This window comes from Flavobacterium ardleyense, assembly GCF_042686085.1.
GTDB lineage: Bacteria > Bacteroidota > Bacteroidia > Flavobacteriales > Flavobacteriaceae > Flavobacterium > Flavobacterium ardleyense.
Genome location: NZ_JBHUOL010000018.1, coordinates 230687 through 287984, shown reverse-complemented (window position 1 = coordinate 287984; position 57298 = coordinate 230687). Strand labels below are relative to the sequence as shown.

The 57298-nt window shown below is 32.5% G+C and carries 59 protein-coding genes, 1 tRNA gene and 1 pseudogene (1 of these 61 only partly in view); 26 read left to right on the top strand and 35 right to left on the bottom strand.

Annotated features, from left to right (window positions below; translation table 11 throughout):
* Positions 1-153 carry the 3' portion of a serine hydroxymethyltransferase gene (glyA, locus tag ACFSX9_RS11300; protein WP_379807707.1) on the top strand. The gene continues 1122 nt to the left of window position 1, outside the view, so only the last 153 of its 1275 coding nucleotides appear in the window; its start codon lies off the left edge, out of view; the stop codon is at positions 151-153.
* 64 nt (positions 154-217) lie between these two features.
* On the opposite strand, the gene ACFSX9_RS11295 is transcribed toward glyA, so the two are convergent.
* On the bottom strand, positions 218-1243 hold the full coding sequence (locus ACFSX9_RS11295; protein ID WP_379807705.1) for a M28 family metallopeptidase: 1026 nt from the start codon (positions 1241-1243) through the stop codon (positions 218-220).
* A gap of 238 nt (positions 1244-1481) precedes the next feature.
* On the bottom strand, positions 1482-2993 hold the full coding sequence (locus tag ACFSX9_RS11290; RefSeq protein WP_379807703.1) for a S8 family serine peptidase: 1512 nt from the start codon (positions 2991-2993) through the stop codon (positions 1482-1484).
* A gap of 236 nt (positions 2994-3229) precedes the next feature.
* Between ACFSX9_RS11290 and ACFSX9_RS11285 the strand changes: the two genes are divergently transcribed.
* The 5 genes from ACFSX9_RS11285 to ACFSX9_RS11265 all read left to right on the top strand — a co-directional run bounded on the left by ACFSX9_RS11285 (position 3230) and on the right by ACFSX9_RS11265 (position 7920).
* Entirely contained in the window at positions 3230-4789 is a 1560-nt protein-coding gene (locus ACFSX9_RS11285; protein ID WP_379807701.1) for a protein adenylyltransferase SelO, read from the top strand.
* A 19-nt stretch (positions 4790-4808) separates the two neighbouring features.
* Positions 4809-5144: a bacillithiol system redox-active protein YtxJ gene (gene ytxJ, locus ACFSX9_RS11280; RefSeq protein ID WP_379807699.1), complete on the top strand. Its 336-nt coding sequence runs from the start codon at positions 4809-4811 to the stop codon at positions 5142-5144.
* A 138-nt stretch (positions 5145-5282) separates the two neighbouring features.
* Complete coding sequence (prfA, locus tag ACFSX9_RS11275) at positions 5283-6356, top strand: peptide chain release factor 1 (protein ID WP_379807697.1); 1074 nt, start codon at positions 5283-5285, stop codon at positions 6354-6356.
* Positions 6357-6601: 245 nt separating this feature from the next.
* Complete coding sequence (gene pyrF / locus ACFSX9_RS11270) at positions 6602-7417, top strand: orotidine-5'-phosphate decarboxylase (RefSeq protein WP_379807695.1); 816 nt, start codon at positions 6602-6604, stop codon at positions 7415-7417.
* A gap of 2 nt (positions 7418-7419) precedes the next feature.
* On the top strand, positions 7420-7920 hold the full coding sequence (locus ACFSX9_RS11265; protein WP_379807693.1) for a hypothetical protein: 501 nt from the start codon (positions 7420-7422) through the stop codon (positions 7918-7920).
* On the opposite strand, the gene ACFSX9_RS11260 is transcribed toward ACFSX9_RS11265, so the two are convergent.
* Positions 7917-8681, bottom strand: a complete 765-nt coding sequence (locus tag ACFSX9_RS11260) for a TIGR02757 family protein (protein WP_379807691.1) — start codon at positions 8679-8681, stop codon at positions 7917-7919. The two genes, ACFSX9_RS11265 and ACFSX9_RS11260, sit on opposite strands and share 4 nt — an antisense overlap.
* Positions 8682-9059: 378 nt before the next feature.
* A pseudogene (locus tag ACFSX9_RS11255) lies at positions 9060-9713 on the bottom strand (ABC transporter ATP-binding protein); the annotation flags it as partial.
* 153 nt (positions 9714-9866) lie between these two features.
* Between ACFSX9_RS11255 and msrA the strand changes: the two are divergent.
* The 3 genes from msrA to ACFSX9_RS11240 are packed head-to-tail and all read left to right on the top strand — an operon-like array spanning position 9867 to position 11580.
* Positions 9867-10520, top strand: coding sequence for a peptide-methionine (S)-S-oxide reductase MsrA (msrA, locus tag ACFSX9_RS11250; protein WP_379807689.1), 654 nt, complete (start codon positions 9867-9869; stop codon positions 10518-10520).
* A gap of 15 nt (positions 10521-10535) precedes the next feature.
* Positions 10536-11204 carry a GTP cyclohydrolase I FolE gene (folE, locus tag ACFSX9_RS11245; protein ID WP_379807687.1) on the top strand — a complete coding sequence of 223 codons (669 nt, stop codon included), beginning with the start codon at positions 10536-10538 and terminating at the stop codon, positions 11202-11204.
* A gap of 49 nt (positions 11205-11253) precedes the next feature.
* The gene (locus ACFSX9_RS11240; protein ID WP_379807685.1) at positions 11254-11580 is read left to right on the top strand and encodes a hypothetical protein; all 327 of its coding nucleotides are present in this window, start codon (positions 11254-11256) and stop codon (positions 11578-11580) included.
* Between the two features lie 11 nt (positions 11581-11591).
* Here ACFSX9_RS11240 and ACFSX9_RS11235 read toward each other — a convergent pair whose 3' ends face one another.
* From ACFSX9_RS11235 to ACFSX9_RS11215, 5 genes are all read right to left on the bottom strand, one after another.
* On the bottom strand, positions 11592-11924 hold the full coding sequence (locus ACFSX9_RS11235; protein WP_379807683.1) for a DUF6787 family protein: 333 nt from the start codon (positions 11922-11924) through the stop codon (positions 11592-11594).
* 177 nt (positions 11925-12101) lie between these two features.
* Positions 12102-12704, bottom strand: coding sequence for a DUF937 domain-containing protein (locus tag ACFSX9_RS11230; protein WP_379807681.1), 603 nt, complete (start codon positions 12702-12704; stop codon positions 12102-12104).
* A 43-nt stretch (positions 12705-12747) separates the two neighbouring features.
* The gene (locus ACFSX9_RS11225) at positions 12748-13704 is read right to left on the bottom strand and encodes a D-2-hydroxyacid dehydrogenase (protein WP_379807679.1); all 957 of its coding nucleotides are present in this window, start codon (positions 13702-13704) and stop codon (positions 12748-12750) included.
* 44 nt (positions 13705-13748) lie between these two features.
* On the bottom strand, positions 13749-14819 hold the full coding sequence (gene serC, locus ACFSX9_RS11220; RefSeq protein WP_379807677.1) for a 3-phosphoserine/phosphohydroxythreonine transaminase: 1071 nt from the start codon (positions 14817-14819) through the stop codon (positions 13749-13751).
* A gap of 145 nt (positions 14820-14964) precedes the next feature.
* Complete coding sequence (locus ACFSX9_RS11215) at positions 14965-16023, bottom strand: acyl-CoA reductase (RefSeq protein ID WP_379807675.1); 1059 nt, start codon at positions 16021-16023, stop codon at positions 14965-14967.
* Between the two features lie 120 nt (positions 16024-16143).
* On the opposite strand from ACFSX9_RS11215, the gene ACFSX9_RS11210 reads away from it, so the two are divergent.
* The gene (locus ACFSX9_RS11210; RefSeq protein ID WP_379807673.1) at positions 16144-16494 is read left to right on the top strand and encodes a 4Fe-4S dicluster domain-containing protein; all 351 of its coding nucleotides are present in this window, start codon (positions 16144-16146) and stop codon (positions 16492-16494) included.
* A gap of 50 nt (positions 16495-16544) precedes the next feature.
* Here ACFSX9_RS11210 and tpiA read toward each other — a convergent pair whose 3' ends face one another.
* The 4 genes from tpiA to ACFSX9_RS11190 form a co-directional block, all read right to left on the bottom strand.
* Positions 16545-17300 carry a triose-phosphate isomerase gene (gene tpiA / locus ACFSX9_RS11205; RefSeq protein WP_379807671.1) on the bottom strand — a complete coding sequence of 252 codons (756 nt, stop codon included), beginning with the start codon at positions 17298-17300 and terminating at the stop codon, positions 16545-16547.
* 4 nt (positions 17301-17304) lie between these two features.
* Positions 17305-17802: a thioredoxin-like domain-containing protein gene (locus ACFSX9_RS11200; RefSeq protein WP_379807669.1), complete on the bottom strand. Its 498-nt coding sequence runs from the start codon at positions 17800-17802 to the stop codon at positions 17305-17307.
* A 2-nt stretch (positions 17803-17804) separates the two neighbouring features.
* Complete coding sequence (locus ACFSX9_RS11195; protein ID WP_379807667.1) at positions 17805-18890, bottom strand: MauE/DoxX family redox-associated membrane protein; 1086 nt, start codon at positions 18888-18890, stop codon at positions 17805-17807.
* 148 nt (positions 18891-19038) lie between these two features.
* Positions 19039-19578 carry a DUF1599 domain-containing protein gene (locus tag ACFSX9_RS11190; protein WP_379807665.1) on the bottom strand — a complete coding sequence of 180 codons (540 nt, stop codon included), beginning with the start codon at positions 19576-19578 and terminating at the stop codon, positions 19039-19041.
* A gap of 103 nt (positions 19579-19681) precedes the next feature.
* Here ACFSX9_RS11190 and folP point away from each other — a divergent pair, with 103 nt between their 5' ends.
* The 3 genes from folP (at position 19682) to ACFSX9_RS11175 (ending at position 22467) form a co-directional block, all read left to right on the top strand.
* Entirely contained in the window at positions 19682-20515 is an 834-nt protein-coding gene (gene folP / locus ACFSX9_RS11185; protein WP_379807663.1) for a dihydropteroate synthase, read from the top strand.
* 1 nt (position 20516) lies between these two features.
* On the top strand, positions 20517-21224 hold the full coding sequence (locus ACFSX9_RS11180; RefSeq protein ID WP_379807661.1) for a hypothetical protein: 708 nt from the start codon (positions 20517-20519) through the stop codon (positions 21222-21224).
* A 148-nt stretch (positions 21225-21372) separates the two neighbouring features.
* On the top strand, positions 21373-22467 hold the full coding sequence (locus ACFSX9_RS11175; protein ID WP_379807659.1) for an FUSC family protein: 1095 nt from the start codon (positions 21373-21375) through the stop codon (positions 22465-22467).
* A 66-nt stretch (positions 22468-22533) separates the two neighbouring features.
* On the opposite strand, the gene ACFSX9_RS11170 is transcribed toward ACFSX9_RS11175, so the two are convergent.
* Complete coding sequence (locus ACFSX9_RS11170; protein ID WP_379807657.1) at positions 22534-23253, bottom strand: YebC/PmpR family DNA-binding transcriptional regulator; 720 nt, start codon at positions 23251-23253, stop codon at positions 22534-22536.
* Positions 23254-23354: 101 nt separating this feature from the next.
* Positions 23355-23711, bottom strand: coding sequence for a TM2 domain-containing protein (locus ACFSX9_RS11165; RefSeq protein WP_379807655.1), 357 nt, complete (start codon positions 23709-23711; stop codon positions 23355-23357).
* A gap of 43 nt (positions 23712-23754) precedes the next feature.
* Between ACFSX9_RS11165 and ACFSX9_RS11160 the strand changes: the two genes are divergently transcribed.
* Positions 23755-24654: a hypothetical protein gene (locus ACFSX9_RS11160; protein ID WP_379807653.1), complete on the top strand. Its 900-nt coding sequence runs from the start codon at positions 23755-23757 to the stop codon at positions 24652-24654.
* A gap of 28 nt (positions 24655-24682) precedes the next feature.
* Here ACFSX9_RS11160 and gcvT read toward each other — a convergent pair whose 3' ends face one another.
* Positions 24683-25765, bottom strand: a complete 1083-nt coding sequence (gene gcvT / locus ACFSX9_RS11155) for a glycine cleavage system aminomethyltransferase GcvT (protein ID WP_379807651.1) — start codon at positions 25763-25765, stop codon at positions 24683-24685.
* Between the two features lie 164 nt (positions 25766-25929).
* On the opposite strand from gcvT, the gene hutH reads away from it, so the two are divergent.
* On the top strand, positions 25930-27432 hold the full coding sequence (gene hutH / locus ACFSX9_RS11150) for a histidine ammonia-lyase (protein WP_379807649.1): 1503 nt from the start codon (positions 25930-25932) through the stop codon (positions 27430-27432).
* 71 nt (positions 27433-27503) lie between these two features.
* Here the strand turns inward: hutH and ACFSX9_RS11145 are convergent, their stop codons facing one another.
* The 8 genes from ACFSX9_RS11145 to ACFSX9_RS11110 form a co-directional block, all read right to left on the bottom strand.
* A complete protein-coding gene (locus ACFSX9_RS11145; protein ID WP_379807647.1) occupies positions 27504-28127 on the bottom strand; it encodes a hypothetical protein in 624 nt (207 codons plus the stop codon).
* 34 nt (positions 28128-28161) lie between these two features.
* On the bottom strand, positions 28162-28344 hold the full coding sequence (locus ACFSX9_RS11140) for a GldL-related protein (RefSeq protein WP_379807645.1): 183 nt from the start codon (positions 28342-28344) through the stop codon (positions 28162-28164).
* Between the two features lie 31 nt (positions 28345-28375).
* A complete protein-coding gene (gene rimK / locus ACFSX9_RS11135; protein WP_379807643.1) occupies positions 28376-29743 on the bottom strand; it encodes a 30S ribosomal protein S6--L-glutamate ligase in 1368 nt (455 codons plus the stop codon).
* Between the two features lie 149 nt (positions 29744-29892).
* A complete protein-coding gene (locus tag ACFSX9_RS11130) occupies positions 29893-30531 on the bottom strand; it encodes an alpha/beta hydrolase (protein WP_379807641.1) in 639 nt (212 codons plus the stop codon).
* 2 nt (positions 30532-30533) lie between these two features.
* Entirely contained in the window at positions 30534-30857 is a 324-nt protein-coding gene (locus ACFSX9_RS11125) for a hypothetical protein (protein ID WP_379807639.1), read from the bottom strand.
* 19 nt (positions 30858-30876) lie between these two features.
* On the bottom strand, positions 30877-32136 hold the full coding sequence (locus tag ACFSX9_RS11120) for a dihydroorotase (protein ID WP_379807637.1): 1260 nt from the start codon (positions 32134-32136) through the stop codon (positions 30877-30879).
* Complete coding sequence (locus tag ACFSX9_RS11115; protein ID WP_379807635.1) at positions 32133-34058, bottom strand: BatA domain-containing protein; 1926 nt, start codon at positions 34056-34058, stop codon at positions 32133-32135. The genes ACFSX9_RS11120 and ACFSX9_RS11115 overlap by 4 nt, the downstream gene beginning before the upstream one ends.
* A gap of 127 nt (positions 34059-34185) precedes the next feature.
* Positions 34186-35535 carry a DEAD/DEAH box helicase gene (locus ACFSX9_RS11110; protein WP_379807633.1) on the bottom strand — a complete coding sequence of 450 codons (1350 nt, stop codon included), beginning with the start codon at positions 35533-35535 and terminating at the stop codon, positions 34186-34188.
* 178 nt (positions 35536-35713) lie between these two features.
* Between ACFSX9_RS11110 and ACFSX9_RS11105 the strand changes: the two genes are divergently transcribed.
* Together ACFSX9_RS11105 and ACFSX9_RS11100 are read left to right on the top strand one after the other, a co-directional pair.
* Positions 35714-35989 carry a hypothetical protein gene (locus ACFSX9_RS11105; RefSeq protein WP_379807631.1) on the top strand — a complete coding sequence of 92 codons (276 nt, stop codon included), beginning with the start codon at positions 35714-35716 and terminating at the stop codon, positions 35987-35989.
* A gap of 158 nt (positions 35990-36147) precedes the next feature.
* Positions 36148-37893 (top strand): BamA/TamA family outer membrane protein, encoded by a 1746-nt coding sequence (locus ACFSX9_RS11100; RefSeq protein WP_379807629.1) that lies wholly within the window; start codon positions 36148-36150, stop codon positions 37891-37893.
* A gap of 74 nt (positions 37894-37967) precedes the next feature.
* Here the strand turns inward: ACFSX9_RS11100 and hemN are convergent, their stop codons facing one another.
* Positions 37968-39332, bottom strand: coding sequence for an oxygen-independent coproporphyrinogen III oxidase (gene hemN / locus ACFSX9_RS11095; RefSeq protein ID WP_379807627.1), 1365 nt, complete (start codon positions 39330-39332; stop codon positions 37968-37970).
* A 143-nt stretch (positions 39333-39475) separates the two neighbouring features.
* On the opposite strand from hemN, the gene trxA reads away from it, so the two are divergent.
* From trxA to ACFSX9_RS11080, 3 genes are read left to right on the top strand one after another with little or no spacing between them, the layout of a single operon-like run.
* Positions 39476-39778: a thioredoxin gene (gene trxA, locus ACFSX9_RS11090; RefSeq protein ID WP_379807625.1), complete on the top strand. Its 303-nt coding sequence runs from the start codon at positions 39476-39478 to the stop codon at positions 39776-39778.
* Between the two features lie 41 nt (positions 39779-39819).
* Positions 39820-40206 carry a rhodanese-like domain-containing protein gene (locus ACFSX9_RS11085; protein WP_379807623.1) on the top strand — a complete coding sequence of 129 codons (387 nt, stop codon included), beginning with the start codon at positions 39820-39822 and terminating at the stop codon, positions 40204-40206.
* Positions 40207-40213: 7 nt separating this feature from the next.
* Positions 40214-40546, top strand: coding sequence for a tRNA-binding protein (locus ACFSX9_RS11080; protein WP_379808329.1), 333 nt, complete (start codon positions 40214-40216; stop codon positions 40544-40546).
* A gap of 57 nt (positions 40547-40603) precedes the next feature.
* Here ACFSX9_RS11080 and ACFSX9_RS11075 read toward each other — a convergent pair whose 3' ends face one another.
* Both ACFSX9_RS11075 and ACFSX9_RS11070 read right to left on the bottom strand, forming a co-directional pair.
* The gene (locus ACFSX9_RS11075; protein ID WP_379807621.1) at positions 40604-40978 is read right to left on the bottom strand and encodes a PUR family DNA/RNA-binding protein; all 375 of its coding nucleotides are present in this window, start codon (positions 40976-40978) and stop codon (positions 40604-40606) included.
* A 70-nt stretch (positions 40979-41048) separates the two neighbouring features.
* Complete coding sequence (locus ACFSX9_RS11070; protein WP_379807619.1) at positions 41049-42815, bottom strand: ABC transporter ATP-binding protein; 1767 nt, start codon at positions 42813-42815, stop codon at positions 41049-41051.
* 194 nt (positions 42816-43009) lie between these two features.
* On the opposite strand from ACFSX9_RS11070, the gene ACFSX9_RS11065 reads away from it, so the two are divergent.
* The 4 genes from ACFSX9_RS11065 (at position 43010) to yajC (ending at position 45899) form a co-directional block, all read left to right on the top strand.
* The gene (locus tag ACFSX9_RS11065) at positions 43010-44113 is read left to right on the top strand and encodes a Glu/Leu/Phe/Val dehydrogenase dimerization domain-containing protein (protein ID WP_379807617.1); all 1104 of its coding nucleotides are present in this window, start codon (positions 43010-43012) and stop codon (positions 44111-44113) included.
* Between the two features lie 83 nt (positions 44114-44196).
* Complete coding sequence (gene nusB / locus ACFSX9_RS11060) at positions 44197-45138, top strand: transcription antitermination factor NusB (RefSeq protein ID WP_379807615.1); 942 nt, start codon at positions 44197-44199, stop codon at positions 45136-45138.
* Between the two features lie 11 nt (positions 45139-45149).
* The gene (locus ACFSX9_RS11055; RefSeq protein ID WP_379807613.1) at positions 45150-45608 is read left to right on the top strand and encodes a DUF1573 domain-containing protein; all 459 of its coding nucleotides are present in this window, start codon (positions 45150-45152) and stop codon (positions 45606-45608) included.
* Positions 45609-45632: 24 nt separating this feature from the next.
* The gene (gene yajC, locus ACFSX9_RS11050; protein WP_379807611.1) at positions 45633-45899 is read left to right on the top strand and encodes a preprotein translocase subunit YajC; all 267 of its coding nucleotides are present in this window, start codon (positions 45633-45635) and stop codon (positions 45897-45899) included.
* A 78-nt stretch (positions 45900-45977) separates the two neighbouring features.
* Here yajC and pepT read toward each other — a convergent pair whose 3' ends face one another.
* From pepT to ACFSX9_RS11035, 3 genes are all read right to left on the bottom strand, one after another.
* On the bottom strand, positions 45978-47219 hold the full coding sequence (gene pepT / locus ACFSX9_RS11045) for a peptidase T (protein WP_379807609.1): 1242 nt from the start codon (positions 47217-47219) through the stop codon (positions 45978-45980).
* A 115-nt stretch (positions 47220-47334) separates the two neighbouring features.
* A tRNA-Tyr gene (locus tag ACFSX9_RS11040) sits at positions 47335-47416 on the bottom strand.
* A gap of 163 nt (positions 47417-47579) precedes the next feature.
* The gene (locus tag ACFSX9_RS11035) at positions 47580-48704 is read right to left on the bottom strand and encodes a redoxin domain-containing protein (RefSeq protein WP_379807607.1); all 1125 of its coding nucleotides are present in this window, start codon (positions 48702-48704) and stop codon (positions 47580-47582) included.
* A gap of 243 nt (positions 48705-48947) precedes the next feature.
* On the opposite strand from ACFSX9_RS11035, the gene rpsA reads away from it, so the two are divergent.
* On the top strand, positions 48948-50717 hold the full coding sequence (gene rpsA / locus ACFSX9_RS11030; RefSeq protein ID WP_379807605.1) for a 30S ribosomal protein S1: 1770 nt from the start codon (positions 48948-48950) through the stop codon (positions 50715-50717).
* Between the two features lie 153 nt (positions 50718-50870).
* Positions 50871-51488 (top strand): class I SAM-dependent methyltransferase, encoded by a 618-nt coding sequence (locus ACFSX9_RS11025; RefSeq protein ID WP_379807603.1) that lies wholly within the window; start codon positions 50871-50873, stop codon positions 51486-51488.
* Positions 51489-51524: 36 nt separating this feature from the next.
* On the opposite strand, the gene ACFSX9_RS11020 is transcribed toward ACFSX9_RS11025, so the two are convergent.
* From ACFSX9_RS11020 to katG, 5 genes are all read right to left on the bottom strand, one after another.
* A complete protein-coding gene (locus ACFSX9_RS11020; RefSeq protein WP_379807601.1) occupies positions 51525-53255 on the bottom strand; it encodes an alpha/beta fold hydrolase in 1731 nt (576 codons plus the stop codon).
* A gap of 121 nt (positions 53256-53376) precedes the next feature.
* The gene (locus ACFSX9_RS11015) at positions 53377-53634 is read right to left on the bottom strand and encodes a DUF6952 family protein (RefSeq protein WP_379807599.1); all 258 of its coding nucleotides are present in this window, start codon (positions 53632-53634) and stop codon (positions 53377-53379) included.
* Between the two features lie 99 nt (positions 53635-53733).
* Positions 53734-54042, bottom strand: coding sequence for a thioredoxin family protein (locus tag ACFSX9_RS11010; RefSeq protein ID WP_379807597.1), 309 nt, complete (start codon positions 54040-54042; stop codon positions 53734-53736).
* Between the two features lie 81 nt (positions 54043-54123).
* Positions 54124-54759, bottom strand: coding sequence for a peroxiredoxin (locus ACFSX9_RS11005; protein ID WP_379807595.1), 636 nt, complete (start codon positions 54757-54759; stop codon positions 54124-54126).
* A 218-nt stretch (positions 54760-54977) separates the two neighbouring features.
* A complete protein-coding gene (gene katG, locus ACFSX9_RS11000) occupies positions 54978-57155 on the bottom strand; it encodes a catalase/peroxidase HPI (RefSeq protein ID WP_379807593.1) in 2178 nt (725 codons plus the stop codon).
* Positions 57156-57298 lie beyond the last annotated feature (143 nt).

The window sequence follows — 57298 nt, the reverse complement described above, 5'->3', positions numbered from 1 at the left end:
ATCACAACGCGTGGATTAGTAGAAGAAGATATGGAAACAGTTGTAGCTTTAATTGACAAAGTATTAACAAATCATACAGACGAAGCTCTTCTAGAACAAGTAGCAGAAGAAGTAAACGATTTAATGAGCGAAAGAGCAATGTTTGTTTTCTAAAAACAGCAGTCTTTCTCTAATATAAAAAAACTCCTAAGATTTCTTAGGAGTTTTTTGTTTATAATTATTTTCCGTCTCTGTCGACTTTGATTTTTTCAGCTCTGTTAGCTAATTCCCAAGTTAAAGCAAAAGCTAATTGCGCACGTTTTGCTAAAGCATCGTATTCAATTTTATCTGGAGTATCTCCAGGCTGATGATAATCTTCGTGAACTCCGTTAAAAAAGAAGATTGCAGGAACTCCATTTTTTGCAAAATTGTAATGGTCTGAACGGTAATAAATACGCTCTGGATCATTTCGGTCGTTGTATTTATAATCCAATTCCATTTTAGTATATTTTGAATTCGCCGCTTCGTTGATAGCGTGTAATTCACTACTTAATCGGTCTGAGCCAATTACGTAAATATAATTGTTTGTATTTGGGTGTAAAGTATCTCTTCTCCCAATCATATCGATATTGATATTCGCAACCGTATTTTTCAAAGGATATAATGGGTTTTCTGCATAAAAGCGCGAACCGTGTAATCCATGCTCTTCACCAGTTACGTGTAAAAATAGAACAGAACGTTTTGGTCCATGTCCATTTTTGCTAGCTTCTTTAAAGGCTTGCGCAATTTCTAGCAAAGCAACAGTTCCAGAACCATCGTCATCTGCGCCATTATAAATTTCACCGTTTTTCATTCCGATATGATCATAATGTGCCGAAATAACAACAATTTCTTCTGGTTTCTCGCTTCCTTTGATAAAAGCCCAAATGTTTTCTGAATCCCCTAATTTAGGAGAAAACCCTCTTTTCATAAACTCAGAAGGTACTTTTTGATACCAATCCGTAGCAGCTTCAGGAAAAGAAATCCCCATTTTTTTGTATTCTTCAATCAGGTATTTTCCTGCTTTTTTCTGTCCGGGCTCGCCTGTGTTTCTACCTTCCATATCATCACCAGCAACAATGTATAAGTGTTTGCTTAATTCTGGAGCTGTAATGGTGTTGAGGTAATTACTTACTACATCTTGATCTTTTACTACTTTTTGAGCAGTGGAACAACTGGCTAACACAAGGGTTAGGATAGCGGTGCTAAATACTATTTTCTTCATTAAATTTATATTAATTGATTAACAAATATAGCAATACTATTTATTTTGTCTCTATTCCATTTCTTAAAGTTATCATATTTATACTTAATTTAATCGAAGTGGACTTTTAAAACGATCTAATGTTGAGTTTTTTACAAATAATATAAGTGAAGTTTTACAGTGCAACACATTTTTGAAATAAAGAAATCCATCTCAAATTATCTTCGAGATGGATTTCATAATTATAGTGCAACGTTTATTATTGTACTGCTAAAGCTGCATTAATGTTTCCATAACCAAATTTACTATCTCTAGTAGGATAGTTTGAAGACGATTTTTGCAATTTAGTTAATACCTGTGCTCTTGTCCATGAAGGGTTTTTAGACCAAACTAAAGCCGCTATTCCTGCGGTAGTTGCAGTTGCAACTGAAGAACCACCCACATAATCCGTCATGTTTTCATAATAACTTAAAACTGGCGCTGTGTTTCCTGTCGCTTTACGTTCCATCACAACTGTAAAGTCCATTTGTGCACCTGAGTGGCATATACTGCATTTAGTATAACCTGCGCCTTCTTTAATTCCGGTTACTGCAACAGTTTCAGGCATCCAAGCTGGGAAAATTACACCTACAAAACTTGTGAAACTTGTTGAAGTTCCACCAGCACAAAATATTAATTTGCCTTTTCCATGCGCATAACGTACACCATCAACAATTCGACCAATAGAAATAAAATGCCCCATAGACATTGAAATAATTTTCACATTACTATTATTTCCTAAACCTGTAAAAGCATTTTGAACTCCTTTATGTTCGTGATATCCTTCTAAAACAACATTCGCAGAAGCGCGATAAGAAATTAAATTCGCATTATATGCAACTCCAACTGGTAATCCTTTATTATTTCTAGGTGCTGTTGCAGTAGCAGTCATACTCGTTCCGTGACCACATTGATCGTTAAATCCATCGGTAGTAGTTGCCCATAATAAAGCAGAATCTACGTAAGTTCCAAATTTTTGAACCGTTCTACCAGAAGATGCTCCGTTGTTAAAATTACTTCCTAATAAAGATTGACTTGGCGAAACTCCGGTATCAATTACACCAATAGTAACTCCAGCTCCCGTACTTTTTGCCCATGCTGTAGGAATATTGTGGTTGTAAAAGTTCCAAGGCACTTTTGCACCTGGTGTTATAGTAGTATAATCTGAGCTAACTAAAGTTGTTGCTTCAAATCCACATCCTGAACCGCCACCGCCACTTCTTTGATTTGTTTGTGCGTAATTAGAATAACGATAATCTGCGGGTTCAACGTAGCGTACGTTTTTATTATTTCTAAGCAAATACAACGTTTTCTGATCGGTAACAATAACATCGATAATATTCAAAACTTCGTCCTTATAAATTAAAGTTTTCTCTATTGAACCCTTTTCATTTTCAGTGATAGTATTTAAAATAGTAGCAACAATTTTGTCGGAATTTGTAGAATTAGCTTTTATGTAATCTTCTTTTGAAGTTCCATAACCTATAGTTACAATATTTGATCCATGTTGCGAAGCACTCCACAAGACTTGTAAGGACGCATTTTCCCAGTGAAACTGTCCAGTATTCTCAACAGAAGCGTCAATAATCTCATTTATTTGTTGAGGTGATAACAATTCTTTGTTGAAATCAGTTCCATTTACTTGGTTGTTGCCCTCCTCGAAGTCGTCATTACATGCAACTGTAAAACTTAGAAGTACAAGTGCTGTAATTTTTAAAATTTTGTTTTTCATTGGTATGTTAGTTTTTATGGTAAGTTGTTACGAATATAATAAAAATTTTAATTAAAACTTGTTATAAGATTATTTATAGTTCTAAATTTCAAAGCTTTATGTTTTAAATTGGCTTAAATACTAAGAAATTTGTTAGTTCTAAACTTTACTAATTTTAACAAAATTTGAGGAATTGCGGTGTTTTTTTAAAAGTTACAATGAGTATCTTTGTTAATTAACGAGTTCATTCAAACTTTATGAAATTATTTTTAGACGATACCTTTAACAAACAACTTCCCGCTGATCAGGAAACCACAAATGAAAGACGACAAGTGCATCAGGCTGCGTTTTCTTATGTAACTCCGCGTGTTCCTTCGGAACCTAAATTGGTTCACGTTGCGGATGAGGTTGCAGCTGAATTAGGTTTTACAGACGAATTCATAAATTCTCAAGAGTTTTTAGATTTGGTTTCGGGAAGTACAGTTTATCCAGATACTAATCCTTATGCAATGGCTTATGCCGGACATCAATTTGGTAATTGGGCCGGACAATTAGGTGATGGAAGAGCAATTAACCTTTTCGAAATTATAAATAATAATAACCGTTTTACCTTACAATTAAAAGGAGCAGGGGAAACGCCTTATTCTAGAACTGCCGATGGTTTTGCCGTTTTGCGTTCTTCGGTTCGCGAGCATTTATGCAGTGAAGCAATGTTTCATCTGGGCGTTCCTACAACGCGTTCTTTGTCATTAATTACCACAGGAAATAAAGTTTTAAGAGACGTAATGTACAACGGAAACGCCGCGTATGAAGAAGGAGCAGTCGTTTGTAGAATTGCACCCTCTTTTATTCGATTTGGTAATTTCCAGCTGTTCGCAGCTCGAAAAGACATTGAAAATCTTCAAAAATTAGCAGATTATACCATTCAATACTTTTTTTCGGAAATTCAAACATCTGGAAAAGAAAAATACTTACAATTTTATCAAGAAATAATTAATAGAACGGCAGAAATGGTTGTAGAGTGGCAACGTGTCGGATTTGTACACGGCGTTATGAATACCGATAATATGTCGATTTTAGGCCTAACAATCGATTACGGACCTTATGGTTGGTTAGAAGATTACGATCCAGATTGGACGCCAAACACAACCGATGCCGAAGGAAGACGTTATCGTTTTAAAAACCAACCCGATATTGCTTTGTGGAATTTAGTCCAACTCGGAAATGCTTTATATCCGTTAATTGAAGATCTGGAGGCGATGGAATTGGTTTTGAACAGTTTTACCCAAAAATTTGATGTGAAATTTCCAAAAATGATGCAGGATAAAGTCGGACTTACGTCGGATTATAATGCGGAATTTCAAGACGAACTCATTACATTATTAACCGCTTCAGAAACCGATATGACGATTTTCTATCGAAATTTAGCTACTATTCTAAAATCAGATACGCCAGAAATCGCGTTCACTAAAATCGAAATTGCATTTTACCAACCTTCTAAAATCAACACAACTTTAAAAACAAGTTGGTTAAATTGGATGGAAAGTTATTTGGAACAACTAAAAGTCGAAACGAATTCAGACGAACAACGAAAGCAAGCAATGAATTTGGTAAACCCAAAATATGTATTGCGAAATTATATGGCACAATTGGCAATCGAAGCCGCCGAAAAGGAAGATTATACCTTAATTGACGAACTGTATAAATTATTGAAACAACCTTACGACGAGCAACCAGAATTCGAAAAATGGTTTGCAAAACGTCCTGATTGGGCGAGAAATAAAGTCGGTTGTTCTATGTTATCATGTAGTTCTTAAAAAAAAATAAAAAATAGATATGAAAAATTGGAAACCTATTACCACAGAACAAGATGTTTTAAATATTGTTGAAAATTCAGTAGAAAAGCCTCAAATTATTTTCAAAGACAGCACCACTTGTGGTATCAGTGCTTACGCAAAAGAACGTTTACAAGCCGGAAATGATTTACTAATCGATAAAGCCGATTTCAATTATTTGGATTTATTGAATTACAGAGGAATTTCAAACTTTATTGCGTCAGAATTGGGTGTTATTCATCAATCGCCGCAAATTATCGTGCTTAAAAATAAAGAAGTTGTTTACCGTTCTTCGCATCACAGCATTCAGGCAGCTGAAATTGCAAAAGTTTTGTAGCAAATTTTTAATTCTTAATTGGGTTTATTTTTTAATACTAATTGTAAGTGATTGAAATTCAATCGAAAAGAAATAAACCAGAAAGTTTTATACTTTAAACTAAAATTGTAACTTTGCACTCCAAAATATACGACTCCGATGTTAGATAGATTACAATATATAAAACAACGTTTTGATGAAATTTCAGATTTGATTATTCAACCTGATGTGATTATGGATCAAAAACGTTATGTACAATTAAATAAAGAGTACAAAGATTTAAAAGCTTTAGTTGAAAAACGTGAAGAATATATCGCAATAGACGAGAATATTAAAGAAGCGAATGAAATCTTAGATGATGGTTCTGATGCCGAAATGGTAGAAATGGCCAAAATGCAATTAGACGAAGCTAAAGATCGTTTGCCTGAGCTTGAAGAAGAAATCAAATTTATGTTGATTCCTAAAGATGCTGAGGATGCTAAAAACGTAATGGTTGAAATCCGTGCGGGAACTGGAGGCGATGAAGCGTCTATTTTTGCTGGAGATTTATTCCGTATGTATACAAAATATGCAGAATCTCGTGGTTGGAGAACTTCTGTTGTAGATATGAATGAAGGAACTTCTGGAGGTTTCAAAGAGGTGATTTTTGAAGTTTCAGGAGAAGATGTATATGGAACTTTGAAGTTTGAAGCGGGAGTTCACCGTGTACAACGTGTTCCTCAAACTGAAACCCAAGGTCGTGTTCACACTTCTGCGGCAACGGTAATGGTTTTACCAGAAGCGGAAGAATTTGACGTTCATATTGATATGAATGACGTTCGTGTTGACTTTTTCTGTTCGTCAGGTCCTGGAGGTCAGTCGGTAAATACTACGAAATCTGCTGTTCGTTTAACGCACGTTCCATCGGGATTAGTGGCACAATGTCAAGATCAAAAATCGCAACATAAAAATAAAGATAAGGCTATGGACGTCTTGCGTTCTCGTTTATACGAACAAGAATTAGCAAAAAAACAAGCGGAAGATGCTATCAAACGTACTTCGCAAGTGAGTTCAGGAGACCGTTCTGCAAAAATTAGAACCTACAATTATTCACAAGGACGCGTTACAGATCATAGAATTGGCTTGGACGTTTTTGATATGGATGGCGTAATGAACGGAAAAATTCAAAAATTCGTAGAAGAACTTCAGTTGGTAAACAATATGGAGAAATTAAAAGAAAACGAAGTATATTAAACGCATACAAATACGATTTAAAAATGTCAGACCTCATAAGTTTGACATTTTTTTTTTGAGTGAATGTTTCTGGCATTTTTTGGAATCCATTTTCCCGCTTTCCGTTGCAATCTTTTTATTTTTGAAGGAAAAATAAAAAGGATTTCCACTTCACTCGGGGCTAGCAGGAAACTATTCGAATTTTTGTTTCGTTTTTATTTCAAACTATCAAAAACTTTGCGAACTTTGGCGTCAAACACAACACAATGACTACAGAACAATTAACGGACCAGATCCATACCAAAAAATCATTTCTTTGTATCGGTTTAGATGTCGATATGACAAAAATCCCAACACATTTATTAACTACCGAAGACCCGATTTTTGAATTTAACAAAGCCATAATTGATGCCACGCACGATTTATGCGTTTCCTACAAACCAAACACTGCTTTTTACGAAGCTTATGGCATAAAAGGTTGGCAATCGCTAGAAAAAACCATCAATTACATCAATGAAAATTATCCAGAAATCTTCACCATTGCCGATGCAAAACGCGGCGATATCGGAAATACGTCTTCAATGTATGCCAAAGCATTTTTCGAAGATTTAAACTTTGATTCCGTAACTGTTGCTCCTTATATGGGAAAAGACTCAGTCGAACCTTTCTTAGCCTTCGAAAATAAGCACACTATTATGTTGGCTTTAACTTCAAATGAAGGTGCTTTTGATTTTCAAACTAAAAATGTAGCTGGAAAGGAACTTTATAAAGTAGTTTTAGAAACTTCAAAAAACTGGAAAAACGCTAAAAATCTAATGTATGTTGTGGGTGCAACCAAAGCGGAGTATTTCACAGAAATCAGAAAAATTGTACCTCATAGTTTTTTATTAGTTCCAGGAGTTGGAGCCCAAGGCGGAAGCTTGCAAGAAGTATGCAAATACGGAATGAGCGAAAACGTTGCTCTTTTAATTAATTCTTCTCGAGGCATTATTTACGCTTCAAACGGAACTGATTTTGCTGAAAAGGCTAGGGAAGAAGCGTTGAAACTACAACAAGAAATGGCAGTTATTTTAAATAAATAATTATGACTAAAAAAGACTTTTTTAGAGTTTTAATAAAGATTTTTACCCTTTATGGTTTACTTATCAGTGTAGTTTCTTTTATCAATCAAATAGCTTTATTAGGTCAATCGTTTAATGATATTTTCTTTCTTGTCGCAGTTATTGGAAGTTTTTCGGTAGCATTAATTTTCCTGTATTTGGTAATTAATTTTACAGATAATATCATAAGCTTTTTAAAACTTGATAGTGGATTTGATGACGATAAAATAGTCTTTGGAAATTTAAACAATCAATCGCTCTATAAAATTGCGATTGTACTTCTTGGTGGTTTTTTGATGGTTGATGCATTTCCAAGAATTATATTAGATCTAGTTAATTCGTCAAAGATTTTAGTATCAAATAATCAATTATTTAATCAAGAAACTGATTATTATTGGGTAATTATAAGAGTCTTTAATCTGGTAATTGGTTATGTATTAATTACAAACGCTAGTAGAATCGCTAAGTTTTTGGACAAAAACTAAAACGCTTCAAAAATTCCTAAACCAAACAACGCAAAGTCATATTTAACCGGATCATCTTTGTCGAGAATACGCAAATTTGCATCTAATTCAGCTAAAGCTTTCGCGTCATTTTGTTTTCGAGTTAATAAGCCTAATTTTCGAGCTACATTTCCAGAATGAACATCAAGCGGACAAGATAATTGAGCTGGTGAAATGGTCTTCCAAATACCAAAATCGACACCTTGGTTATCCTTTCTGCAATTCCAACGCAACCACATATTAATTCGCTTACTGGCCGAATTCTTAAGTGGATCCGAAACGTGTTTTTGGGTTCTTGGCAAATGCTCAATTTCAAAAAACAATTTCTTAAATTCCGAAATCGCATTTTGCATCGAATCTTCTTGTTGATGTTTGACGAAAACGGCTTCTAAACCGTTGTGATTGGTATAAATGTGTTGCAAACTTTTGATAAACGTAGCAAAATCGGTTCCGTTAAAAGTTCGATGTACAAAATTCTCCAAAGGTTCCAATTGTGAGTCAGAATGCGACATTACAAAATCGTATGGCGAATTCCCCATAAAATCCATCATCTTCTTGGCATTGTTGATGATCATTTTACGATTTCCCCACGCAATTGTCGAAGCTAAAAATCCTGCAATTTCAATATCTTCCTTTGCCGAATACAAATGCGGAATTTGAATCGGATCGCTTTCAATAAATTTAGGTTTATTGTACAGCTCGACCTTTTCGTCTAAAAATTCTTTGAGTTCGGATTGTGTCATTATTTTTAATTTAACATTTAAGTCATATAAGTTAATTACAAACTTATATGACTTAAATGTTTATATGAAGACTACCATCTTAACGTTAACTAATACAATTAATTTAAATCAATTCTACATTTTTCTAAAACCGATAAAAATACTGACCACACCTATTAAGCATAATGGTATTCCTGTAACTAAACTTAAAGAATTTCCAAAAATCAAGGCTATAATTCCAGAAGTCAAAGAGGCAACTCCTAAAATAATACTTTTGATGCCGCTTTTTCTTAAAGCTGCTTTATCGATAACAGGATAATTATTTTGTGGTATTACTTGTGGCGTATTTGGCTTGTTGTATAAAGCTGAATGTTCTACAGTATGCGTTTCGCTGTCAATTATGTCACCATCGACCATAATTAATTTTCGATCCGCCATATTGGCTAGTTCTTCGTTGTGGGTAACAATTACAAAGGTTTGCCCGAATTCATCACGTAATTTAAAAAACAATTCGTGTAAGGTTTCAGCAGTATGTGTATCTAAATTTCCCGAAGGTTCGTCAGCAAAAATAACCGCAGGATTATTTATCAAAGCTCTTGCTACGGCTACACGCTGTTGTTCTCCTCCCGAAAGCTCACTTGGTTTATGATGCGTTCGCTCAGCTAATCCTAGATAAGCTAACAAGCGATGCGCTTCTGCTTCCACTTCTTTTTTCTCACGATTAGCTATATATCCTGGAATACATACATTTTCTAAAGCAGTGAATTCAGGAAGCAATTGGTGAAACTGAAAAATAAATCCCAAATGCGTATTACGGAATTTAGATAAAGCTTTGTCTTTTAAATTCAAAACCGATTCACCATTAATCTCTAATACGGTGTCACTTGTTTTCTGAGGCAAATCTAAAGTACCTAAAATTTGCAACAAAGTCGTTTTCCCCGCGCCCGAAGCACCTACGATTGAAACAATTTCGCCTTTCTGAATGTGTAAGTCAACACCTTTTAAGACGTGTAACGAATCGTAATATTTATGTAGATTTTTTGCAACTATCATATTCCAAGATTTCTACAAAGTAACAAAGAATTTTGACGAATAAAAAAACTAATCGAACGCTATTCTCGTATATTAAAGTATAAAGTTTCGTTAAATTGTAAATAGTGTTTAATTTTTACGTAAATTTGTTAAACAAAATAAAAGAATCACCGTATGAAAAAGAGTATAAAGTTGTTTTCTTTAGTTTTAAGTGTCGTTTTTAGTTCGTGTACGGCTAAAGAAAAGCCTATTGTTAGAGAAGAATTTAAAGAACCAATTAATATAAAAACAAAAGAAGGAATGGAAATAGCAACATTTGCAGGAGGCTGTTTTTGGTGTACAGAAGCCTTATTTTTAGAGATAAAAGGAGTTGAGAAAGTAGTTTCAGGGTATATAGGGGGAACAGTTAAGAATCCTTCTTATAGAGAAATTTGCACAGGAACTACAGGCCACGCCGAAGCAATTCAAATTACTTTTGACCCGAAAGAAGTAGCATTCGAGGATTTATTAGAGATGTTTTTCGGAACACATGATCCAACATCTTTAAACCGCCAAGGAGCAGATGTGGGAACTCAATATAGAAGTGAGGTTTTTTATCATTCAGAAGAGCAGAAAGATAAAACTGAAAAATACATTCAATTGTTAGAGAAGGAAAAACTATATAGCAAAGCTATTGTAACAAAAGTATCTTCAGCAACTATTTTCTATCCAGCGGAAGATTATCATCAGAATTATTACAATCAAAATTCAGGTGAAGGGTATTGCCAAATGGTAATTGCACCTAAACTTGAGAAACTAAGAAAATATTACAAATCAAAATTAAAATAAAAGGGAGAAATTGCTATGAATACAACTATTGAAAAAGAAATATTTGATATTATTGGTGATAATCATCAAATGACATCTGCAGAAACTCCTTTAAGACCGGATGCTTTTGCAAAATCAGATGCTGACAAAATGAAAGTTATTGAACAACACTTTGAAATTATTATGAAGGAGTTGGGCTTAGATCTAACGGATGATAGTTTGCAAGGAACGCCGCACCGAGTGGCTAAAATGTTTGTTCAGGAAATATTTTCAGGCTTAAATCCGGCCAATAAACCAAAAATTTCGGTTTTTGACAATTCGTATAATTATGATAAAATGCTAGTTGAAGCGAATATTACTTTCAATTCAACTTGTGAGCATCACTTTTTGCCAATCGTAGGAAAAGCACACGTTGGTTACGTTTCTTCTGGGAAAGTTATTGGTTTGTCTAAATTGAATCGTATTGTTGATTATTACGCAAGACGTCCGCAAGTGCAAGAACGTATGATTATGCAAATTTTCAACGAACTTAAAACAGTTTTAGAGACTGATAATGTTATGATTGTTATGGAAGCAACTCATTTATGTGTTTCGAGTAGAGGTATTAAAGATGAAAGTAGTTATACGTCCACTTTGCAATATGGTGGTGTTTTCAATCAGAAAGAATTTAGAGATGATTTCTATAAAATGATTCATAAAGAATAATTTTGGCATTAGTTTTGTATATTCGTAGTAGAATTTACAACTATAAATAATGACAGAAATTATAAACGAATCAGAGATCAATTCTCCTTTACCGCCTGCGAAAAACGACAAAATGTCAAAGTTAATGCTTTGCTTATTGTTCGATGGGATAGGAATGTTGTCTTATGTAGTTCCTGTTTTTGGCGAAGCAATTGATTTCATTTGGGCACCGATTGCTGGAGTTTTATTAGTGCTAATGTTCAAAGGAACAGTAGGGAAGTTGGCAGGAGTTTTTGGTTTTGTAGAAGAATTATTACCATTTGTTGATATCATTCCAACGTTTACTATTACGTGGTTTTATACCTACATTATCAACGGAGGAAAAGGACAAGAATAAAAAAAAGGAGCTTATTGCTCCTTTTTTAGTTTTGAATCTACATATCTTGAAATAAATCCTAATCTTAAGCGATCTAACATTTTCTTTTCGAATTGCCAAAAGAAGTCAAACTCTCCAAAAACAAAGCCTACAAACACCAGTAAAACTTGATATATCGGGAAAATTAACAATATTCTTAAAACCCTATATAGCCAATGCGGGTCAAATGTTTCTGGAATGCCTATTAAATTTAAAAACGGTATCGCTAATTTTAATGAGCTGTAACCCGTAATTGCAAACACAATAAATATTTTTGTTATTTGCCAGTTGCTCGTTACATTCCAGCGTTCTTTAAGTTTCTTCATAATTATATTCTGGGAACAAATCCTCCTAATTCTTGTTTAAATTAAACGTTACATATAGAAGGAATAGCGTTTAATTTGTAATATTAATTTATTAATATGTTCATTTTTGACGAACCATAAAGGTAAAAAAAAGCATCGACATTGCCGATGCTTTTATGAAATATTAAAAATTGTTTCTTATTTACCGAAAAGTTTACCTAATAAACCTCCTAGACCATCTTTTTTGTTAACTGCTGCCATTGCATCGCTAGCATCTAATTTTCCATCACCATTCTGGTCGAGCATAGAAGTTAATCCGCCCGCATTTCCGCCCATTAATCCGCCTAAAATATCGTTTAAGCCTGATCCAGTAGAAACTCCATCTTTTTTAGTTTGTTTAGCTAAATAACCCATAATAATAGGAGCAAGCATAGGTAGAATCTTTGAAATCATACTAGAATCAACGCCAGTTTTAACACTTAATCCTTTTACCATTTTGTCTTGATTGCCACCTAAAACATGACCTAAGATTTTACTTCCATCAGAGAAATCGCCACCTTTTAAAAATCCACCTAAATTATCTAGAATACTTCCATCATGTTGTCCGCTAGTTAGAGCGCTTAACAATCCTGAAGCTCCTTCTTTAGAAGAAATATTATTTTGCATTTGACTCAAAAGAGCTGGCAAAGTTGAAGAAACGACTTTAGTTGCTTGGGATGCATCTAAACCTGTTTTTTCGGAAACACTTCCAATGATTTGTTTCCCCATATCGCTATTTAGTAAATCTAAAATTCCAGCCATAATTTTATTGTGTTAAGTTTATCATTTAAAGATATAAAAAATATTACTCATTTTTTAATAAACTGATGATTTGCATTGCTAATTCTGTTCCAATTCTATCTTGCGCTTCTTCCGTTGCAGCCCCAATATGCGGCGTTAATGAAATTTTTGGGTGCATTAATATTTGAATTTCTGGTGTTGGTTCTTTTTCAAAAACATCTAAACCTGCAAATAAAACTTTATTAGAATCTAAAGCTTCTAACAATGCTACTTCATCAATAACACCGCCACGCGCACAGTTTATAATTCCCACACCATCTTTTAATTGTTCTAATTCTTCTTTACCAATTACATAACCATCTTGAGCAGGAACGTGTAAAGTAATAAAATCAGAATGTTTGAAAACACCTTCTAAAGGTTCTGTTTTAATATCAACATTAATAAATTGGCCGTTATAAAAATCAACACGAATTATCGCTTCACGCACATATTTATCAACAGCAATCACTTTCATGCCTAAGCCTAAAGCGATTTTAGCTACCGCTTGACCAATTCGGCCAAAGCCTATAATTCCTAATGTTTTTCCACGTAGTTCAATTCCATTTGAGTAGGCTTTTTTCAAACCATCAAAATGTGTATCACCTTCTAAAGGCATATTTCTGTTGGAATCGTGTAGAAAACGAACGCCTGAAAATAAATGTGCGAAAACCAATTCGGCTACACTTTCTGAAGAAGAAGCAGGCGTATTAATCACGTGAATTCCCTTACTTCTTGCGTAGTCAACATCAATATTATCCATTCCTACACCACCGCGACCAATGATTTTCAATCCTGGACAATCGTCAATAATATCCTGACGAACTTTTGTAGCACTTCTTACTAAAATTACGCTAATATCATTAGTATTGATATAATTAGCCACTTGTTCTTGTGCTACTTTTGTTGTGATTACTTCAAATCCTCCTTTTTCTAAAGCTTTGATACCGCTTTTTGAAATGCCGTCGTTTGCTAAAACTTTCATTATTTATTCTATTTTTCTAGCTCCTAAAAATCAGGTGCTAATTACTAAATTTTATTTTCTAATTCTTTCATTACATCTACTAGAACCTGAACGCTTTCAATAGGCATTGCATTATAAATCGAAGCTCTGTAACCGCCCACAGAACGATGTCCGGTTAAACCTGAAATCCCTACAGCTTTCCACATGGCGTCAAATTTTTCCTGATGTGCTTCATTCTCTAAATCAAATGTAACATTCATTAAACTTCTATCTTCCACTGCGGAAACACCTTTGAATAATGGGTTTCTGTCAATTTCAGTATATAATAAATTTGCTTTTGCTTCGTTAATTTTTTCAATGGCTGCAATTCCTCCTAAATTTTTCAACCATTGCAAAGTTAGTAAAGAGGCATAAACGGGAAATACCGGAGGCGTATTATACATACTTTCCTTCGCAATATGTTGTTGGTAATCTAACATTCCAGGAATCATTCTTCCTGAGTTTCCAAGAATTTCTTCTTTAATTACTACTAAAGTAGTTCCAGCCGGACCCATGTTTTTCTGTGCTCCAGCATAAATGATATCAAACTGAGTAAAATCTAAACTGCGCGAAAAAATATCAGAACTCATATCACAAACCACAGGAATATCCGTGTTTGGAAATGATTTCATTTGTGTTCCAAAAATAGTATTATTACTGGTACAATGGAAATATGATGCATCCGCAGGAATACTATAGTTTTTCGGAATGTGATTATAATTTTCAGCTTTCGAAGAACCTACAATTAGTGTTTCTCCAAAAAGCTTTGCTTCTTTAATTGCGTTATTTGCCCACGTTCCGGTATCTAAATAAGCCGCTTTTCCATCAACTTTCATTAAATTATAAGGAACCATTAAAAATTCTAAACTTGCGCCACCAGCTAAAAATAAAGCTTGATAGCCTTTTCCTTCTAATCCTAAAAGTTCTAAGACTAATGCGCGAGCTTCTTCCATTACAGCGACGAAATCTTTACTTCGGTGCGAAATTTCTAAAATAGACAATCCAGAATTGTTAAAATCTAAAATTGCTTGTGCTGCTTTCTCAAAAACTTCTTTTGGAAGAATACAAGGTCCGGCACTGTAGTTATGTTTTTTCATTTTTGGGTAGTTGTGGTTAAGTGTGTGTTTAAAAAAAACAAATTTCGGGAATACCAGGTAAAAATTGCGCAATAATTTGATAATAATTGCACTATTTTTTTTATAAATGTGTTTTATTTATTCGTAAAAGCTAACAATACAATAATTATAATTTCGATAGAAAAGCTAAAGTGTCGACATTGTCCGCATAATCCCAAAGTTTTGGTTTTTGGGTTTGTCCAAAAGCAATCGAATTTTCGACTAAATTATTAGAAACCACGCATTGAATTTGCTCATTATCTGCTTCTAAACGAATCTTTAGAACTTCTAAGTCATCATAAAACTCATAAAAAACAGATGAAATAGGAGAGGAGTAACTCGCATCTTCCTTAATCGTTAAAAATTCATTATCTAATAATTTGAAGTTGCTCATTAGAAAAACCGCTTTGTTATAATCGTAATTATTAGCATATTTTTCATAATAAATAACGTCACGATATTCATAGATTGCTTTGAAAAAAAGATCAAAATCATAGTCTTTCGGGACAAAAAGTTTTGATACATTTCTACAACCTAAGCCAAAAAATCTAAAAATATCTTCACCTAAATTCACTAAATCTTCATGCGTTTCTTTTCCATCTAAAATTACTACGGAATTTCTGTTTTTACGGATAATACTTGGTTTGTCTTTGAAATAATATATAAAATATCGGGCTGTATTATTGCTTCCGGTTGCTATAACGGCGTCAAAACCTTCAAGTTTTCCTTCTACAAATGTGATTTTATTAGCTAATTTCGGTTGGACCGCAATTAAATATTTCGCTAAGAATTTTAGTAAATATTGATCATTTGAGGACGTTTTTACTAAAACATCATGTCCTGAAATTAATACCGAAAGAAAGTCGTGAAAACCTACTAAGGGAATATTTCCTGCTAAAATCAAACCAACTTTTTTAGCGCTTATTTTCGAGAGATCGTAAGGAGAAAGCCATTCAGATAAGTTGTTTTCTTGTAGGGCTTCTGCCCAAGATTCAATGCTATAATAAACTTGTTCTGGTGTAAACCAACCGTTATGCGATTGCGATAATTCAATCAGTGCAATGAAATCGTCATAAAACAAATCGTTATTTAGAACCGTGTTGTCTTTTGTGTTTTTTTCGAACGAAAATTGCGTTAAAAATTTTCCTAATGCAATAAAACTCGATTTAATTTCATTTTGTAACATTTGTAACTTGTTTATGTGTGGTTTACATTGTAATTTTGCACAAAAATAATCAATTAGTTAGACTAAAAGTCGATTTTTAAAAAACTTATGACTTTAACCTAATTTCAAACATATACTACTATGGCAATTATAATAACAGACGAATGTATCAATTGTGGTGCCTGCGAACCAGAATGCCCAAATACTGCAATATATGAGGGCGCTGATGATTGGCGCTACAAAGACGGAACAAAATTAAGCGGTAAGGTAATATTACCAGATGGAACTGAAGTAGATGCTGATTCAGCGCAAACGCCAATTTCTGACGATATTTACTTTATTGTACCAGGAAAATGTACGGAATGTAAAGGTTTTCACGAAGAACCACAATGTGCAGCAGTTTGCCCTGTTGATTGTTGTGTTCCAGATGATAGTCATGTAGAAAGTGATGAAACACTTTTAAACAGAAAAGCATTTTTACATAACGAATAACAAAAAATCCTGAATGAAAATTCAGGATTTTTTGTTTTTAAATCACAACGCTATTGTTCGAAACCTTGTACGATTGCTAAGAAGTCGTTTGCGTTTAAAGCTGCGCCTCCAATTAAACCACCGTCAACATCTGGTTTTGAGAAAATTTCTTTCGCATTATCAGGTTTAACGCTTCCTCCGTATAAAATTGATAACTCATTTGCGATATCAAATCCATATACTTTTTCCACTAACTCTCTGATAAACTTGTGCATTTCTTGCGCTTGGTCAGGTGAAGCTGTTTCTCCGGTTCCTATTGCCCAAACCGGCTCATAAGCCAAGACAATATTGCGCCAATCTGCTTTTTCTAAATGAAACAAACCATCACGCAATTGATATTCTACAACGTTAAAATGATTGTTGATTTGACGGTCTTTTAATTCTTCGCCAAAGCAAAAAATTACGCGCATATTGTGCTTCAACGCCGTATCCACTTTGTTTGCTATTAAAGCATCCGTTTCGTGGAAATAAGCACGTCTTTCACTGTGACCTAAGATTACAGTAGTTACACCAATATCAGTTAACATACCTGCTGAAATCTCTCCAGTAAACGCGCCACCTTCTGCTTGGTGCGTATTTTGTGCGGCAACATTTATTTCTGAGCCATTAGTAATTTCAACCGCTTTTGCTAAATTCACAAAAGTAGGAGCCACAATAATTTCAGTTGTGCTAGTTTTTTTTTGAGCTATAATTTCTTGAAGTAATGCAACAGTTTCGTGTTGATTCTTATGCATTTTCCAGTTTCCGGCTACTATATTTTTTCTCATACTATTATTTTAAAGAATCTAATGTTTTGATTAATTTATCATCATCAGCTTCGGTTACATTGTAAAGTGCTATTTTTCCAGTTTTGTCTACGACCATGTAGCGGGGAATCCATGTTAAATTAATTGATTTCCCAAAAACACCTTTCATACCATCTGATACTAAATAGTGTTCACCTTTAACTTCATGCTTTTCAATACCAACTAACCAAGCGTCGTAAGTCTTATCCAGTGAAATAAATAAAAACGTTGCATCGGGATATTTTTCTTGTAACTCGTTTACTTTTGACATCCCCTTTATACAATCAGAACACCACGATGCCCAAACGTCAATAACTATTGTTTTACCTTCATTCTTTTTAAGAATCTCAGCAAATGTTATAGGTTCATGATCGGTTCCAACCATTTGGTTTTGCAAGGCTTCTGATTTAAAACTTGTTTCTTCAATTTGGGCACACCCAAAAAAGCTCATTACAAAAGCACCTAGTACTATTATTTTTTTCATATTTATTTTTTAATTTCAGAGTAATTTTTCTTTATCGTTTTCTTTAATTCAGAACCACTAAATTTATTATCGTTAATTCCGTCGTAGAATTTAATTTCGTTTCCGTTCCATAAATACTTTACGCCTGGCGTATCTCTATTATTTCCTAAAATTGTCCAGAAACTAATAATATCAATTACCTGATAAGGATATTTTGTACCTGCGATTTTAAAGAATTCAGGAATTTTCTCTACTTCTTCATCCATAAAGATAATATAAACATCTGGAAATGATTTATCCTTAAGCTTCATTTCGTGCAATTCTTTCGCTGTATCCTGGCAATGGTCGCAACCTGGCGCAAAAAAGCAAAGTATTTTTTTGTCTTTAGCAATATTTTTGAAATATGCGGTATAACTTGATTTTACAGCGCTCGGTTCATCAATTTTAACTTCTTCTTTTACAGTTTTTGCTTCAGCTTTTGTGTTCTCTGCTTCAATTGCTTTTTCAATTGTAGGAATTACTGTTGAAAGTGTGGTGTCGATTTCAGTTCCTAAAACATTGTCATCATTAAAGAACGAATTATCAATTTGTTTGGTTTTCTGTTGCATAGGAGCCAACATAAAAAGACTCAAAATTGCTAAAAGAAGAATTGTAAATAAAACCCAAATATTCGATTTACTATCGGAAGGTAATAGTTTTAATAACCAAATCAGTAACCCAACAGCAATGATGTTTTTAATAATAGCTTCAACAGGTGTCATTGGAATTAATTCTCCAAAACATCCGCAATTTCCTGAATTACCGCTGAAGAATGTTTCGTAAGACAATTGCAAAATAAAGACAACTAACAATAAGATAGTTGCAGGAATTGTTATTTTTTTAAGATGATGATTAATTAAGATTGCAATTCCTAAGGCAAATTCAATTCCTATTAATATTCTTGAGAAATAGGGAGCAAAACCTTCTGAAAATCCTAAGGGGTACAATTGTTTTACTTCAAATGTAGAGATCGCAAAATACGGTGAAGGGTATAATTTTGCAAAAGCTGAAACAATAAATAAGGCGGCAATAATTACGCGAATAATCCAAGAAGTAGTTTCTTTTTTCATGTATGTAAATTTTAGTATTTAAATGGCTTGTATGGTATCGCATTTCCTACCTTTCTTCAGAAAAAAATATTATTTATAGGCGATTTCATAAAAATATAAGTTTCGATAAAAATACAATTTCTACGACTGATATGGTGTTAACGATTTGTTATTTGTTTTCCATTAAAATCAGCGAAAAAACAGCATAATTAATCATATCTTGATAATTAGCATCGATTCCTTCCGAAACCAAAGTTTTTCCTTTATTGTCTTCAATTTGCTTTACGCGAAGTAACTTTTGTAAAATCAAGTCGGTTAAACTACTAACACGCATTTCGCGCCAAGCTTCTCCATAATCGTGATTTTTAGCTTCCATTAACGCTTTTGTTAACGCAATTTTTCCGTCATATAAAACAATTGCTTCTTCAAATCCCATATCTGGTTGGTCCGCAATTCCTTTGTCAATTTGGATTAAAGCCATACAACAATAATTGATAATTCCTATGAATTCCGAAGTTTCATCTTCATCTACTTTTCGTACTTCGTTTTGTTGAAGGCCTCTAATTCTTTGGGCTTTAATAAAAATTTGATCGGTAAGCGATGGAAGTCGTAAAATGCGCCATGCACTTCCATAATCTTTCATTTTTTTACTGAATAATTCGCGACAAACCGCTATAACTTTATCATATTCTTGAGAAGTATTCGACATTATTTGCTTTATATTTGTATGAAATTTTATCAAAAGTAAATAATATTTTTGGGTTTGAAGAATGAACCTTGACGATTTTTGATTTTTGACCTAAAAAACGGATATGAACACACAATTTACAATCAATTGCAACGGAAAACTCGTTGATTTGTCGACGCCAAAAGTGATGGGGATTTTAAATGTGACGCCAAATTCGTTTTACGATGGTGGAAAACATAAAAACATCAACACTATAATTCATCAAGTCGATAAAATGCTTTCGGACGGAGCAACTTTTATCGATATTGGTGCTTATTCGAGTAAACCAAGTGCCGAATATGTTACTGAAGAAGATGAAATTAAAAGATTGAATTTTGTATTGAAAGAGATCATAAATACATTTCCCAACATTATTTTGTCAGTTGATACATTTAGAGCTAATGTGGCTAAAATTGCTGTTGAAAGTGGAGTAGCAATAGTAAATGATATTTCGGCAGGAATGTTAGATGAAAATATGCTTCCAACTGTTGCCGATTTGAAAGTTCCATTTATCATGATGCATATGCGTGGAACGCCTCAAACAATGCAAAATCTGACCGATTATAATGATGTTGTAAAAGAGATGATTTTTTACTTTTCTGAACGGGTGGCGAAGGCGAGGAGCTTCGGGATATCTGACATTATTATTGATCCAGGTTTTGGATTTGCTAAAACATTGGAACAAAACTATGAAGTATTAAACAAATTAGAATTATTCTCCATTTTAGAATTACCTTTGTTAGCTGGAATTTCAAGAAAATCGATGATTTATAAGGTTTTGCACAAAACATCGCAAGAAGCTTTAAATGGAACCACTGTTTTAAATACAATCGCTATTCAAAAACAAGCTAAAATCTTAAGAGTTCACGATGTGAAAGAAGCAGTAGAATGCATAAAATTAGTTGAAAAATTAAAATAAGATGAAAAAAATTGTACTTATAGTGGCTTTATTTAGCCTTTTTGCTTGCAACGATAAAGAAGTGAAATTACCACAAGCTTCCTTATCAGTGATGAAAGATATTGAAGATCATTCGCCAATTTATATGTTTTTTGACCTAAAAGATAAAAAAGATACGATTATTGAAGTAAACCGAAAAAACTCGATTAGTTCTACGAATTGGGTTTTTAATATTGACAAGAGATTACCTTTAAAATTAGTAATTCCTGAAGTGATGAAATTACAAGAAAAAAAGAAAGGAAGCTCGCATGCAAAAGAAGGTTCTATTAATGTTTTTACGTATTCTGATAGTGTTGCTAAAAATTTAGCTTTTTTCCCTTTTTCAGATGTTCAATATAAATTTGATGAAGATTTCTCAAAGCTTCTTAATATGGAAAGCTTGGAAAAATATGAAGAATTTCAGCATTTAGCGATAAACTTCGTTAAAGGTGGAGCTATTACAGTTGAAGGTTTAGAAGTAGATAGAAACGCTTTCGTAACTTATATTACGAAACTTTCTCGTTTTTCTAGAGATCGGAAATTAGTAATGCTGCATTTAAATTTTGACAAGGAATTGTCTTATGGAGATTACATTCAAAACAAAATTTTAGCTTGGCAAGCTACTAATGATAAAGTGCAAATATTCTCTTTTGAGTTTATTTATGATCAAAAGCAATCGCCTGAAATGTAATACTATGAAAATGTCGATTTTATTGTAAAATAGAAGTGTGTTATTTTTTTGATAAAATCTCCGCTATTTTGAATTTTAAAATTGTACGAATGCCAACTTTTAAACTGTACGTTTTAAGCGATACTTGTGCTTTTATAAATTAATTTAAATGAACAATTTTGAAACTCTTAAAAAAACATTATTCGTTCAAATACAAAGTTTTATTGTAATAAAGAAGAATAAACGAGATTGGCATATTCCGCTACTGGCAGCGCTTTGTGTAGGAATTCCTCTTTTTATAGGTTTGCATTTTGGTAATTTACCTTTAGGTTTAGCCGCGAGTATTGGAGGTTTGGTTATTTTATATTATCAACCAGCACTTTCATTAGGAAGTCGGATGTTAACTTTATTAGTTTGCTCTTTTGGGTTTTCATTATCATTAGCTATAGGACTTGGTTTTAGTTTTAATCCTTATGTATCAGCTGTTGTTCTTGGTTTTTTTGCGATGGGAATTAATTGGGTAACCACTTATTTTAGAACAAAACCTCCAGGAAATTTTTTCTTCATTATGATTGCCTCGATGGCAAGTTGTCAACCTTTTCATTTTGAATTAATTCCGCAAAAAATCGGATTTATATTCTTAGGTACTATGTTAGCTTGTTTGCTTGCATTATGCCACGGATTATTGACTTTGAAAAAACAAAAAAGTACAGAAGCCTTGGCTATTCATATTGAAAAAGGTGAATTTGTTTCACTAATTGATTCTGCTGTAATCGGCATATTCATTTCAATTTCTCTGATTATTGGTCATTTCTTTGAAATGCAAAATCCGTACTGGATTCCTATTTCTTGTTTGGCAATTTTGCAAGGTGTTTCAAGACATCATGTTTGGGAACGAATGGTACATAGAATTGTAGGAACATTTATAGGTATTGGGCTTTGTTGGATAATTTTACTCATTAGTGATACGCCTTTAAGTATCTGCATCAGTATATTTGTCTTACTTTATATTGCAGAAGCACTTATTATTAAGAATTATGCACTAGCAATTATTTTCATTACACCCATGACCATTTTATTGACTGAAGTTGGAAGTTCTTTTACAGCCAATACGGAAATAATTGTTCCCGCTCGATTTTTAGATATTACTATAGGAAGTATTTTAGGTGCTATTGGCGGCTGGATTATTTATAATCAACGTTTCAAAAATAAAGCCGTACAACAATTGCGAAAAACCAGAATTGTAATTAGAAAGAAGTTATAGTTTTTGCGCTTAAAAAAGTCCTCGCAAGAAAACTTGGAGGACTTAGTTTATGATCAAAAGAGTATATTACTCGCCACTTTCTTGCATGGTATGATAAACGTTCATAACGTCCTCATCTTCTTCGATTTTTTCTAATAATTTTTCAACATCAGCTACTTGCTCTGCTGTTAATTCTTTAGTTATTTGTGGAATTCTTTCAAAGCCCGAAGATAAAATTTCTAGACCTCTTGTTTCTAATTCTTTTTGAATAGCACCAAAACTTTCAAAAGGAGCATACATCAAAATTCCATCATCATCAGCGAAAATTTCTTCTACGCCAAAGTCGATCATTTCTAATTCCATTTCTTCCACATCTTGACCTTCAGCTGGAATTCTAAAATTACACGTGTGATCAAACATAAATTCAACTGAACCTTGTGTACCAAATGTTCCATTACATTTATTAAAGTAACTTCTAATGTTGGCTACGGTTCTATTGTTGTTATCCGTTGCAGTTTCTACTAAAATCGCAATTCCGTGCGGTGCATAACCTTCAAATAATACTTCTTTATAGTTAGCAGTGTCTTTATCGGTCGCTTTTTTAATTGCGCGTTCTACATTTTCTTTTGGCATATTCGCTGCCTTAGAGTTTTGTATTACTGCTCTTAAACGGGAGTTAGCCTCAGGATTTGGACCACCTTCCTTAACGGCCATAACAATGTCTTTCCCAATACGAGTAAACGTTTTTGCCATTGCAGCCCAACGTTTCATTTTTCGTCCTTTTCTAAACTCAAATGCTCTTCCCATTTCTAATTTTTTAATTCAATGCAAAAATAGTGATAATGATTTTACTTTAAAAAAAAAAGAGACAATAATTGCCTCTTTTATACTAAACTAATTACTTTAAATTAAAGTGTTTCAGAATAACTTCCACCTTTAGGTTGCAGGTCTCCAGTAATAATTCTAATTAAATCAATTAATGCCCAAATTCCCAATCCTCCGAAAGTTAAAATTTGAACAATACCTTGCCAAGTGTAACCTAGATAAAATCTGTGGATTCCAATAACACCTACGAATAGACATAGTAAAAGTGCTGTTAGTTGACTTTTCCCGCTAGCCGCTGCAGCTGGAGAAGACATTTCGTCGTTAGTTTTTTCTGTTACTACATTTTCAGTTTGATTTTGAACAACTGGAAATGAAGCGTAAGCAGGAGCAGCAGAAAGCATTGTAAAAAATGCAACAATAAGTAATAAGTTAATTTTCATAAAAATGTTTTAAATTCGCACAAACTTAAATAAATTATTGGAAATGTTAACATTTAAAAAGACAATTTTTTGCACCCTATTATTTTTTATTTCAAACTCTTTTTTCGCTCAAACAAATTATGAGTTTTTTGGAATAGTAAAGCTAAATGGAGATGCAAAAAATATGATTTCTTATCGAATAAATTTTGAAGAAAGAAAAGGAAAAGTCAGTGGATATTCTATTACAGATTTAGATGGTGAACATGAAACAAAAAATGTAATTACAGGCACTTATGACTCAAAAACTAAAATTTTTAACTTTCAAGAAAATGAAATTTTATATACAAAGTCTGCTTTTTCTCAAAGCTCATTTTGTTTTATAAATTATACAGGAAAAATAAAGTTAGTTAATAAAAATAGTAAATTAGAAGGTGATTTTAAAGGAATGTTTAAAAACAAAACAACTTGTATAAACGGTACACTGACTTTAGTGGGTAGCGAAAAAATTTATGAAAAACTAAATACGATTACTAAAAAAATTGAAAAGAGTAAAAAAATAGAGCAGAAAATAAAAGATGAAGTAAATCCTATTCAATTTATGGACGATTTGAAACTTAATAAATTGACAAAAAATCAAAATATGAGTGTGGTGTGGGAGGATAAAAAAATTAAAATTGAAATCTTTGACGCAGGTAAAGAAGATGGTGACAAAGTTAATTTATACAATGGAACAAAATTGATTTTAAGTAATTACGAAATAACAAATAAAAAGAAAGTTATTGAAATTGAATTGGAAAAAGATAATTTAGAATTTACAATAGAAGCTATCAGTGAAGGATCTATTGCGCCAAATACGGTTAAAATTATTCTTGTTGATAAAAACAGATCATTTGAATTAATGACTAATTTAAGTAAATCTGAAAAAGCTAAAATTACATTTATAAAAAAAGACGCTCTAAATTAAGCGTCTTTTTTTTACAATTAAATCTATATTATTTCTTGTAAAAAGGAGTTTTTACAACTTTAGCTTTAACATCTTTATTTCTAATTCTGATGTAAATTTCAGAATCTGGAGTTGCTAAATCTAATGGAACATATCCCATTCCAATAGCAATTCCTAATGAAGGTGATTGTGTTCCTGAAGTTACAATTCCAACTACGTTTCCAGCAGCATCTGCAATCTCATAATCGTGACGAGGAATTCCCCTGTCAATCATTTCAAATCCTACTAATTTACGAGTAATTCCCGCTTCTTTTTGTTTTTTAAGGTTTTCAGAATTCGTAAATTCTTTGTCAAATTTTGTAATCCAACCTAATCCAGCTTCTAATGGAGAAGTAGTATCACTAATATCATTTCCATATAAACTGAAACCCATTTCTAAACGTAAAGTATCACGTGCCGCTAATCCAATTGGTTTAATTCCGAAAGACGCACCTGCTTCAAAAACCTTATTCCAGATTTCTTCAGCATCTTCATTTTTGAAGTAAATTTCAAATCCGCCTGATCCTGTATATCCTGTTGCTGAAACGATAACATCACTTTTTCCAGCAAATTCTCCAATTTGAAACGTATAATAAGGCATATTCGACAACTCAATTGAAGTCAAAGATTGCATTGCTTCAGCTGCTTTAGGACCTTGAATAGCTAATAAAGAATAGTCTTCAGAAGCATTAATCATTTCAACTCCTAAATCATTGTGTTTAGAAATCCAATTCCAATCTTTTTCAATGTTCGAAGCATTTACAACTAATAAATAATTGTTATCAGCAATTTTATAAATGATTAAATCATCTACAATTCCGCCTTCATTATTTGGTAAACAAGAATATTGTGCTTTTCCATCCACTAATTTCGAAGCATCGTTTGACGCTACCTTTTGAATTAAAGCCAAAGCATTTTCGCCTTTTAAGAAAAATTCTCCCATATGCGAAACATCAAAAACACCTACGCTATTTCTAACAACTTCGTGTTCGATATTTACTCCTTCATATTGTACTGGCATATTATATCCAGCAAATGGAACTAATTTTGCTCCTAAACTTTCGTGAATGTGCGTTAACGCAGTATTTTTCATAATAAATGGTTGTGTTATTTAAAGGTGCTAATTTATTGAAAATTCTTAAAATTACCCCTAGATTTTGGCTAAATTTTAAAGTATATTAAATTTGTGATAATATTACTCATAAACCTTGTATTATTCTAATTGTTTGCGGAATTTTGGAACTTAAATAAGTTAAAATGGAAACCACACATTATATAAGTTCAGAATTATTATCGATTGAAGCAATTAGCGAAGTTATTTACCAAGGAAAAAAACTTGCATTATCAGAAGAAGCTGTTGTAAACATTGAAAAATGTAGAAAATATTTGGATGATAAAATGAAATCAAATAATGATCCAATTTATGGAATTAATACCGGATTTGGTTCGTTATGTAATGTGAAAATTTCAAATGAAAACTTATCAAAACTGCAAGAAAATTTAGTAAAATCGCACGCTTGCGGAACAGGGGAAGAAGTGCCTCATGAAATTGTAAAAATCATGTTGTTACTTAAAATTCAATCCTTAAGTTATGGACATTCTGGCGTTCAATTGCTTACAGTTCAACGTTTGATTGATTTTTATAACAACGATATTTTACCCATAATCTATACACAAGGATCTTTAGGCGCATCAGGAGATTTAGCACCTTTAGCACATTTGTCATTGCCTTTATTAGGTGAAGGAGAAGTGTATTATGATGGATTTAGACAACCAGCCTCTAAAGTATTAGAAAAGATGGGATGGACACCAATTATAATGCAATCTAAAGAAGGATTAGCGTTGTTAAATGGAACCCAATTTATGAGTGCTTATGGCGTTTATTGCTTAATAAAAGCCGATAAATTATCTTACTTCGCAGATGTTATTGCTGCGATTTCTTTAGAAGGTTTTGATGGAAGATTAGAACCATTTACAGATTTGATTCACTTGGTTCGTCCGCACAAAGGACAAATTCAAACCGCAGAACGTTTTAGAGATATTTTAGAAGAAAGTGAAATTATTGCGCAAGCAAAAGCGCACGTTCAAGATCCGTATTCATTCAGATGTATTCCACAAGTTCATGGTGCTTCAAAAGACGCCATTGAATATGCTAAAAAAGTGTTTAAAACCGAGATTAATTCGGTAACGGACAATCCAAATATTTTTGTGGGTGAAGATTTAATTATTTCTGGTGGGAATTTCCACGGACAACCTTTGGCTTTAGCTTTAGATTTCTTAGGAATTGCTTTATCAGAGTTAGGAAGTATTTCGGAAAGAAGAACGTACCAATTAATTTCAGGACTAAGAGGTTTGCCAGCGTTTTTAGTAAACGATCCTGGATTGAATTCAGGTTTTATGATTCCGCAATATACGGCGGCAAGTATTGCTAGTCAGAACAAACAATTAGCGACTCCAGCAAGTATTGACAGTATTGTTTCTTCAAACGGACAAGAAGATCACGTGAGTATGGGTGCAAATGCTGCTACTAAAACGTTGCGAATTGTTGAAAATATCGAAAGAATTTTAGCTATTGAATTATTAAATGGCTCACAAGCTTTAGAATTTAGAAGACCTTTAAAATCAAGTGATTTTATTGAAAGTTTTGTGAAATCGTACAGAGAAGATGTTTCTTTTGTTACCGAAGATAGAATTTTCCATTATGACATTGAAAAATCAGTTGGTTTCTTGAATAGTTTTCAAATTGATTTAGATAATTAAAAACAATAGTAGTGTTAAAAAAATAAGGCGAGTAAATTATACTCGCCTTATTTTTTTGTTCTAATAAGTTACTATTCTTCGATCAATATATAAAGTAAGAAAAATTCTGATATTTTATATTTCTGATACCATTCAGCCACATCAATATTTCCTTTAGATACTTCGCAATAGCCTAAATTTCCTTTGCTTGGATCAAGATTAGGAGGAGTAATTAATCCGATTTGCGTTTCTTTTCCAAGTGTAAAATCACCTTTATCATCTTCCGATCCAGAAACATCACGAAGTAAAAATGAACCATCTTTGAATTTTTTATTTACATCAAAAATTTGTTTGGTGTTGAAATTTGAAAAGAAAAAAGCTAGCTTTTGACTGTTTAAAAGTTGTTGCGAAACAATTGAAAATTTAAAATCTTTCCCGATTGTTGGAAGACCTTCTGATTTTGTATCGATTACAGTTTTTTCAATTTCAATTTTCCCTTTTTTGTATTTTCGGATTATAATTTTAAAATTTTTCCCAATCAATTTCTCAGAGTTAGTAAAACTTATGTCTAGTTTTTCTATTCCTTGAAAACTTTCTAAAGCCCATTTTTTAGTACCTAATTCAGCATAGTCATATTTAGAAATCATTTCTATTTTATGCTCTTGGGAATGCGATGTTAAAGTGAAAAATACAATTATATAACAGAATAATTTCATAATTTTAATCAATTAAATTTTAATAAAATATTAATTACTTCATATTTCTTAAAACAGAAACAATTAATACGATTAGTGCAGCAGCTTCAGTTAACATTCCAACAGTTAGAAATATATTACCCGCATACCAATGCATTATTTTAAATAAAGCACCCGCGATAGTTATTACCATTCCTACCAGAAATAATACTAACGGAATTCTTAATTGCTTTTTCATTTTTTTATTAATTTAGACACTTCATACTAAACTATTTCCACTTAAAGTTTTTCTCGATTGCCTTAATCATTTCGCCAGCAATATCTTTATTGGTTGCGCCTTCAATTCCTTCTAATCCTGGCGATGAGTTTACTTCCAATAATAACGGCCCTTTTGAAGAACGAATAATGTCAACACCAGCTACTTTTAAGTTCATCGCTTTTGCTGCTTTTATAGCAATTCTTTTTTCTTCGGCAGTTACTTTTACTACTGAAGCAGTTCCACCTAAGTGAATATTTGCTCTAAATTCTCCTGGTAAAGCTTCACGTTGCATCGCCGCTACAACTTTTCCGTCGACAACAAATAATCGCAAATCTTTTCCATTCGCTTCTTTGATGAATTCTTGCACTAAGATGTTAGCATTCAAACTTTTAAAAGCATTAATTACCGATTCGGCAGCTTTTTTTGTTTCGGCTAAAACAACACCTTTTCCTTGCGTTCCTTCTAATAATTTTACAATTAAAGGCGAACCTCCAACCATTTTAATCAGATCATCGGTATCTAAAGGTGAATTTGCAAATCCGGTTGTTGGAATATCAACTCCGTGATTTAATAACAATTGTAAAGAATACAATTTATCTCTAGATTGTGTAATTGCCGAAGAATTGTTCAAAGCAAAAACTTTTAAGGCTTCAAATTGGCGTGTTAAAGCACAGCCATAATAAGTCATACTCGGACGAATTCTTGGAATAACCGCATCAAAATCATCTAAAATTTTCCCACCTCTATAATGAATTTCAGGTTTGGTAGCATCTAATTTCATATAGCAGTATTTTAGATTTAAGAAATGCATTTCATGACCTCTTAATTCACCTGCTTCTATAATTCTTTTATTACTATATAATTCTGGATTACTGGCTAAAACTCCAATTTTTAATCCTTTTTTATCCTCTTTTGAATTGTAATAATATTCTTTTAATTTTTCATTTGTGGGTTGGCCCAATAAATAACTTTTCTCAGGATCTACCAAAACTCTACCAGACATGGCTTCACGACCCAATAACATTCTGAAACCCATTGAATCTCTATTCGTCAGGGTAACTTCAATTTCCCAAGTTTTTCCACCAATTTCTAGCTTCGTTTTGATTACGTAACGCTGTTCTCTAAAACCACTAGAGCTTTTTACTACGCGTTTATCAATAAGAGGTGATTCGCAATGAATCACAGCTTTTGCGTTGTTTTGAATAGGATTGATGTCAAATTTGACCCAATTTTCACTATTTTTCTCAAAAGTAACAATATTGATCGCATGAAGTGCTGAAGTTTTAGCTCCAGAATCTACTCGTGCTTTAATTGTTGGAATCCCTAAATTAGGGAAGGAACACCATTCTTCACTACCTACAATAACTTTGTCTGACATCTTTGATGTGTATAATTTATTACCGAAATTACTATTTTTTTTAATACGAAGGCTATATTTTCAATAAAATAAAAACGAAATAAAGCACTTGTACAAGTATTATTACAAGTGCTGTACTCTAACTATTTTAATGTAAATCTTAAGAAATTTTATTTAAGTAACCAATTTTTAAAATCATAGAAGTTCTGTGGAGCAACACCATGACCAATTGGATATTCATTGTAAGTTACGTCCAATCCTAAAGCTTCCAAGGCTGGTTTTGCTTTTCTTGCCCAATCAACGGGAATTACTTGATCCACAGTTCCGTGTGAGATAAAGAATTTCAAGTGAGCAATTGCTTGTTCATCAATGTTTTCTGGAAATATATCTAAATTCAAATAACCGCTTAAAGCAACAACTTTAGCAATTTTTTCAGGATAGGTTAGGGCAGTAGCATAACTTAAAATTGCACCTTGACTGAAACCAATTAAATTTATATTATCCGTGTCGATTGGATATTTAGCTGTCATTTCATCAATAAAACTTGCAATTAATTTCACAGATTCTCTCGCTTCATCATTGTCTGAAAACTTATTTTCGTCGGCATCAAAATGAATCGCATACCAAGCATGACCATAAGGTTGTAAATCAAAAGGAGCACGAACAGAAATTACATAATATTCTTTTGGTAATTCAGGTGCAAAAGAAAATAAATCTTCTTCATTGCTACCATAACCATGTAATAAGATGATTAATGGATTTTTTTCCAACTTAATTGCTGGTTCTTGAATTAGATACTGTAAGTTCATTATTATATATTTTTAAAAAATTTCTGAAAAAATGGACCTAAAAAAGGTACGATTTTGGTTTCGCCATTTAAACAAGTTACGAAACCATAAAGCCATAAGATGAAAATAAACACCCAAAATGAAGAAGTAACCATCCAATTGTCAAAATAACCAATAGGATAACCCAGGAAAAAGAAGGTTAAAAAGATTCCCAAGGCTTGTCTTATGTGGAAACTTGCGAAATTTGATCTGTTTTCGTCTTGATTCATAAAAATCGCTACAATAGATCCAATAATTGTTATATAACTAATTATCGCAACGTTTTTACCTTTTTCTATATCCTTCATTTTTTGTTTTTTAGGCGTATTAATTGTTTATAACCAATTGTCCACTGTTGTAAATCCCAATGACTTTTCCTTTCATTTTTTGTCCAAGGAAAGCCGAATTTTTAGATTTTGATGCAATTGCTTCTTTTGTAAAAGTCCAATCTTCAGTTGTTGTGAATAATGAAATATCAGCTTTATTTCCAACAGCAATTGAGTTTGAATTCACATTGAATACCAGTTTGCACGCAGTTAATTTTTCAACAATAACTTCAACTGGTAAAACAGTTAGTAATGCTCCAAAAGCACTTTCTAAGCCAATTGTTCCATCTTTTGCTAAATCGAATTCTAATTTCTTATGTTCGATGTCAAGCGGATTATGGTCGGAAGTAATGCAGTCAATTGTTCCGTCTAAAACCGCTTCGATTAACGCTTTTCTAGTTGTTTCTTCACGTAATGGAGGAGAAACTTTATAGCGCGTATCAAATGCAGTTAAAGCTTCGTCGTTTAAGACTAAATTATGAACGGCAACGCTACAAGTTACGTTTAAACCTTTGGCTTTAGCTTCTTTAATTAATTTGATACTTCCTTGTGTGGAAATAGTTGGAATGTGTAATTTTCCTCCTGTATATTCTAATAAAAATAGATTTCTAGTGACGTGTAATTCTTCCGCCAATGCTGGAATTCCTTTTAAACCTAATCTTGTACTTACGATTCCTTCGTTAGCAATTCCCGAACCTTTTAAAGCACTATCTTGACAAAAAGCAATTACTAATCCGTCAAAATCTTGGACATATTGTAACGCAATTTTTTGCAAATTTGCATTTTGTAACGCTTTTTTATAATCACCAAAAGCAATGGCTCCGGCATTTTTCATATCGAATAATTCAGCCAAATCAACGCCTTCGCTTCCACGCGTTAAAGAACCAATTGGATATAAATTTGTCGCTTGATTTCTAGCTTTATCCATTACAAATCTGATTTGTGATTGGTTGTCGATCACTGGATTTGAGTTGGGTTGCAAAGCTACAGCTGTAAAACCACTTTTCGAAGCTACTTTTAAACCATTTTCTATAGTTTCACGTTCTTCATAACCTGGTTCGCCGAAAGAAACCGAAGAATCCATCCAACCTTGAGATAGATGAAGATTTGAAACTTCAACCAATTCAAAATCAGTAGTATTTGTAATTTCTTTTTCTATTGCTGTAATCGTGCCGTTTTCAATTTTTAAATCCATTTTTTGCAAGTGAAATGGACTTGATGGATCGATTATTTTGGCTTGTTTTAAAATAACATTTGTCATTTTATGAATTTTTGGATTAGTAGTTCAATGAGTAAAAATAGTAGTGTTGCTATAATAAAACCTTTCCAAATTTCATTGCTTGTGCGTTCCGAAGCAATATCATTTAAAACGGTTGCTATGTTGTTTACTTTCGTGAATTTTTCAAACGTTGTTGCTGATTCTTGTTGTAAATTACTTTCAGTTCTTGGATAATTGAAACTGATTTTCTTCAAAATTTCAGTTCCTTTGTTTACGTCAAAATTTCCGGCTTGTTCGGGATAATCACCAAAAGACAATTTGCATTTGGCATTCAAAATTTGTTGCATCGGAATGAAACTATAACCTTCTTTAGCTACTGAAATTACTTCTTCCTTAGCTAATATTGTTTCTAAAATAAGGTTTTCGTTTTCACCAATTGTATAAGCGTTAATTCCGGTTTTTCCTTTATTTTGTCCCATATTATAAAATGTAGGAACAATTAATGGAGCATTTTGGAAGTTACTATTTTGTTTGTTTATTGGTGCTGAATAAGCGTAAAACGTTCCTAATCTGTTCGTGGTTGAACCTACAAATATAGTATTATCTTCAAATTGTAAGATATTCGTTAATCCGGTTAAACCGAAACCTTCTTTGGTTTTTGGATATTGGAAATTTGTCACTTTTTTCTCAAAAACAGTTTGATATAGAGGATGACTAAAGTTGATTTTAGTGATTTGCTTTTCAGTAGCAGTCCAATTAGAATATTGAAATCCACCAAAGTTTTTAGCAAATGTATTCAGAGTTGTAGTTGGATTTTTTGCATTTGGAATAAAAATAACGTTTCCTCCTTTTTCGTAGAACGATTTTAAAGTGGTTCCCAAAGCAATTGGCAAATCTTCCAATTCATTCAAAACAATTGCTTCCTGACTTTCGATTTTATTATAATCTAAAGTCGATAAATCTGAACTCGTAAAGTTGAATTCGTCCGAAGTGTAAATACGGCTTAAGAAATTGTTTTTATCTGAACTTCCGATTACTAAAACATTCCCTTTTTTAGGTTTTGAAATGCTCATGTAAAAGTCATTGTCATAACTCAGACTATTGTCTTCTATACTAATTTTTCCGTGAAAATCTTGTTTTGGAATGGTAATCGTAATTTCTGCTGTAGCATTTTCGAATTTAGCAATTGTTTTAGCAATCGCTTTTTCCTCATTGAAAACTGATAGTGGAATTTCATTTTTGATGGTTCCAAAAGCTTTCAACGTGATTTTTAATTCGTAAAATTGATCTAAAACCTGAGAAATAATCACATTATCAATACTGACGTTATTTTTATTTATCGCTTTTGGCTGAATGAAATAAACGACATTATTTTCGGCTAAAGTTTCGGCTTTTTTACTGTTCGATTGAATGGCATCGGTAATGATGACATAATCTTTTTTAGTGTTTTTCTTTTTGGTTTCAACTTGATTAATCAAATAATCCAATTGAAATGGCATCGCCGAATAACTAAGATTTTGGATTTCTTTTTGTATCGATTTTATATCGGTGTCCCAAAATACTTCCGAATTCGTCAATAACGAAAACTGTTGATTTTCTGGTAATTCTTCTAATAATTCTTGGATACTTCTTTTTAGTAATTCGCCTTTTGCACCTTTGGCTTGCATTGAAAACGAATTGTCTAGTAAAATGATTAATTCATTTCCTTTATTAGTCGTGTCTTTTGCTTTGAAAAAAGGTTGGGCAAAGGCAAAAATTAAACATGCCAACACTAATAATCGTGTTGCTAATAAAAGCCATTTTTTGATTTTAGAACTTTTTCGGGTTTGCGTTTGAAGTTCTTTTAGCAGTTTTACATTTGTAAAATACTCTTTTTTAAATCGGCGTAATTGAAATAAATGCACCAAAATTGGTATAACCAACAGAAAAAGAAAGTAGAGTATTTCCGGATGTTTAAACTGCATTTAATTTTAGAATTTGTCAAAAATACGAAATACAATTGATAATTCAGAATTTAGAATTTACAAATTGCCACTTCCTTTTGAATAGTATTATACTTTGCAAAATTGACCAATGAAAAGGGACGACTTATTACTCCTTCTTCTTTCTCTTTTCGTCTCTTTTACGTTCTATATTTCTATTTCGAGATTCAGTCTTACGCGGTTTACGTTTTCCAGGACCACCAAGGTTGACCTTTGCATTTTTATCTTTTTTCTTGTGAAAAGCTTCTCCACCTTCTTTTTTAGGGGTTTTCAACAAGAATTTCATTTTCTTTTTTTCCTTTTCGAAATCCAAATAGCGTTCTTCGATTTTTACTTCTTCGGGTAAAGGCACTACTTTGATTTCGGTATTCATCAAAAGTTCCACTTCTTCTTTAATTTCTTCTTCACTTGGAGAAACTAAACTAATTGCGATACCTGTTTTGTCAGCACGACCTGTTCTACCAATTCGGTGCATGTATTTTTCAGGTTCCGTAGTGAATTGCAAGTTAATAACGTGCGTAATATCGGAAATATCCAATCCACGCGCCATAATATCAGTCGTCACCAAACCTCTTAATTCGCCTCTTTGGAAAGCAGCCATCGTATTCAAACGATAGTTTTGCGATTTATTTGAGTGAATAACTCCAAATTCTCCAGGAAATGCTTCTTCAAGTGTATCAGAAACCAATTCTACAATACGTTTGTTGTTCACGAAAATCAGCACACGTTCCATAGTTTCGGTCGTAGCGATAATGTGTTTTAAAGCATTTAATTTGGTTAAGAAATTGGGAACTTTATAGATTAATTGTTCAATTTGCTCTAATGGTGTTCCACTAGCAGCTAAAGATACTTCTTCAGGAAATTCAAAGTATTCATCCAACATAGCATCTACTTCTTCGGTCATTGTCGCCGAGAATAAGATGTTCTGTTTTTTGCCTCGCATCATTGATAAAATGGAGGTCAATTGGGTTCTAAACCCTAAATTTAAAATTTCATCAAACTCATCAATTACTAATTTCTGCAAGCAATCAAATCGTAAAACACCATCTAAACCTAAATCCATTACACGACCAGGCGTTCCGACTAAAATATCGACACCCATCGCTAAATTTTTACGTTGCGTATTGATGTTGACACCACCATAAATACCAAGCGTTTTCACACTCATATATTTGGTTAGTTTCTCCACTTCTGCAGCAACTTGAACTACTAATTCACGCGTTGGCACTAAAATAACAACTCTTGGCGATTCGTTATCTTGAAATTTCCATTGTTTTAAAAGTGGTAGTAAGTAAGCTAAAGTTTTACCGGTTCCAGTTTGTGCAATTCCCATCATATCTCTACCGGAAAGGATTACGGAATGCGATTTTTCTTGAATAGGAGTAGGTTGCACAAATCCTAATTCGTCTAATGCTTTTTGTAATGATTTTGGTAAATCGAATTCGAGAAAGGTCTTCATTGGTATTTTATTTTGCGCAAATGTACGTATTAATTATTTAGGGATGCTATGTAAGTGGCGAGTTTCGAATGATTTTCGAAGTTTAATAGTTTGTTTTCTGAACGGATTTCTATCGTTATTTTTTATAATTTTAAAGAATTGTCATTTAAAAATTTAATTCTTGTGCTTATATTTGACTATGGAACTAGCAGAAAAAATTTCAAAAGCATTAGATTTAACGTTTATGGACCAAAAAGAGCCAGAAGGCAATGTTTGTTTTGCAAATAGTGACGAATTGCGCCCGGAATTTAAAGACATTTTTACTGCGGTAGATTTATTGAATTACGAATATGCTGTTTTACAATTGGAAGAATATAAGGAACTTACATCTTCGGACTTAGTTCCTACTGATCGAAAAACATTTTGGAAATTGGTGGATGACGGAAGGAAAGCTTACGAATTCAATAATAAATAATTCTGTTGTTGCTATTATTTTTTTAAAAATCAATCTAAAATTACACTAAATTTGGCCTTCTTGAGTTAATAGAACGTATGAAATTTCAAACAGTAATAGTATCGATCATATTTAGTTGCTTTTTTTCTTTGTCTCTGCAGGCACAAGTGAAAGCGCCGGTGAAAGATAGTACCGTCATTTATAAGAACATTCAAACCTATTCGAAAAATAGTAAATTTAAGAAGTTTGTCTATAAATTAATTTTTCGACCATCAGCCTTAAAACCAAAACAACCCGTATCTAAAGTACCCGAGAAATCGGTAATTACTAAAAAAATTGATGGTAAGATAATTCGAAATATAATTATAGAAACGCTTGATCCTATTGGTTTTTCTGTTAGTGATAAAGAGAAACAACCTAGAAATAGTTTTGAACGATTTGGTAATAGAATGCATAATAAAACCAAAAAGTTTGTAATTAGAAAACTGCTTCTCGTTCAAGAAAATCAAGTTTGTGATTCTATTTTACTAAAAGAGTCCGAACGTTTAATTAGAAGTCAGCGTTTTATAAGAGAAGTCGCAATTACACCTATTTATTTTGACCGTTCTAATGATTCAATTGATATTAAAGTTAGGGTTTTAGATTCGTGGACTTTGGTGCCAGACGGGAGTATATCAAGTAGTAAGAGCAAAATAAAACTGACTGAACGTAATATTTTTGGTTTTGGACATCAGTTAAGTGGTCAATTAGGTAATAAATTTGAATCAGGCGAACATGATTATAATTTTAATTATGCGATACTTAATATTTTCAATACTTATACTCGTTTTGATTTAGATTACGAAAAAGAATTTAATGACGATAGCAAACGTAGGATTGGACTAAATCGACCTTTTTATTCGGTTTTCGCAAAAAATGCAGGAGGAGCTAATTTTGAAAATACTGTTACTACGGAAGCCGTTCCTGTTGGAGATTCTTTAGTTGATGCTTTTACGAAATTTGAATATCAAGAATATTGGTATGGAAGAGCGTTTAAAGTTACGGATCCCAAGTGGAGCGAAACCAAATACATCAATTTAGTGGCAGCAGTATCTTTTAATCGAAAAGCATATTTGGATTCGCCAAGTAGTGTTTTAGATCCTACCAACTTTTTTGCCTCGGAGAAGAATACTATTGGTTACATTGGTATCTCACGACAAAAATATTATCAAGATAGTTTTCTTTTTAACTATAACATTATTGAAGATGTTCCGTACGGAGAAAATATTTCATTCATTTTTGGGCATCAACGAAAGAATTATGGATCACGATTTTATTCAGGTATTACGATTTCGCAAGGAAAAAAATATTCGTTTGGTTATTTAAGTTCTTTTGCAGAATGGGGAAGTTTTTTCAATGATGGTGTGACTGAGCAAATGGCTTTTAAAATAGGGGCTAATTATTTCAGTCCACTGATGCACATTGGAAATTGGCGAATTAGGCAGTTTGTAAAACCAACTTATATTTGGGGAAATAATCGTGATGCATCCTATAAAGATCAATTAAGATTGAATAATTATTATGGTATTCAAGGTTTTAATAGTGAAATTTATGGTACTCAAAAATGGGTATTAGCTTTACAAACACAATCTTACATGCCGGGCAACTGGAATGGATTTCGTTTTAGTCCCTATCTGAATATTGCTGTGGGTTCACTGGCTTCAAAAAACGCACTTTTTAATAGTAAGTTGTACTCGAAGTTTACGGTTGGAGTCCAGATAAATAATGATTATTTAGTATTTAATAGTTTTCAATTTTCATTTTCCTATTACCCAACAATTCCTTTTGAAGGAGATAACGTTTTTAAAACTAATTCTTTTTCAAATACTGATTTAACTATTGAAGATTATGTTCTTGGTAAGCCAGGTTATATTCGATACGAATAGCGTAAAATAAAAACACGGTATTAAGTAAATTCTTGAAACCGTGTTTTCGAAGCATGAAAAAAAACATTTTGCTTTTATATGGTCATTGAAAACAGCTTTGTTTCCGGTGCTTTTCTAATTAATCTTAGGTCAAAGGCCATACAAATATTTCTTACGTATGGTTTTCCTTTTTCGGTAACTAGTATCCCATTTTCTATGAATGATAATAAACCGTCAACTTCCATTTCTGATAAACTTTCGTGAATTTCGCTAAGTTCAGGGAATTTCATTGCTTCATCTTTCCAAGAAGTTGTGAATTGACACATTAAATTTAATATATGTTTTCTGATTACTAAATCTTCAGAACTTAACAAATGACCTTTAAATATTGGTAATTCATTTGCTTCTAATCGAGCGTAATAATCTTCAATTGATTTCTCGTTTTGAGCAAAACTATACCAGCTATCACTAATTGATGAAACTCCTAGTCCAATCATTAATTTAGTTTTTGAAGCGGTATAACCCATAAAATTTCGGTGCAGATTACCTTGTTTAAAAGATTCAAACATACTGTCTTCTTTCAATGCAAAGTGATCCATTCCTATTTCGTGATAACCGTTATGCGCTAAGCGTTTTTTACCTTCTTCATACAATTCTCTTTTCTCATCGTCTTTTGGTAAATCTTCATCTTTAAAACCGCGTTGTCCGTTTCCTTTAATCCAAGGCACGTGTGCATAGCTGTAAAAAGCTAATCTATCAGGTTGCAGTGATTTTGTTTTATCAATTGTATCCTGAACGTCTTTCAAAGTTTGAAATGGTAAACCAAAAATTAAATCGTGTCCAATGGAAGTATAACCAATTTCTTTTGCCCAAAATGTAACTTTTGCCACATTATGGAACGGTTGAATTCTGTGAATAGCAAGTTGTACTTTGTCCGAATAATCTTGTACACCAAAACTAACTCTTCTAAAGCCTAAATCATATAAGGTTTGTAAATGGTCACGAGTAGTATTATTTGGATGACCTTCGAAACTAAATTCGTGTTCTGGTGCCTTTTCTGCCGATTTGAAAATTCCATCAATTAGAAATTTTAAATTTTCTGGTGAAAAAAATGTTGGAGTTCCGCCACCTAAATGAATTTCCTTAATAATCGGTTTCGCTGGTAATAAATCGCAATACATTTTCCATTCTTTTAAAACGGCAATAATGTATGGATCTTCAACTTCGTGACGCTTTGTGATGCGTTTATTGCAACCGCAAAACGTACATAAGCTTTCGCAAAAAGGCAAATGAATATATAAACTAATACCTTCTGTAGTATTAGATTCTTCAAAGGATTGTAACAAGGTTCGTTTCCAGTCCTCAACGTGAAATAAATCATCTTCCCAATAAGGAACAGTTGGATAACTCGTATATCGAGGTCCTGGAACATTATATTTTTGTACAAGTGAAAGTTGCATATCTAATACTTTTTTTGGAATAACAAATGTAGTGTAAGGTATAAAAATAAAAAATGATAATTATCATATTGGTTTTATGTAACATTTATTACAAAAAATGAATAGGCAAATCAGTACCTTTGAATTGTAAAAAAAATAACAATATGAATGCGAAATTTAATGAAATTATACAGTCTAACCAATTGGTTTTGATTGATTTTTTTGCCGATTGGTGTGGTCCTTGTAAAATGATGTCACCTGTTTTACAAGAAGTAAAGGGAATTCTTAAAGATGATTTAAAGATCATTAAAATTAATGTGGACCAGCACCAGGATTTGGCTACCGAATTTATGGTTAGAGGTGTTCCGACATTACTTTTATTTAAATCGGGTAAAATGTTATGGCGTCAATCGGGTGTTTTAAGTGTTAAAGATTTGGTTTCGACTGTTCAAAGCCACATGAATTAATATTTTTTTTGTATATTTATAGTTCATAAAAAAAATAGAAGATGAAAAAAACGATAGGTTTATTGGTTGTGCTTTTAAGTTTAACCTCTTGTATTAAAAAACCAGTAGAAGGTGTTCGTGTGGTTGATGTAGCGGCATATGAAGCACAATTAAAAGAACCAAATGTTCAATTAATTGATGTAAGAACGCCAGCAGAATATGCGGAAGGCCATATTGAAAATTCTAAAAACATTAATATAACTGGTGAGGATTTTGATCAGCAAGTTGCTTCATTAGATAAATCAAAACCTGTAATGTTGTATTGTAAATCAGGAATGAGAAGTGCAAAAGCATCTTTACGTTTAAAAGAACTTGGATTTGAAAACATTACGGATTTAGAAGGAGGATTTGGAAGTTGGAAAAGTGCAAATAAACCAATTGAAGAATAATCATACTATGATTTCTTGGCATGATTTTGAAAAAGTAGAAATGCGCGTGGGAACTATTATAGCTGTGGCTGATTTTCCAAAAGCGGATAAACCTGCTTATCAATTGACTATTGATTTTGGACCGGAATTAGGCACTAAGAAGACTTCGGCTCAGATTACCAAACAGTACACCAAAGAAGAATTACTTCAGAAACAAATTGTTGCTGTTGTAAATTTTCCAAAAAAACAAATCGCAGATTTTATGAGTGAATGTTTAGTATTAGGAAGTATTGGTGAAGAAAATAATATTGTGTTGCTTTCCTCGGATAAGCCTGTAAGAAATGGCTTGAGAGTAGGCTAAACAAAAAACCCAAATTCATTTAGAATTTGGGTTTTTTGTTTGATATAAAGTAAGCTATTAAATATCTTCAAATTCAATATTCGTAAAGCTTTCAGTAGATTTTAATTCTTCAATATCTGCTGGATAAGTTTCTCTCTTAAAGTCTTTTTGATGTCTTTCAGAAATTACTTCTTCTCCTTTTTGATCTAGAACAAAATCAGTCATTTCGTCTAATATTTCTCTAAAAGCAGCGAAATCTTCTTTGTATAAATAAATTTTGTGCTTTTTAAAATGGAATGAACCATCCTCTTCTGTGAACTTTTTACTTTCAGTAATTGTTATGTAGTAATCATCCGCTTTAGTTGATCTAACATCAAAGAAATACGTTCTTCTTCCCGCTCGCAATACTTTAGAAAAAATTTCTTCTTTTTCTAACATTTCATTTTCTCTCATAATCCCTACTATCAAATTAATTAGTTATAGCATTTCAAAAATCTAAAAAATAAATGGATTAAACAAAAATTTAGCTAATTTCTTTTTCAGAAAGTTGTTTTAGATAAAGTTCTTTATAATACCCATTTTGCTCTAGCAGTTGACTGTGAGTGCCTTGTTCAATGATTTGGCCTTCTTCAAGAATTAAAATATGATCCGCATTTTTTGCAGAAGATACTCTATGACTTACTATAATTGTAGTTTTATCTTTGCAATACGCTAATAAATTGTTTAAAATAGTTTCTTCGGTTTCAGTGTCAACAGCACTTAAACAATCATCTAAAAGTAAGATGGGTGCGTTTTTAATTAAAGCTCTTGCAATAGAAACACGCTGTTTTTGCCCACCAGAAAGTGTAATTCCTCGTTCTCCTAAAACCGTTTCGTACTGGTCATTAAAAGTTAAGATATTATCATGAACAACCGCTTTTTTAGCTGCTTCAATTACTTGTTCATCCGTAGCATTTTCATTCCCAAATTTAATGTTGTTTTTGATGCTGTCTGAAAATAAGAAGGAATCTTGTGGTACCACACTTATTTGATTTCTTAAATCATATAAATTTAAAGAAGTAATTTCTTTATTGTCGATCATTATTTTTCCATCGGTAGTATCATACAATCTACTTATTAGCGTTAAAATAGTCGATTTTCCTGAGCCAGTTTTTCCAAATATAGCTAATGTAGTTCCTTTTTTAATTTCGAACGAAATATTATTTAATGCTTTAATCTGAGTGTCTTCATATACAAAAGAAACATTTTTAAAAGCTATATCACCTTGAATAACAGAATGTCCAATAGCGGTGTTTTTGATTTTCGGCTCTTCTTTTAGGAATTCGTTTATACGTTCTTGTGAAGCTTCAGCTTCTTGTACTAAAGACGAAACCCATCCTAAAGATGCAACAGGCCAAGTCAACATATTGATGTAAAGAATAAACTGTGCAATGACACCAATACTGCTAATTTCCGGATCATTATTCATATACATTGAACCTCCAACAAAGACAACGACTAAGTTACTTAAGCCAATTAATAGAATCATTAAAGGTCCAAATAATGAGTTCATTTTGGCTAAATCCATCGCTTTTTTCTTACTCTCGTTTGTTAAGTCGATGAATTCTTTTTCTTTTTTATCCTCAATTGCGTATGCTTTAATCACACGGATTCCTGAGAAAATTTCTTGGGTAATTGAAAATAAGTTCGATAAGTTTTTTTGGAAAGCACTACTTCTTTTATGAATTTCCGAACTAATCTTAAAAATACTATACGATAATAGGGGTAAAGGCAACAAAGAATATAATGTCAATTTTGGAGAAATGTTATACATATATATTACTACAATCGTGAAACGCATTAAGGTATTTAAAGAATACATTACCGCAGGCCCCACGTACATTCTAACTTTTCCAACATCTTCACTGATTCGGTTCATTAAGTCACCAGTGCGGTTTCTTTTGTAAAAATCTTGCGAAAGATTTTGGTAATGATTGAAGATTTCGTTCTTCAAATCAAATTCAACATAGCGCGACATTACAATTAAAGTTTGACGCATTAAAAAGGTGAAGAAACCAGCTATGATGGTGGTTGCTAGGATGTAAAGAATGTTTTTTAATAGCGTCGATTTTAATAGCGAAACATCTTTTGAGGATGATTTTACAAATTCCTCAATAACTTGAATGGAATTCCCGATTAATTCCGGCGTAAATAAAGAGAAAACTTGTGCAATTATAGTTATAAATAGCCCCAGTAAGAAGCGATATTTATATTTGATAAAGTATTTGTTTAAATATTGTAATTCTTTCATAGTATTTTTAAATGTTGTGTTTTTTTCGCAGTTATTTAATCAAATTCTTAATTTATTGATAATAAGGTATTACGAATTAATACTACATTCCTTTGCTAAATTATTAAAAAAAATATAATACAATGAATCATTTTAAAATTATTCGTAATATTGTAGTTAAATATTGAATAATATTAAAATTAACACATTATACCATGACAGCAGATTTATTAAAAGCTAATGAGCTTCACAAAGTAGACCCGGTTTTCGGCCAAGTTTCTTTTGATGGTCATGAACAAGTTGTATTTTGTCACGACAAAGATACAGGATTAAAAGCAATTATTGGAGTTCATAGCACAGTTTTAGGACCAGCTTTAGGTGGAACTAGAATGTGGAATTATACGAACGAGTGGGAAGCGCTTAATGATGTTTTGCGTTTGTCTCGTGGAATGACTTTTAAAAATTCACTTTCAGGTTTAAATTTAGGTGGTGGTAAAGCGGTAATTATCGGTGATGCTAAAACTTTAAAAACACCTGAATTGATGACTAGATTTGGTCAGTTTGTTGATTCATTATCAGGGAAATACATTACTGCAGAAGATGTGGGTATGGAAACTAAAGATATGGATATCGTAAATAAAGTAACTAAATATGTTGCTGGAATTTCGGTTGAAAACGGAGGTTCTGGAAATCCATCGCCGATTACTGCATATGGTGTTTTCATGGGAATGAAAGCAGCAGCTAAGTATAAATTTGGTACAGATAATTTAGAAGGTAAAAAAGTTCTAGTACAAGGAATTGGTCACGTAGGTGAAGTTTTAGTACAGCATTTAACTAAAAGTGGAGCTATTGTTACTATTACTGATATCAATGAAGAAAGAGTAAATCAAATTGGTGCGAAATACGGAGCTAAAATTTTTACAGGAGATGATTTATATGCTGCTGATGTAGATATTTATGCACCTTGTGCTTTAGGAGCAACTATAAATGACGAAACAATTAGTAAATTAAGAGCGAAGGTTATTGCTGGAGCAGCTAATAATCAATTGGCAAACGAAGCAGTTCACGGCGCATTATTGAAAGAAAAAGGTATTTTATATGCACCTGATTTCTTAATTAATGCTGGTGGAGTAATTAATGTTTATTCTGAAATAGTACATTGGTCAAAAGAACAAGTAATTGAAAAAACTGAAAACATCTATAATACAGCATTAGAGATATTCAATTTAGCAGATACTAATAATATTACAACGCATCAAGCAGCCTTTTCAATGGCACAAAAACGCATTGATGATACAAAAAACGGATTAAACAAGTAATTTGTTTTAAATAAAATTGTATTTTTGCAGAGCGAAAGAAGTTATTCTTTCGCTCTCTTAATTTTATAAAGTTCTTAATTAGCATGTTAAACAGAAGACATATCCGTGTAAAAGTGATGCAGAGTATTTATGCAATGCACCAACATCAATCCGATAATTTGGAAAAACAAGAAAAATTTCTTTTTCAAAGTATCGAAAACACCCAAGATTTGTATTTATTATTGCTTTCGGCATTAATTGAAATCAAAAATATAGAAGAAGAATACATTGAACTGGCTTCTAAAAAACATTTAGCAACTAAAGAAGAAAGCAATCCGAATTTAAAATTTATCCAGAACAAAGTATTGGTATTATTATCGGAATCAGATGCATTACAAACTGCTATTGATCAAAATATGATTACCAATTGGAAACGAAATAATGATATTATTTTGATGTTGTTGGATGCCGTAAAAGCTAGTGATGTTTATAAAAACTACATGGAAAAACCCTTAGGTAGTTTTGATGATGAAAAATATTTTATTGCAGATTTATTCACTGAAGTAATTGCACCAAGTGATAAATTATATGAATATTTAGAAGACTATAAATTAACTTGGGTTGATGATTTGCCAGGAATTAATACGTTGATTTTAAAGCAGATTAAACAACTTAGATCAGAAGATGATGTGTTGCTTTTGCCAAAGGTTTATAAAGATTCTGATGATAAAGAATTTGTTAAGAGCTTGTTTAGAAAAACAGTTTTAAACGAAGTAGAGTTGTCTAAAGAATATATAGACAAGACGCCGAACTGGGACGTGGAACGTATTGCGGAAATCGATACTATTATTTTAAAAATGGCAATTTGCGAATTATTAAAGTTTCCTTCGATTCCAGCTAAAGTGACAATTAACGAGTATTTAGAAATTGCTAAAGAATATTCTACACCAAAAAGTAGTATTTTTATCAATGGAATTTTAGATAATTTAGTTAAAGAATTTGAAAGAAATGATCGATTGATAAAAACAGGTAGAGGTTTATTATAAAAATTTAAAGTATGATGAAGAAAACAATTGGGTTTTTAGCCCTTTCAGTAGTTCTAGCAACTACTTCATGTAAACAAGGAAGTGTTTCAGATAAAATCACAGACGAAGACATGAAAACTGTTGAGGCTGATAAAAATTTAGCAGGTAAATTACCAAAAGTTAAATTTGATAAAGAATTTCATGATTTTGGAACAATTGCTGAAGGAGTTGTTGTTGAAACTGAGTTTATTGTTACTAATGTTGGAGAGAGTGATTTATTGATTTTTGAAGCAAAGGGAAGTTGTGGTTGTACAGTTCCTGAGCCGCCAAAAGACCCTATTAAACCAGGTGAATCTGCACCAATTAAAGTAGCTTTCGATTCAAAAGGTAAGCCTGGTAATCAAGAGAAGACAGTAACATTGACTACTAATACAGAGATTCTTCATGAAATGTTTAGAATAAAAGCGAATGTAACACCGATGGCAAAGTAATTTAGCCACAAATAAATAATTATTATGACTCCAGAATTAGGAATTCAATTAGTATTGATGATTGCTGTGTTTTATTTTTTATTAATAAGACCAAATCAGCAAAGAGCTAAGAAAGAAAAAGCATTTGAAGCTGCTTTAAAAGTTGGTGATAAAGTTATCACAAAATCAGGAATTCACGGAAAAATCGCTGAAATAGCTCAAGATACTATCGTTATTGAAACTATGTCAGGTAAGATAAAAATGGAAAAATCTGCAATTTCAGCGGATATTAGCCTTAAGCTAAAAGCTTAATTGCTATCATTTTAAAATATTAAAAAAGCCGAACTTAATTAAGTTCGGCTTTTTTTGTTCGCTACTTATAGCGGTATGTTATTTTGGCAAAGCTGTTAGTTCTGCAATTTTCACAATTACTTGAGTTGCTTTTACCATGCTTTCAACAGGAACGTATTCGTATTTTCCGTGGAAGTTATGTCCACCAGCAAATATATTAGGACAAGGTAATCCTATATAAGATAATTGGCATCCGTCTGTTCCGCCTCTAATTGGTTTAATTAATGGCTTTATACCTAACTCGATCATTGCTTTTTCAGCTATTTCTATAATATGGAAAACAGGTTTTACCTTCTCTTTCATATTGTAATATTGATCTTTAACTTCTGCACTTGCAATGTCTCCGCCAAATTGTCCTTTCCATTTCTTATTGAATTTTTCAGTCAATTTGTGAATGAACTCCTTTCTTTTCTTGAATTTCATTTCATTGTGATCACGGATGATTAACTCAACAACAGTTTCCTCAATACTTCCGGTAATTCCAACAACATGGAAGAAACCTTCGTATCCTTTTGTTTTTTCTGGAATTTCATCTTTCGGTAATTTCGAAATGAATTTACTTGCTAAAAGCATTGAGTTAATCATTTTTCCTTTTGCATATCCTGGATGAACACTTTTACCGCTAAAAGTTATTTTTGCACCAGCTGCATTAAAATTTTCGTATTCTAATTCGCCGATTTGACTTCCATCCATGGTGTAAGCCCATTCGCAACCAAATTTTTCGACATCAAATTTGTGTGCTCCACGACCAATTTCTTCATCTGGTGTAAAACCAACTCTGATTTTTCCGTGCTTAATGTCTGGATTTTTAATTAAATGCTCCATTGCTGACATGATTTCTGTAATACCGGCTTTGTCATCCGCTCCTAGAAGAGTGGTTCCGTCTGTAGTAATAAGAGTTTGTCCTTTATATTGTAGCAAGTCTTTGAAGTAACTTGGTGATAAAACGATGTTTTGCTCCTTGTTAAGGATAATATCTCCACCGTCATAGTCTTTTATGATTTGTGGTTTTACATTCGCTCCTGTGAAGTCTGGAGTAGTGTCGTAATGTGATACGAATCCAATTGTTGGAACTGCGTGTTTAACGTTGCTTTCTAACGTTGCCATTACGTAACCATTTTCATCAATAGTTACTTCTGACATTCCCATTTCTTTTAATTCTTTTACTAAAAGATTGGCTAGGACTAATTGTTTCTTTGTACTTGGAGTAGTGTCAGAACTTGCATCAGATTCTGTGTCTATAATAACGTAGCTAATAAAGCGATCTATAATGTGTTGCATGAATATTTTAAATTTATACAAATATAAGAAATCGAACAGTTATTAAAAAAATAAGACGTTATAAAGTGTTGAGATTTTGTTAAATAAAAAAAGCACTTCAGTTGAAGTGCTTTAGTGGGGAGAGCAGGATTCGAACCTGCGAAGATGTAATCAGCGGATTTACAGTCCGCCCTCGTTGGCCGCTTGAGTATCTCCCCAAGCCATCTTGCTTATCGTTCTAAGCGGTGCAAATATAGGATTGTTTTTTATTCCTGCAAAGTTATTATTAACTATTTTTCATACTTTTTTATAACGTTCTGTAAATGAAAAACATAAAAAAATCTTCCGAAGAAGATTTTTTTAATTTGCCTGCTAAAAGTGTTATTTTACTTCTAAAAGTTCTTTGATTTTGGCTTTTAATTCATCGCCTCTTAAATCTTTTGCAACGATATTTCCTTCTGCGTCCAAGATGAATGTAGCAGGAATAGATTCAACATTGTATAATTTTGCAATTGGTTCATCCCAAAATTTAAGATTTGAAACATGAGTCCATGTTAAACCATCTTTCGCTATTGCTTCTTTCCATTTTGTTGCGTCTTTATCAAGAGAAACACCAATAATATTTAAACCTTTATCATGAAACTCATTATAAATTGCTACAACATTAGGATTTTCCACTCTACATGGACCACACCAAGAAGCCCAGAAATCGATAATAGTTACTTTTCCTAAAGATTCTTTTAAAGAAATCATTTTTCCTTCAGGAGAAGGTGCTGAAAAATCTTGCGCTTCATTACCAGTAGTTGATGCGCCAAGTTCTTCCATCCCTTTTTTAATACTAATTGCGCTTCTTGTTCCTAATAAGCTTTTGTCTAATTTCTCGTAGTAGCTTTTAATTTCTGCAACTGGTAAATAATCTCTCATTAAAAAGTTTTCCAATAACAGAACAGATAAGTAAGCATTGTTATTTTCTTTAACGAATTTTAGAGAAAGGGCATTCATTTCTTCTTGAAAGCCGTTGAAGTCCTTTTGTATTTCTTTAATCGCAACTTCATCATTAGCTAATTTTGCAGCTTTTATTCTTTCAGAGTTTGCTTTGTTGTACTTTGTTATTTTTTCAGATATTACTTTTGAATCAACATTAAAAGAATGTAATTTATCATTATTAAATGTTCCTCCTATTGTTGAGTTTTGAATAGTATCTTTTACAAGTGTTACATTTATTTTGCCTTTTTCTAATATAACAGGTAAGCTGATGTCTTGGTTTTCAATACGGATAAATCCTAAATCGATTTCTTCACTAATTCCGTTTAATTCAAATTTTCCATTTTCAATTACTGCAGTGTCTTTAGCAATCATGCCAGTTTCTGACTGTACTTCGATAAAAACTTTAGTACCATTTTCTACGCCAGCAGCTTCTCCGCTAATTAAAAACTCATTGTCTTTTAAATTGTTACAAGCAAAAGCTAGAAAAGCAGTTGCTATAATTAATGCTGTTTTTTTCATGTGATATATATAATTTGTGCAAATGTATTCAAAATAAGTTGTTTTAAAAACATAAATAAATGTTAGAATCCTGATTAAAAGGATGTTTTAATGTTTTGTATATCAAAAATTTAGTTGTAATTTTGCACACCTTTTGGCGGAGAAGAGTTTCCATTAGGTATCAATCATTTATGTAAAACACTGCTGTTGTTTTCTATCGCATTAAGAAACTCAAGAAGCACAGTATACAAATTTTTAATCAGCATGTCTGAAATTAACAAAACACAAGAAGAGTTTTTAGCAAATTTTAACTGGCATAACTTCCAAGAAGGAATTGACCCAGTTGATGCAAAAAACTTACAAGAATTTGAAGAATTAGTTACTAAAACATTTATCTCTACTAGCGACGAAGAAGTTGTTGATGGTATTGTTGTAAGAATTACTGATAGAGACGTTATTGTTGATATCAATGCTAAATCTGAAGGTGTTATTTCTTTAAACGAATTCCGTTATAACCCAAGTTTAAAAGTGGGAGATACGGTAGAAGTATTAATTGATGTTCGTGAGGACAAAACAGGTCAATTAGTATTATCACACAGAAAAGCAAGAACGATCAAAGCATGGGATAGAGTTATCTCTGCTAACGAAACTGGAGAAATCGTTAATGGTTTCGTAAAATGTAGAACTAAAGGTGGTATGATTGTAGATGTTTTCGGAATTGAAGCATTCTTACCAGGTTCACAAATTGATGTAAAACCTATCCGTGATTACGATCAATACGTAAACAAAACTATGGAATTTAAAGTTGTGAAAATCAATCACGAATTCAAAAACGTAGTAGTATCTCATAAAGCGCTTATTGAAGCGGATATTGAAGTACAGAAAAAAGAAATCATTGGTCAATTAGAAAAAGGACAAGTATTAGAAGGTGTTGTTAAAAACATTACTTCTTATGGTGTGTTTATTGATTTAGGTGGTGTAGATGGATTAATCCATATTACAGACTTATCTTGGTCAAGAATCAATCACCCAAGCGAAGTTCTTGAATTAGATCAAAAATTAAACGTTGTTATCCTTGATTTTGATGATGAGAAAACAAGAATCCAATTAGGTTTAAAACAATTAAATGCTCATCCTTGGGATGCTTTAGGAACTGACTTAAAAGTTGGCGATAAAGTTAAAGGAAAAGTTGTTGTTTTAGCTGATTATGGTGCTTTCATCGAAGTTGCTGAAGGAGTAGAAGGTTTAATCCACGTTTCTGAAATGTCTTGGTCAACTCACTTAAGAAGTGCTCAAGATTTCATGAAAATTGGTGACGTAGTTGAAGCAGTTGTTTTAACTTTAGACAGAGACGAAAGAAAAATGTCTTTAGGTATCAAACAAATGACTCAAGATCCATGGACTGATATTACAACTAAATACCCAGTAGGTTCTAAACACACTGGAATCGTTAGAAACTTTACTAACTTCGGAATTTTCGTAGAGTTAGAAGAAGGAATCGACGGTTTAGTATATATCTCTGATTTATCTTGGACTAAGAAAATCAAACACCCATCTGAATTTGTAAACGTAGGTGAAAACTTAGACGTTGTAGTATTAGAATTAGATGTTGACGGACGTAAATTATCTTTAGGTCATAAACAAACTACTGCTAATCCTTGGGATAAATATGAAGAAGGATTCGCTGTTGGAACTATCCACAACGGAACTATCTCTGAAATCGTTGACAAAGGTGCTACTGTAGAATTTGGTGAAGACATCGTTGCTTTCATCCCTACACGTCACTTAGAAAAAGAAGACGGGAAAAAATTGAAAAAAGGTGATGCTGCTGACTTTAAAGTTATTGAGTTCAACAAAGAATTCAAAAGAGTAGTAGCTTCGCATACAGCTATCTTCAGAGAAGAAGAAGAGAAAAACGTTAAAACTGCTGTAGATACTTCATCTGCTTCAAACGCAGCTCAAACATCTACTTTAGGTGATAACAATGACATTCTTGCTGAATTAAAAGCTAAAATGGAAAAAGGAGGTAACTAATCTCTGATTTTTAAATATTTTAAAAGCCCTGAATTTTTTCAGGGCTTTTTTTATGATTAATATTTTAGTTCATTTTGATTATTTAGTGTTTAATGAATCAAAATTAGTAATTTTAAGCCTTACTAAGAATACACAAAACAGAAAGATAGTAGTATGGAAAATAATAGAGTAGCACATTGGGAAAACGTTTTTGCTACGAAAGCATCAAATGAGGTAAGTTGGTTTCAAGACAAACCAGAAACATCAATTCAGTTAATTCAATCATGTAAGGTAGCTAAAGATGCTAAAATTATTGATATTGGCGGTGGTGATAGTTACTTAATTGATAATTTAATAGCATTAGGTTATACAAATTTATATCTTTTAGATATTTCTGAAAATGCCATAGAACGTGCAAAAGAACGATTGTCTTCGCATTTGGATAAAGTAACTTTTATCGTTTCAAATAGTTTAGATTTTCAAATGAAAGATACATTTGAAGTTTGGCACGATAGAGCTTCTTTTCATTTTTTGACGGATGAACATGAGGTTCAAAAATATAAATCCAACGTATTACAATCTTTAAAATCAAATGGGAATTTAGTTTTAGGTACTTTTTCAGAAGAAGGTCCAGAAAAATGCAGTGGTTTAGAAATCACACAATATTCGGTGGAGAAGTTAGAAGCTATATTTGGTGAAGATTTTGAATTAGAAAATTGCTTCACAGAAGAGCACGCAACACCTTTTGATACGACACAAGATTTTATATTTTGTAACTATAAGAAAATATAAGTAAAAAAAATGCTCTCAGTTTTGAGAGCATTTTTTTTATTGTTTTACGACTTTAATTGTTTTTTGTTGGGTTTCATTTTCCAATACAATTAGGTAAATTCCTTTTTCTAAATTAGTAAGATCAAATACATTCGAAGTGGAACTTTCAAAAGTTTTCTCTGCAATCAAGTGGCCTAAAACACTAAATACGCTTGCTTTAGTTAATGAAATATTATCCAAATGCAACAGGTCTAGAACCGGATTTGGATAAAACACAAAAGCATCAAATAAATTACTTTCAGCACTTAAAGTTGTTGTAATGCTAAATTGGTAAGGAGTTTCATAATTTGTATTGGTAGGATCTTCACTGGTTATTTTTAGAAAGTAATCACCTGGATTTAAGACTCGATTAAAAGTTAAAGTGTTTCCTGTATTATTTTCAACAACTCCAATAGCAGAACCAGCAGCATTTATAAGAGTAGCGTTCATTGTAGAAGTGACAATGCTGCTTATTGAAACTAGTGCTTCAACATTTTCGGCTACAGTAAATTTAAAAAAATCATTATCAGGAGCAACCGGATTTTGAACTGTGGTATAGCCAATATAATTCTTATTTGTATTGATCTCATAAGCTAATTCTTTCACATTTGGCTCGTCTAAGCCTTGCATCATTTGATAGGTTAGACCCGTAAGTTCAGTATGATTTTGAATAAGATTGAGAGTAGAAGTGAAGTAAAAAAGTTTTGCAGGATAAGTCAAAGTGGGATAGTAATTATTGAAATTAGAAGAGGGTTCTGCAACAACACCATCTGTGGTACCGCCAGTAATCCGACCAATTACGCATGAAAAATCAATTAAATTATCAATTGGCTTTTCATTTAGTCCAACAATCGTTTCACCAATAATTTCATTACAATTGATATCTACATTATAGAAGTCAGGCGTAGAATTATTGTCATTCATATTGTCATTATCTTGTATTTCTACACCTCCAAATAGATAGCGGCTTCCTTCACGACTGTAATAGTAATTGGTTTTTAAATCTCTTATCGCTTCTGAGCGAATATCTGTTCCAGTTAAAAAAGTTAAAGAATTGTCACTTGCATTGCTACCACCATGAGGCGTTCCTAATGTTAATATTTTAGCAATATGATGTTTGTTGTCTGCTTGCCAATTTGATTCGTTCTGTACATATTCTCTTGAAGCTAAACCACCCATACTGTGACCAACAAGGATAACTTTATCTTTCCCAGTTATAGACAGAATACGTTCAATCGCCTTTTTAAGTGCAATTCCTTGTTTGGCAACTGCTGCTTGATTGCTTAATACGTTTGTTCCGACGGCTCCATCTGGGTTGACATTGAAGTTTACATAATAGTAATCACCGTTAGTTATTAGTGATTCAAAAGCAGCAATATCTGCATCAGGAGTAGGATAAAAATTTTTGTTTGTAGTTGTGTTATTGTCATCTGCATTTAGACAAAAATCAAATCTTCCACCAAAAGTAAACGCATATTGTGAATCGTAATAATCCGAAGAACTATTCCACGTTTCAGAACTAGAGTTTAAACCGTGAATAAATATAATGGGATAGGGAATTTTACTCTCGAAATTTCTATAATTTAAAGTACTTGTTGGAGTTTTGAGTTGAAAAACACTGTCATTTCTATATTCGTATTTTTCAAATTCTCTTGGTCTTGATTTGTATTCGAATTGGTCATTTTGTGAGAAAGCAAATGAAGTTATTAAGAAAAACGCAAAGTAAGAAAGAAGAGTAGTTTTATTCATACAGACAATTTATTATTTAAATAAAATGCAAGGTATGACAATTATTGTAATTTATTAATGCGACTTTATATTATAATGAAAGGTAATAAAAAAAGGCTTTTTATTTAAAAAGCCTTTTTTGTTATTTGTCAATTGAGCCTAAAACCCGCTTCATAAAATCATTCAAAGCTGTTTTTTTGTCTTTACCTTCTTTGACCATTTTGTTTACTTCCAAAGCGCCGTACATATTCGAAATTAATTCGGCAATAACGTCTAATTCTTCATCTTTCAAAGAAGAAACTTCGCAAAGGTTTTCTAAAACTTCAATAGTTTCTACTAAGTAGTCCTGATCGTTATCTTCAATAAATTGAGTTAACTGTTTTATAATTGGTAATTTCATTTTTATAGGTTATAAGTTTATGTGTGTAAAAGGTTAAAAGGTAATGAACTAAAAGTTTAGTCTTTTAAACTCATAACCTCCTAAACTTTTAACCTGTTTTTAAATTACTTCTGCAACTAATTCAGCTAAAACATCAGCTTTGTTAGTTTGTGTTTGATTTACTAATTTCCCGTTTTTGAAAGTAGCAAACGTAGGTAAATTATCTACATTAGCTAGTTTTCTTGATTCTGGAAATTTTTCAGCATCTACAACAATAAAAGTAACACCTTCATTTTGAGAAGCCATCATTTTAAACTTTGGTTTCATAATTCTACAATTACCGCACCATGATGCTGAAAATTGCACTACAACAGTTTCATTGTTTGCAACTACTTCTGATAAATCATCTTGTTCTATTTCTGAAAACATATTTTTTTTGAATTTTTAATACTCAAACTCCAAATCCCAATAGTATTGGAATTTGGAATTTAAATATTGGAATTTATACTATTAGTGAGAAGCTAAATAAGCAGCAGTACTGTTTCTGTCAGCACTCATTGCATCTTTTCCTTCTTCCCAGTTTGCAGGACAAACTTCACCTTTGGTTTGAACGTGTGTGTAAGCATCTACTAATCTTAAATACTCATTTACGTTTCTTCCTAATGGCATATCATTTACACTTTCGTGGAATACTTTTCCTTCTTCATCGATTAAATAAGTAGCTCTGAAAGTTACGTTTGAACCTTCTAAGATTTCGTCATTAACGGCTTCATCATAAACCCATTCTGCGTCTAAAATATCTAAAGCTGCAGCTAAGTTTCTTGTTGTATCTGCAATTAAAGGATATGTTACACCTTCAATTCCACCGTTATCTTTTGCTGTGTTTAACCATGCGAAGTGAACTTCGTTAGTATCACATGAAGCACCAATAACCATTGTGTTTCTTTTTTCAAATTCTTGTAAAGCTGCTTGGAAAGCGTGTAATTCTGTTGGACATACAAAAGTGAAATCTTTTGGATACCAGAACAATACTACTTTTTTCTTATTTTGAATTGCTTCTTCTAAAACATTAATTCTTAAATTATCTCCCATAAAAGAGATTGCGTCAACTGTAATGTTTGGGAATTTTTTTCCTACTAATGCCATGATTTTTTATTTAAAAGTTACTATTAATTTTCTTTTACAAATTTACGAAATATATTAAGCATTACTCCATATGTGCAATGGTTAATTTTTATAAGAAAATAGATTATATCTATAGTGATGCTATTCTTCCATAATTTATAGTAATTATCCATTCTTTATAGGTAAAAGAAAAATCTATGCTTGTTTTTATGCGTATTCGAAGATTTTAGTATTGCTCGTTATAAATCAAATCGATCTAATTTCATTATTTTTGACCAAGTTTTAATAAAATCTAGCACAAATTTTTCTTTATTGTCATCTTGTGCATAAACCTCAGCATAAGATCTTAACACTGAATTTGACCCAAAAACCAAATCAACTCTGGTAGCAGTCCATTTTGTAGCTCCTGTTTTTCTGTCGACAATATTATAAAGGTTTTCACCAACGGATTTCCAGCTGTAGTTCATGTCCGTTAGATTTACAAAGAAATCATTTGTTAAAACACCTTCATTATTTGTGAAAACACCATGTTTTGTACCACCATAGTTTGTTCCCAGCACACGCATTCCACCCAGTAAAACAGTCATTTCTGCAGCAGTTAAACCTAAAAGTTGTGCTTTATCTAGCATTAATTCTTCGGGTTGAACAACATATTCTTTTTTCACGAAGTTTCTAAAGGCATCATTCGTAGGCTCTAAAACTTCAAATGATTCTACATCAGTCATTGCACTAGTAGCATCACCTCTTCCGGGTTGGAAAGGAACTTTGACATCATAACCTGCTTCTTGCGCTGCTTTTTCTACTGCGGCACTTCCGCCAAGGACAATTAAATCAGCCAAACTTACTTTTTTAGCTAAACCAGCTTGAATTTCAGTAAGTTTATTGAATACATTTTGTAATCTTTCTGGTTCGTTTGCTATCCAATCTTTTTGTGGTGCTAAAGCGATTCGTGCTCCATTTGCACCACCTCTAAAATCAGAACCTCTAAATGTTCTTGCACTATCCCATGCCGTATTGATTAATTCCGTTCTTGTTAAACCACTGGTTAGTAATTTTGTTTTTAATTCCTCAATTTCTGAATCCGATAACGTATAATCAACTGTTGGAATAGGATCTTGCCAAATTAACACTTCTTCAGGCGCATCTGCACCTAAATATCTGTTTTTCGGACCTAAATCTCTGTGTGTTAATTTGAACCAAGCTCTTGCGAAAATATCTTCAAAATAAGCAGGATCTTTGTGAAAACGTTCCGATATTTCTCTATAAATTGGATCCATTTTCATCGCCATATCGGCATCTGTCATAATTGGATTATTTCTTTTAGATGAGTCGAAAGCATCTACTGGTTTGTCAGCTTCTTCAATATTTATTGGTTCCCATTGCCAAGCACCAGCCGGACTTTTTTTCAATTCCCAATCATATTTAAATAACAAATGGAAATATTCGTTGTCCCAGCGGGTAGGATTTGTAGTCCAAGAACCTTCTAAACCACTTGTTACCGTGTTTTGAGCATTACCGCTTGGATTTATCCATCCAAAACCTTGATCGTGTAATTCGCCTGCTTCTGGTTCTTTTCCTAGTTTGGAAGCATCTCCATTTCCGTGTGCTTTCCCAACCGTATGACCTCCCGCGGTAAGAGCAACCGTTTCTTCATCATTCATTGCCATTCTTTTGAAGGTAATACGAACATCATGCGCTGTTTTTAAAGGATCTGGTTTTCCATCAACTCCTTCAGGATTTACATAAATTAATCCCATCATAACCGAAGCTAATGGATTTTCTAAATCTCTTTCGCCTGAATATCTACTTCCTTCGCTACCACTTACTGCTAACCATTCTTTTTCAGCTCCCCAATAGACATCTTTTTCAGGATGCCAAATGTCTTTACGACCTCCAGCAAATCCGAAAGTTTTAAAGCCCATTGATTCGTAAGCCATATTTCCAGCTAATACAATTAAATCGGCCCAAGAAATTTTATTTCCGTATTTCTTTTTTAGTGGCCATAATAGTCTTCGGGCTTTGTCTAAATTTCCATTATCCGGCCAACTGTTTAAAGGAGCAAAACGTTGACTTCCTGTGCCACTTCCACCACGACCATCTGAAATACGATACGTTCCTGCAGAATGCCAAGCCAAACGAATCATTAAACCTCCATAATGTCCCCAATCTGCTGGCCACCAATCCTGGCTATCCGTCATAAGACCTTTTAAATCATTTTTTAAAGCTTTTAGATCTAAAGTTTTAAAAGCTTCAGCATAATTAAAGTTTTCTCCTAAAGGGTTAGTTTTTAAGTCGTGTTGATGTAATATATCTAAATCAAGTGCTTTTGGCCACCAATCTTTGTTTGTTGAAGTTGCTGTAAAATTGTTCTCCTTTTGGTGAAAAGGGCATTTGCTGATATCGTTTGGATGTTCCATTTTTATAATTATTTGATTTTAAACTTAATTTGTTGTTTTTAAAACTTAAACGTGTTTTAATTTTTATCAAAAGTACTCCATAAAAAAACCACTACTTAATTTAAGTAATGGTTAGATTTTATCTTTGCATAGTTTTTATCTAT

Excerpts from the sequence above, each read along its gene's own strand:
- rimK (WP_379807643.1), bottom strand. The coding sequence starts at position 29,743 with ATGTCAGACAAAGTTATTGTAGGTAGTGAAGAATGGTGTTCCTTCCCT.
- ACFSX9_RS11020 (WP_379807601.1), bottom strand. The coding sequence starts at position 53,255 with ATGAATAAAACTACTCTTCTTTCTTACTTTGCGTTTTTCTTAATAACT.
- ACFSX9_RS11165 (WP_379807655.1), bottom strand. The coding sequence starts at position 23,711 with ATGAAAATTAACTTATTACTTATTGTTGCATTTTTTACAATGCTTTCT.
- ACFSX9_RS11290 (WP_379807703.1), bottom strand. The coding sequence starts at position 2,993 with ATGAAAAACAAAATTTTAAAAATTACAGCACTTGTACTTCTAAGTTTT.
- rpsA (WP_379807605.1), top strand. The coding sequence starts at position 48,948 with ATGTCTGAAATTAACAAAACACAAGAAGAGTTTTTAGCAAATTTTAAC.
- hutH (WP_379807649.1), top strand. The coding sequence starts at position 25,930 with ATGGAAACCACACATTATATAAGTTCAGAATTATTATCGATTGAAGCA.
- ACFSX9_RS11235 (WP_379807683.1), bottom strand. The coding sequence starts at position 11,924 with ATGAAGAAACTTAAAGAACGCTGGAATGTAACGAGCAACTGGCAAATA.
- ACFSX9_RS11075 (WP_379807621.1), bottom strand. The coding sequence starts at position 40,978 with ATGAGAGAAAATGAAATGTTAGAAAAAGAAGAAATTTTTTCTAAAGTA.
- ACFSX9_RS11225 (WP_379807679.1), bottom strand. The coding sequence starts at position 13,704 with ATGAAAGTTTTAGCAAACGACGGCATTTCAAAAAGCGGTATCAAAGCT.
- ACFSX9_RS11265 (WP_379807693.1), top strand. The coding sequence starts at position 7,420 with ATGACTAAAAAAGACTTTTTTAGAGTTTTAATAAAGATTTTTACCCTT.
- ACFSX9_RS11180 (WP_379807661.1), top strand. The coding sequence starts at position 20,517 with ATGAAAAAAATTGTACTTATAGTGGCTTTATTTAGCCTTTTTGCTTGC.
- ACFSX9_RS11120 (WP_379807637.1), bottom strand. The coding sequence starts at position 32,136 with ATGACAAATGTTATTTTAAAACAAGCCAAAATAATCGATCCATCAAGT.
- ACFSX9_RS11115 (WP_379807635.1), bottom strand. The coding sequence starts at position 34,058 with ATGCAGTTTAAACATCCGGAAATACTCTACTTTCTTTTTCTGTTGGTT.
- ACFSX9_RS11005 (WP_379807595.1), bottom strand. The coding sequence starts at position 54,759 with ATGGCATTAGTAGGAAAAAAATTCCCAAACATTACAGTTGACGCAATC.
- ACFSX9_RS11175 (WP_379807659.1), top strand. The coding sequence starts at position 21,373 with ATGAACAATTTTGAAACTCTTAAAAAAACATTATTCGTTCAAATACAA.
- ACFSX9_RS11015 (WP_379807599.1), bottom strand. The coding sequence starts at position 53,634 with ATGAAATTACCAATTATAAAACAGTTAACTCAATTTATTGAAGATAAC.
- ACFSX9_RS11145 (WP_379807647.1), bottom strand. The coding sequence starts at position 28,127 with ATGAAATTATTCTGTTATATAATTGTATTTTTCACTTTAACATCGCAT.
- ACFSX9_RS11190 (WP_379807665.1), bottom strand. The coding sequence starts at position 19,578 with ATGTCGAATACTTCTCAAGAATATGATAAAGTTATAGCGGTTTGTCGC.
- prfA (WP_379807697.1), top strand. The coding sequence starts at position 5,283 with ATGTTAGATAGATTACAATATATAAAACAACGTTTTGATGAAATTTCA.
- ACFSX9_RS11295 (WP_379807705.1), bottom strand. The coding sequence starts at position 1,243 with ATGAAGAAAATAGTATTTAGCACCGCTATCCTAACCCTTGTGTTAGCC.
- hemN (WP_379807627.1), bottom strand. The coding sequence starts at position 39,332 with ATGCAACTTTCACTTGTACAAAAATATAATGTTCCAGGACCTCGATAT.
- ACFSX9_RS11125 (WP_379807639.1), bottom strand. The coding sequence starts at position 30,857 with ATGAAGGATATAGAAAAAGGTAAAAACGTTGCGATAATTAGTTATATA.
- ACFSX9_RS11105 (WP_379807631.1), top strand. The coding sequence starts at position 35,714 with ATGGAACTAGCAGAAAAAATTTCAAAAGCATTAGATTTAACGTTTATG.
- serC (WP_379807677.1), bottom strand. The coding sequence starts at position 14,819 with ATGAAAAAACATAACTACAGTGCCGGACCTTGTATTCTTCCAAAAGAA.
- ACFSX9_RS11170 (WP_379807657.1), bottom strand. The coding sequence starts at position 23,253 with ATGGGAAGAGCATTTGAGTTTAGAAAAGGACGAAAAATGAAACGTTGG.
- ACFSX9_RS11025 (WP_379807603.1), top strand. The coding sequence starts at position 50,871 with ATGGAAAATAATAGAGTAGCACATTGGGAAAACGTTTTTGCTACGAAA.
- ACFSX9_RS11080 (WP_379808329.1), top strand. The coding sequence starts at position 40,214 with ATGATTTCTTGGCATGATTTTGAAAAAGTAGAAATGCGCGTGGGAACT.
- ACFSX9_RS11130 (WP_379807641.1), bottom strand. The coding sequence starts at position 30,531 with ATGAACTTACAGTATCTAATTCAAGAACCAGCAATTAAGTTGGAAAAA.
- ACFSX9_RS11065 (WP_379807617.1), top strand. The coding sequence starts at position 43,010 with ATGACAGCAGATTTATTAAAAGCTAATGAGCTTCACAAAGTAGACCCG.
- ACFSX9_RS11260 (WP_379807691.1), bottom strand. The coding sequence starts at position 8,681 with ATGACACAATCCGAACTCAAAGAATTTTTAGACGAAAAGGTCGAGCTG.
- ACFSX9_RS11215 (WP_379807675.1), bottom strand. The coding sequence starts at position 16,023 with ATGTTACAAAATGAAATTAAATCGAGTTTTATTGCATTAGGAAAATTT.
- ytxJ (WP_379807699.1), top strand. The coding sequence starts at position 4,809 with ATGAAAAATTGGAAACCTATTACCACAGAACAAGATGTTTTAAATATT.
- ACFSX9_RS11285 (WP_379807701.1), top strand. The coding sequence starts at position 3,230 with ATGAAATTATTTTTAGACGATACCTTTAACAAACAACTTCCCGCTGAT.
- ACFSX9_RS11010 (WP_379807597.1), bottom strand. The coding sequence starts at position 54,042 with ATGTTTTCAGAAATAGAACAAGATGATTTATCAGAAGTAGTTGCAAAC.
- folP (WP_379807663.1), top strand. The coding sequence starts at position 19,682 with ATGAACACACAATTTACAATCAATTGCAACGGAAAACTCGTTGATTTG.
- ACFSX9_RS11140 (WP_379807645.1), bottom strand. The coding sequence starts at position 28,344 with ATGAAAAAGCAATTAAGAATTCCGTTAGTATTATTTCTGGTAGGAATG.
- ACFSX9_RS11035 (WP_379807607.1), bottom strand. The coding sequence starts at position 48,704 with ATGAAAAAAACAGCATTAATTATAGCAACTGCTTTTCTAGCTTTTGCT.
- nusB (WP_379807615.1), top strand. The coding sequence starts at position 44,197 with ATGTTAAACAGAAGACATATCCGTGTAAAAGTGATGCAGAGTATTTAT.
- ACFSX9_RS11210 (WP_379807673.1), top strand. The coding sequence starts at position 16,144 with ATGGCAATTATAATAACAGACGAATGTATCAATTGTGGTGCCTGCGAA.
- ACFSX9_RS11240 (WP_379807685.1), top strand. The coding sequence starts at position 11,254 with ATGACAGAAATTATAAACGAATCAGAGATCAATTCTCCTTTACCGCCT.
- yajC (WP_379807611.1), top strand. The coding sequence starts at position 45,633 with ATGACTCCAGAATTAGGAATTCAATTAGTATTGATGATTGCTGTGTTT.
- ACFSX9_RS11200 (WP_379807669.1), bottom strand. The coding sequence starts at position 17,802 with ATGAAAAAAATAATAGTACTAGGTGCTTTTGTAATGAGCTTTTTTGGG.
- trxA (WP_379807625.1), top strand. The coding sequence starts at position 39,476 with ATGAATGCGAAATTTAATGAAATTATACAGTCTAACCAATTGGTTTTG.
- ACFSX9_RS11160 (WP_379807653.1), top strand. The coding sequence starts at position 23,755 with ATGTTAACATTTAAAAAGACAATTTTTTGCACCCTATTATTTTTTATT.
- pepT (WP_379807609.1), bottom strand. The coding sequence starts at position 47,219 with ATGCAACACATTATAGATCGCTTTATTAGCTACGTTATTATAGACACA.
- katG (WP_379807593.1), bottom strand. The coding sequence starts at position 57,155 with ATGGAACATCCAAACGATATCAGCAAATGCCCTTTTCACCAAAAGGAG.
- ACFSX9_RS11085 (WP_379807623.1), top strand. The coding sequence starts at position 39,820 with ATGAAAAAAACGATAGGTTTATTGGTTGTGCTTTTAAGTTTAACCTCT.
- ACFSX9_RS11070 (WP_379807619.1), bottom strand. The coding sequence starts at position 42,815 with ATGAAAGAATTACAATATTTAAACAAATACTTTATCAAATATAAATAT.
- gcvT (WP_379807651.1), bottom strand. The coding sequence starts at position 25,765 with ATGAAAAATACTGCGTTAACGCACATTCACGAAAGTTTAGGAGCAAAA.
- msrA (WP_379807689.1), top strand. The coding sequence starts at position 9,867 with ATGAAAAAGAGTATAAAGTTGTTTTCTTTAGTTTTAAGTGTCGTTTTT.
- tpiA (WP_379807671.1), bottom strand. The coding sequence starts at position 17,300 with ATGAGAAAAAATATAGTAGCCGGAAACTGGAAAATGCATAAGAATCAA.
- ACFSX9_RS11195 (WP_379807667.1), bottom strand. The coding sequence starts at position 18,890 with ATGAAAAAAGAAACTACTTCTTGGATTATTCGCGTAATTATTGCCGCC.
- ACFSX9_RS11055 (WP_379807613.1), top strand. The coding sequence starts at position 45,150 with ATGATGAAGAAAACAATTGGGTTTTTAGCCCTTTCAGTAGTTCTAGCA.
- folE (WP_379807687.1), top strand. The coding sequence starts at position 10,536 with ATGAATACAACTATTGAAAAAGAAATATTTGATATTATTGGTGATAAT.
- ACFSX9_RS11110 (WP_379807633.1), bottom strand. The coding sequence starts at position 35,535 with ATGAAGACCTTTCTCGAATTCGATTTACCAAAATCATTACAAAAAGCA.
- pyrF (WP_379807695.1), top strand. The coding sequence starts at position 6,602 with ATGACTACAGAACAATTAACGGACCAGATCCATACCAAAAAATCATTT.
- ACFSX9_RS11230 (WP_379807681.1), bottom strand. The coding sequence starts at position 12,704 with ATGGCTGGAATTTTAGATTTACTAAATAGCGATATGGGGAAACAAATC.